This window comes from Aquisalimonas sp. APHAB1-3, assembly GCF_048323695.1.
Lineage (GTDB): Bacteria > Pseudomonadota > Gammaproteobacteria > Nitrococcales > Aquisalimonadaceae > Aquisalimonas.
Genome location: NZ_JBLWFT010000010.1, coordinates 55,903 through 113,178 on the forward strand (window position 1 = coordinate 55,903; position 57,276 = coordinate 113,178).

The window sequence follows — 57,276 nt, forward strand, 5'->3', positions numbered from 1 at the left end:
GAAGATCCTGGTGATGGAGAACGCCTTCCACGGGCGCACCCTCGCCGCCCTCGCGGCCACCGGCAACACCAGGGCCCAGGAGGGATTCGGGCCATTGCCGGCCGGGTTCATCCGCGTCCCCTACAACGACCTCTCGGCAATCGACGCCGCTGCGGCGGCGCATGACGGCATCGTTGCAATCCTGGCGGAGCCCATCCAGGGGGAAGGCGGCGTGCGCGTGCCGGATGCCGGCTACCTCCAGGCCCTGCGCGAGCGGTGCGACGCCCGCGGCTGGCTGCTCATGCTGGATGAAGTGCAGACCGGCGTCGGCCGCACTGGCGCCTGGCTGGCCAGCCAGCACGAGAACGTGATCCCCGATGTGCTCACCCTGGCGAAAGGGCTGGGCAACGGGGTGCCCATCGGCGCGTGTCTGGCCCGCGGCGCGGCAGCCGAGGTGCTTGGCCCGGGCAGCCACGGCTCCACCTTCGGCGGCAATCCACTGGCCGCCAGTGCTGCACTGGCGGTCATCGAGGCGCTGGACGCCGATGGCCTGCTGGCGCGGGCGGAAGCGCTCGGCGAGCGCCTGCAGCGCCGCTTCCGCGATGCACTGGCCAGCGAGCCCGCGGTTATGGACATCCGCGGCCGCGGACTGATGCTCGCCATCGAGCTGGACCGCCCGTGCGGCGATCTGGTCAAGCGGGCCCTGGACGATCACTTACTGATCAACGTCACGGCACAGTCGGTGATCCGGCTGCTGCCGCCCTTGATCATTTCCGATGACGAGGCCGACCGGATCGGCGATCAGGTGATCGCTCTCATCCGCGACTTCGTCAACGACGCGAGGTAACGCCATGACCGCCGGTCATTTTCTCACCCTGCGGGATTTCACCCCGGACGCCCTGCACCAGCTCATCCGCCGCGCGCGGGACCTGAAGGCGCTGCGCGAGCGCGGCGAGCTGCACGAACCGCTGCGCGGCAAGGTGCTCGGCATGGTGTTCGAGAAGTCGTCCACCCGCACCCGAGTCTCCTTCGAGGCGGGCATGAACCAGCTCGGCGGCAGCGCCATCTTCCTCAGCCCCCGGGACAGTCAGCTCGGACGCGGCGAACCGGTGGAGGACACCGCGCGGGTGCTCTCGCGCATGGTCGACGCTGTCATGATCCGGACATTCGCCCACGACACACTGGAGCGGTTTGCGGCCTACTCCGCCGTACCGGTGATCAACGGGCTGTCGGACAGCTTCCACCCGTGTCAGCTGCTGGCGGACATCCAGACCTTCGTGGAGCACCGCGGCAGCATCCAGGGGCGTACGGTGGCGTGGATCGGTGATGGCAACAACATGTGTCACTCCTACATCAACGCAGCCGCACTGTTCGACTTCCAGCTGCGCATCGGCTGCCCGGAAGGCTTCGACCCGGACCCGGACATCGTGGCCACAGCGCCGGAGCGCGTCTCCGTCCACCGTGAACCGGCAGAAGCCGTTGCCGGTGCGGATCTGGTGGTGACCGACGTCTGGGCCAGCATGGGCCAGGAGGAAGAACAGAAACGCCGGGAGCTGGCGTTTGCGCCCTACCGCGTCACTGCGGCACTGATGGCAGCGGCGGCGGACGACGCGCTGTTCATGCACTGCCTGCCCGCCCACCGCGGCGAGGAAGTGGACGCCGACGTCATCGACGGGCCGCAGTCGGTGGTCTGGGATGAGGCGGAGAACCGCCTGCATGCACAGAAGGCACTGCTGGAACAGCTCATGCTGAAGGAGTAACCATGGGCCTGGGACCGGAAGTACGGCGCCGCTCGGCGCTGGAGGTCTTTCTGGTCTTTCTCGGCCTGGGCCTGAGCTCCTTCGGTGGGCCTGTCGCCCATCTCGGCTATTACCGCGAGGCGCTGGTCCAGCGGCGCCAGTGGCTGAGCGACCAGCAGTACGGCCAGATCGTCGCCCTGTGCCAGTTCCTTCCCGGCCCCAGCAGCAGCCAGGTGGGCCAGGCCATCGGCCTGGTTCGCGCCGGCCTTCCCGGGCTCTTCGGGGCCTGGCTCGGTTTCACCCTCCCCTCCGCCATCATCATGATTGGCCTGGCCGTCGCTCTCGGCACCGCAGGGCCAGAGGCGCTGACAGGCGCCGGCTGGCTACACGGCCTGAAACTGGCCGCAGTGGCGGTGGTGGCTCAGGCGGTGATCAACATGGCACGCTCGCTGGCGCCGGACTGGCAGCGGGCGTTGATCGTGGTGGCAGCCACCGCCGTGGCACTGGTCTGGGCCCACCCGCTCGGCCAGGTCTCGGCCCTGATCATTGGCGGGCTGCTGGCATTCGTGCTGCCCATGCAGGCGCAGGCCACGGCCACCGCCGGCGGCCTCGAAATCCCGCTCGGCCGACGGACCGCCAACATCAGCCTGTTGCTGTTCTTCGGCGCCCTGGGCGGCCTGCCGCTGCTGGCCGCACTCTTTCCCGGTGGCCTCACCGGCCTGATCGACGGCGTCTTCCGTGCCGGATCGCTCGTGTTCGGTGGCGGGCATGTGGTACTGCCACTGCTGGAGCGGGAAGTGGCCGCTCCAGCAGGGGTCGACAGCAGCAGCTTCCTGGCAGGCTACGGTGTGGCACAGGCGCTGCCGGGGCCGCTGTTCAGCTTTGCCGGCTACCTGGGGGCCGAGGCGCAGCCGCACATGCCCATCATCGGTGGCATTATCGCGATCATCGCCATCTTCCTGCCTGGCACGCTGCTGCTGGTGGGCGTCCTTCCGTGGTGGGGCCGAATCAGTGGCGTCGCCACGATCCGGCGCGCCGTCGCTGGCGTGAACGCCGGCGTCGTCGGCCTGCTGGCGGCCATACTCTGGGACCCGGTGATCCGTATCGGCATCACCGGGCTGACCGAATTCGCCATTGCCGCCGTCGCCTTCGGCCTGCTCATGGGCACACGGTTTCCGGTCTACCTGCTGGTGCCGGCGTGCGCCGCCGCGGGGTGGCTACTGCTGTAAGCTAGTCCGGATCCGGCATGTTGTCGCTCAGCTCCACCACCAGCTCCGCGGCCTGCTCCTGCTGCTCCGGCGTCATGGCCTCGCCGGCCATATCCCCGGCCACGGCGCCGCTGGCGCCACCGATCACGGCGCCCATGGTGCCGTCGACCTCACGGCCCGCGACGGCCCCACTGGCACCACCCAGCAACTGCCCGAACCGCCTCGACAGCCCTTCGCGGCTGGCGGCGCTGCCGGAGGCCGACCAGACCACGGCGCCGTTGTCCACATCGATCATCTGCGCGGACATGCTCATGCTGTCGCCGTACTGCGGCACGTTCACGACAATGGCCGTATCCACATTGAGGATGCGGCCCAGCTCCGCGGCGCCACTCGTGGTCGTGGCGTCGCTGTGCTGGAAGTCCTGTTCATCCATGACTTCGCGAATCTGTGATCGCTCCACGGGGCTGTAACCCTTGCGGAGCAGTGACTCGTTGAACATCCCCGCCACCTGGTTCTGGGCGGCTTCGCTGCCATCTGCCCCTTCCACTGCCACCACCGCCACCCGTTCGACGCTGGCGAAGTCGTAGTTCTGGTCGTGCTGCCCGCTGACGTCCGTGGTAGCGCAGCCCGCCAGAAACAGAGCGCCCGCCCCGGCCGCCCCCAGTACCGCTATGCCCTTTCGCATGGTGCCTCCGATTGTGCTTGTCGCGTTATTGGTCATCGTTACGGCTGGCCGGATCCGGCTTCCGGCGCTGTCTCGCCGGCGCCTTTCTGCGCATCCCATCCGGTCCATTCTCCGGCCCGCTTCTTCAGCTTACCGAACTCCACCGACACGTTGTCCAGTTTGGCCTCCCATTCCGGGTTCGGCTCCTGGCCCTCGGTAACCCGGAAGAACACCTGCATGAGCGCGACCATGGCGAACGGCTCGATGACCGCAGCCTTGATCCCCCAGGCCAGAACCAGGGCCAGCATCAGCGTCAGCGCACCAGCGGTGCCCGGAAACAGAGCCACCAGACCGGCCGCCGGCCCCAGGGCGATGAGAAAGACCAGAAACGTCAGCCCCCAGATGAAGAACGTGAGGAAAAACGCGTTCTTCAGGAACGCCATGTAATTCTGCGCATAGAGCACCAGCGCTCGCCGGCTGGACTCCCAGGGGTTATCCGACCGGGTGCGGATGTTGTAGGCAAGAATCACCTCATCGAGGAAGGTGAGCGATAACCGCACCACCGTACCCACGAAACGCGCCAGACCCTGCAGTGCTGGAATGGGGACAATGTTGACGGCGCTGAAGAAGACTTTGTTGAATGCCTTGAGAATGCCCTTGATCAACTGATCCAGTCCGAACAGCACCGAGGATTCCACGAACCGATCACGCACGATCGTCTGGGCGTGCTCGATCTGCCCGCGGCCTTCGGGCAGTTCGTTGCCCTCCATGCGCTCCACCAGCACCGCGATGTGCCCGGCCTTGACCAGGTACAGCAGGTACTCCCGGAACCAGTACACCACTGCGCCCATGAGCCCGAAGCCGATGAATCCGCCCCAGACACCCCCGGCCCCGGGGTTGTCCCCGATGTACCCCACCAGGTAACCGGCCCCTGAACCCACGCCCGTGGCGAGGATATAAGCCAGGGTGATCCCGAAATAGATCAGGAACCGAAACACCAGAAAAGGAAAGGTTGCCCGTAACAACCCGACTACGCCGCCCACCTGAAAATCTTTCATGCCCAAGTCTCCGTTCCTGTGCGTTTAACTAGTGTGAAGCCGGCGGCCTTACAAACGCCTTACAAGCCCGCATCGGCATTGAGATCGGTCTCGCGATTGAACAGCGGCTGGGCGTTGATGGCGGATGTGAACGTCCACCCTACGCGGGCTGCATGACCTGGCCCCAACTCGTGGCCCTCCGTCACGTCGGTGTAAGGCGGCTGTAAGGTCCGAGCTGGCACAGTCGACCCTCCGCTCCAGGCATGCCGATCTGTAGCGGCCTCACCGCGCCAGGCAAGCGTCGCGGCACCATAAGAATCAACACCATAGAAGGGGACGATCATGGGCAACAGGAAATTAGGGACGATCTCGGGGGGCCTTCTGTCACCGCTTCTGCTCACCGCCTGTCTCAGTTCCGGATCGGATTCCGGGAGCGGCTCAAGCGGAAGCCCGAGTGAACCGCTGGGCGACTTCCCCAGCGTGGACTTTGCCGGGGAACTTGACCTGGACGGCGACTACGACGGCGAAACCGGGTGGGCCACGATCTCCTCGGACACCACCACAGCCACCTTCACCACAGCAGACAACAACGCGCCGCAGGACGCGCAGATCGCGGTGGATACCGCCTACATGCTGTGGCACGTAGGCCACACGTCGCATTCGCTCTTCCACGGCACAGTGTTCTGGCTCGTGGAATATGGAGCGATAGCAGAACAGGCGGGGGTTTCAATCGATGACATTGACGAGGATGGGGAGCTGGATGACCTACCCTGGGAACAGGGGTTCGGTTTCGGCGATAAGTGCGAAGGCGAAGACGGTCCTGGCGAATGGGAATACGAACTGACCGACGGGTACCAGGCAGGACGTGGTGAGTTCAATGACATCTGCGTGAAGAATTACCCCACCACCGACGGCGGCCCCATCACCGTCTCGGGTGAATTCGAGTGGTCTGAGGCCTCGAGTGGATTCTCCACTATCGCGAATATCCAACCGGATGACATTCCCAGCATGGTCCCGCCGGAGCAGACCGTCACGTTCTCGGACGTCACCGTAAAATGGCGGGGCGAAGAGTTCACGATGAACGGCATGAACCGCGCCAGTGAGGATACGGACCCACCCGCGAACGTCCGCGCCGTCGAGCTGACCCACGAGGGATCCGGCCAGACGTTCAAGCTGCTGAGCGAACTGGCAGGGGACGATTCCGCCCCGCGGCACACTTACCAGTTCTTCCATCCGGACCTGGGTAAATTCTGGGGGCTACCCAATCAGGACCGCATACGTTCGGAAGAAAATCCTTTCGATTGGGTGAACTCCGAAGGTTTATTTGGTGGCGGCTCTGCACCAGATAGCTGCGAAGAAGGCGCCCGGTTCGGCGACCTGTCGATCTCGGCGGACGGAAACCCGTTATCCATGGTCGTGACACTCGCCGAATGTGACAAGTACAACATCCTCGACGGGACGGCCTCGGACGGCGGCGGGATCGGCAGCGGGGACCACGATCTTGAGATCGACGAACTCGTGTCGGACGATTGAACGGCGGTTGGGAGTTGATGGTGGGCTTGAACGTCCACCCGGCGGGTGCTGCGGGCTCTCCGGGAAGAACGGTGGACGTGAACGTCCACCCTACGCCAGCGCCGGACCGGTTGCCGATCCGTAGGGTGGACGTTCACGTCCACCATTATTACCAAGAAGCATCCGCCTAGCCCCCGTAGGGTGGACCTTCAGGTCCACCATCTACAGGCCGCCTACGGACTGGCCACCTGGACCGGGCGATCGTCGGCCAGGCGTTCGCTGTAGCGGTCCACCAGGTAGTCGCTGATGTCGCGGGTGAGAAGCGTGAACTTGACCAGTTCCTCACCTGCCCTTCCGACCACTCGGACAGCTTGCGCAGCTCCACCACCTTGGGATGACCCGCCGGTGCGTCGTCCGGAAGCGGCAGCCCCGACGGATTGAAGAATCGCGTCTCGGCGCCGAACGCCTCGAGAATCCGCGCCGCCTCCTCCGCCATTAGCCGGCTGTAGGAGCGCTCGCGCAGGGAGCCGTAGAGCAGCAGGATGCGCGGCTTGTGCGTGGACGGCCCCGTCACCTGCAGGCGGTCGATGGAGGGACGATCCAGGTAGGCGTCCTGGATATTCGGCATGTCGTTGGGCATTGCAGAGCTCCGGATCCGGATGTGATCGGGTCGTGACTGAAGTCGCTCCTACGTGGCAGCAATGGGCACCGCCTCCCTGGCACCCGGCGGTTCAGCCGGCGCCCGCCCGCTGCTGCGCGGCGGCCGGGAACCGGTGGCGGGTGCGGTTGGCGATTTTCACCAGCACCAGCATCAGCGGCACCTCCACCAGCACGCCGACCACGGTGGCGAGCGCGGCACCGGAATGCACGCCGAACAGGGCGATGGCGGCGGCCACGGCCAGCTCAAAGAAGTTGCTCGCGCCGATCATTGCACCCGGTGCCGCCACGTTGTGGGGCACCCGCCACGCCCTGGCCCAGCCGTAGGCGATGAAGAAGATCAGGAACGTCTGCACGATCAGCGGAACGGCGATCAGCGCGATGTGCAGCGGATTGTTGAGAATCACCTCGCCCTGGAACGAGAACAGCAGCACCAGCGTCAGGATCAGGCCGATGGGGGTCACCGGGGCCAGCCGCTTCATGAACACGTTGCCGAACCACTCGCTGCCCCGGCGCCGAATCAGCGTGACACGGGTGATATAGCCGGCGGTCAGCGGGATGACAATGTAGAGAAACACCGACAGCGCCATGGTCTCCCAGGGCACGATGATGTCGGACAGCCCCAGCAGCAGCATGACGATGGGGGCGAAGGCGAACAGCATGATGACGTCGTTCACCGACACCTGCACGAGGGTGTAGGCCGCGTCGCCGCGGGTGAGATGGCTCCAGACGAACACCATGGCCGTGCACGGCGCAGCGCCCAGCAGAATGGCGCCGGCCAGGTACTCGCGCGCAAGCCCGCCCGGGATCAGGGGCTCGAACAGGATGATCAGGAAGAACCAGGCGATGGCAAACATGGTGAACGGCTTGATCAGCCAGTTCACCGTGGTGGTGATGGCCAACCCCTTGGGCTGCCGGCGCACGCCGAGGATCGACGAGAAGTCGATCTGCACCATCATCGGGAAGATCATGGCCCAGATGAGGATGGCCACGGGGATGGAGACCTGAGCGTACTCGAACTGCGACAGGGCATCCGGGACCGTCGGCGCAAGCTGTCCGAGCGCCACCCCCACCATAATCGCCAGGGCCACCCAGATGGAGAGGTAGCGCTCGAACACCCCCATGCCCTCGCGGATGTCGGGGGCGTCGTCGGTCGTGGTTTCCGATTCGCTCATAGGGTGCTCCGTTGCATGGTTCGGATGGCGGGTCGTGCTGTTCGATGCGCGCTCTGGCCTCTGTAATGGTCGCCCGGGCCGGGTCCTCCAGCGGCCAGTGGAGCTTACGCGTCTGCGGCGGCAGCAGCGGGCAGTGCTCATCCGCGTGACCGCATACCGTAACCACCAGGTCGGCCTCGTCCAGCATGGCGTCGGTGAGCTGCGTGGACGCCTGCGCGGTGATGTCGATGCCCAGCTCATCCATGGCTGCGACGGCCCTCTCGTTCTGCCCGTGCGCCTCAATACCGGCGGACTGAACAACGAGATTCGCGCCTGCCATATTCCTGGCAAAGCCTTCCGCCATCTGAGACTGGCAGGAGCTGCCGGCGCAGAGAAACAGGATGTTCATAAGCGCTCCCTACTCCCGATTCAGTCGCAGCTGATCGCCGGGCGGTTGGGCATGGTGGCCAGGCGCTGGCGCACGTCGTCCAGGGCCTCGGCCCGAAACACCGCTTCCAGCACCTCCCGCGCCCACTCGGGCAGGTCGGGATGCAGGCTGTAATGCACCCATTGCCCGCGGCGCATATCGGTGACGATGCCCAGATCGCGCAGCTGCGCCAGATGGCGCGACACGCGGGGTTGCGACAGGCCAAGGGCGTGCACGAACTCGCACACGCACAGCCGCTCTTCAGTCACCAGCAGCAACAGACAACGCAGCCGGGTTGGATCGGACAGAGCGCGGAAGAACTGTTCGGGATCACGCATATTCGTATATCCATATATATGGATTCACAAAGTACCAGCCTGCCAATGCGATGACAAGGGAGGCGGTTGCCCATCATCGGGGGCGACATCCCCTGCGGCTGATGGCATTACGGGAAGAACGGTGGACGTGAACGTCCACCCTACGGGTGCTGCTGCCAATTCGGGATGGGAACAAACGGCCATGGTGGACCTGAAGGTCCACCCTACGGGTGTCGTGGGACCCGCGCGGACGTCGGGTGGACCTTCAGGTCCACCATCGGACTACTGTGTCTCGGTCGCGGACTCCTGCGCGTTCGCCCGATCCTCCCGGGAGACGCGACCGTTGTCGGCACCGGCGGCGTCCTGCAGCCCCAGCGCGTTGGCCATGGCCGCACGGCTGAGCGCGGAAAGCTCACTGCGCTTGCGCCCTTCCACGTCGATCGCGTTGCAGACATAGACACGGCAGTCGGTGCGTGGCTCACCGGCCAGGCGGACGACGTGCCGGATCAGTGGGTCATTGTTCACGAATGGCGCGGCATCGCTCAACTCGCCTTCCGCGTTCCTATACAACAGAGTGACTGGCTGCACCGGTGCTTCCGCGTCCAGAGCCGCCTGATAGAGCCGCGGCCGGAACGGCAGCAGTTCACCGCCAGGGCTGGTCGTACCCTCCGGGAAGAAGATCACCCGATACCCCTCGTTCAGGCGCTGCGCCATGACAGCATTGGCCTGCCCGGATGCATTACGTGCGCCGCGCTCGATGTAGAGGGTACCCAGAGCCGTGGCAACCGCACCGATTCCCGGCCAGGCGCGTACTTCGGACTTGCTGAGGAACGACACAGGCCATCGTGCACTGATGACGAGAATGTCCAGCCACGAGAGGTGGTTGCTGACAAACAGTGCCGGAGGCTCCACCGCTGGCGCGCCCTGCACGTGGATACGCACACCCAGCAACCGGCAGATGCTCCAGCACCAGAACACCTGCATGCCCCGCGCCAGCCCCTCGTGGAGCGGCCGGCGACGCAGGCGATCCCACCCCGTGGCGGCGAGGATCACCACGACGCCGAGACTGACATGGACGAACAACAGCGGGATACGAACGAGTCGACGTAAGGTGCGCATGGCCTTTCCCTGAGAGAAACGCACCCTATTCTACGGAAAGAGCGCCGGGAGGCCAGTCCGGTGCTCCGGTGGATCGACGCGGGATCAGCGGGCGTCCCGCATGGCCCGCAGATTGGACACTACGTTCTCCAGGGCCTTGTCGAAGAGCATGTTGTCATCGAGCATCAGCACCGTCTCCCGGCGCAGCGCATCCGCCAGTTCGTCACGGCGGCGGTCGGCGAGCTTGAAGCCGGCGCGGTTGACAAAAATGAGCCGCTCGCCGCCACTCAGCCGCGCCGAGAGCTTGGCGCGCAGATGTTTGCCGCTGTCCTGGCGGAACTCGAACCATGTGCCGACGGCGACCTGATCAAGCCGCTCGCGATATGGTGCCAGCTCGTCGCTGTCTTCGGGCCCGGTCACTTCGTGCCCGGCTTCGTCCGCCGGCTTGAAAGCCTGGGGCGCAGGATCAGGCGGTGCCTGATCCCGGCCACGGGAGAGCGTCTGGATGTGTTCATGCTCCAGCGCCTTGAACAGCTTGGTCATTTCAATGGGGTTGAACATGACCGCGTTCAGCTCCGAGCGCAGGTCATGCAGCAACGGCGGAATCTCGGTGACGAGCTGCTTGCGCGAGGCGTGGTCGGGCTTCGGGTCCAGACTCCAGAGCAGCCGGTCTACAACACCCAGCTTGTGGCGCCAGCCGTCACTATCCGCGCCCTCGCGCAGAAGGGAGATGAACAGCACCTGCGACCACCCCTCGTAGAGCAGCCGGTGCGCGCAGTCCGGAAGCTGCCGGTGGCCGACCCGCTCGCGCAGGGCGGCATCCACGTGCTCCTTGGCGGTATCGACACGCGCCTTGCCCTCGGCCGCCTGACGGGTGCGTTCCTCGATCTGCCGGGCCCTGGCGCGATCGTCCTCCAGGTACTGGCGAAACTCGTGGAGCGCATTGTCGAACACCGACACGTCGTCGATGAACTCCTCCAGCAGTCGAGTGACGATACCCTCGATGGCCTGGTAGAGCGGATCGCCGCCGGGACGGCCGCTGTCTGTCCAGCCCACGCCGGCCCGTGCCATTTCATTGATCAGGCGCCGCGCGGGATGGTCACGACGGGTAAAGAACGCGCGATCCAGCAACGCCACCTTGAGCACGGGAATCTGCAGCCGCGCCAGCAGCGCCTTGATGCTGTCGGGCAGGTTGGGGTCGTCCAGTACGGCGTCGAACAGCAGACTGACGATATCGATGGTGTCGTCCTCGGCCTGACCGAGGTCGGCATTGCCGCCGCCGCTGCTGGTGAGCTGCTGGCGCACCTGCTGCTTGAGCACGCCGGGCCGCAGGGGGACGACGGTCTCGCCCTGGACTCCCTCTCCCGCCGGCGCCTCGGTCTGCAGCCCGGACAGCGCCTGCAGCACGTCGGCGACGTTCGCCGTCGTGCCCGGCGCGGCATAGCCGGTGCCGGACCACTCGCCGGTGTCGCGACCCGCGGCCAGCAGGTTCTGCAACACGGCAAAGGCTTCTTCCGCGTCGCGGTCCGGCAGACCCCCGGAGCGTGACGTGGTGCCACCCTGTGTCCGCGGCGCCGGGGCATGACCCTGCTCTGCAGGTCGCGCCCCCCCGGGCCGGATCTGCGCGCGCACGCCCGCATCGATGAAGAGCTGGTTGAGCTCCTGATAGAGCCCACCGAGATGACCAATGACGTAGCGGTCGAAGAGCTTGTAGACGATCAGGCGCGGCTGGATATCCATGCGCAACGCCGCAGCCGCCTGCTCGAGCGTGGCGCAGATGCGTGCGGGATCCACCGGGTTGGTTTCCGCCGTGGCCCAGTCCCGGCCGGCATCCGCATCGAGACGCGCACAAAGATGCGCCAGCGCCTCACTGGAGCGCGTTCTGGCCTTGGAGATCATGCCGTCGATGGCGAGGCGCTCCTCCAGATCCTGGTCATCCACCAGACTGAGCACCTCTGGCTCGCCGGTGTCGTCAGCAGCGCCGTGGCGCCCCGGCATGGGGGCGCCGGTGTGGGCGTCGTCAATCCCCTTGCGGAAGCGCGCTTCGAACTCCTGCCGACCGCGGCGAACCTCGCGCATGGCCTCGAAGAACAGCTGCTGCTCCTGGTTGCTGCCCGCCTTCTCCGCACGCTCGAACAGGGCATCATCGGTATGATCGAGCATATGCCGCAGCAGTGCCGCCAGGCGCTCATCCGCCAGCGCGCGGAATCGGGCGTAAAGGGCGGTCTCGCGGCCGCGCGCGGCGGACTGACCGAGGTTCACAACCTTGCGATCGGATGACATGGTGATTCCCGTGGCGTTGACGCCGGATGGCACAGCCTGTTGAACGTGTACTATTTATAGGTGATGCGCAGCAACACCACTGTGAATCGCATCACAGCCACCACATCCGGTTACTGACGCGGCCCAAAACCCCTATAATCGGCGCCCTGACTTGACGTGAAACAGGGGAGACATCAGGAATGACGGACATTCAGGCCCTGCTGGGCGACGAGGCCGAAGCGCTGCTGAACCACCGCTGCGAAGGCATCCCGCGGGAGAGCCTGCATCTCCCCGGCTCCGATTACGTGGAACGGGTGGTCATGGACAAGGACCGCAAGCCCGGTGTGCTACGCAGCCTGCAGACACTGTTCGATAACGGTCGGCTGGGTGGCACAGGCTATCTTTCCATTCTACCCGTTGACCAGGGCATCGAACACTCCGCTGGTGCGTCGTTCGGCCCGAACCCCGCCTGCTTCGACCCGGAGAACATCGTCCGTCTGGCCATGGAGGGCGAGTGCAACGCGGTGGCCTCTACCCTGGGGGTGCTGAGCTCCGTGGCCCGGCGCTACGCGCACCGGATCCCGTTCATCGTCAAGATCAACCACAACGAGCTGCTGACCTACCCGGAAGTCTACGACCAGACGCTGTTCGCCAGTGTCGATCAGGCTTTCGACATGGGTGCAGTGGCTGTGGGCGCCACCATCTATTTCGGCTCGGAGGAATCGCGCCGGCAGATCCAGGAGATCAGTGAGGCGTTTGCACACGCCCACGAACTGGGCATGGCGACGGTGCTGTGGGCGTACCTCCGCAACCCGGAGTTCAAGAAGGACGGCACCGACTATCATGTCTCTGCCGACCTTACCGGTCAGGCCAACCACCTGGCGGCGACCATCAACGCGGACATCGTCAAACAGAAGATGGCCGAGAACAACGGCGGCTACCCGGCCGTGGGCCACGGCAAGACCCACAAGTCCGTGTACGAGCAACTGACCACCGACAACCCCATCGACCTGGTCCGTTACCAGGTGGCGACCTGCTACATGGGGCGGGCCGGTCTGATCAACTCCGGCGGCGGCTCCGGCGCGACTGACATGGCCGACGCCGTGCGCACCGCCGTCATCAACAAACGCGCCGGGGGCATGGGCCTGATATCCGGGCGTAAGGCGTTCCAGAAGCCGCGTAATGAGGGGGTTCAGCTGCTTCACGCCATCCAGGACGTCTACCTGGACTCCTCGATCACGATCGCCTGAGGGCGGTTGCCTCCCGGGGGCGGCTCCGATAAGGTCTCGGGCTGCTTCCATGTACGCGCGCGCCCCGCCATCCGGCGGGGTGGCATTCGGATCGCGCCGTGGCAATGCGCCACGGCGCGCTGTTGATACGGCCGCCGGTCTCGGCCGTGCCGGCTCAATACGGGGTGTCCACCAGCAATGCTTCTAGCCGTACTCTCGGGTTTCATTGTGTGCCTTCTGGCGCCCTGGCTGACACGCTCGCTGGGTGACCGCGCCAACTGGGTGCTGGCACTGGCGCCGGCCGCGCTGTTCGTCTACTTCCTCGGGTGGGTTCCCGAAATCGCCCAGGGCGAGGCGATCACCATCCACTATCCGTGGATTCCCGGCCTCGAGATCAACATGAGCTTTCTGGTGGACGGCCTCAGCCTGCTGTTCGCCCTGCTCATCTCCGGCATCGGCACGTTCATCATCATCTATGCCGGCGGCTACTTGCATGGCGACGAGCGGCTGCCGCGGTTCTACGCGATCATGTTCGCGTTCATGGGCTCCATGCTCGGGCTCGTGCTGTCGGACAACATCATCACGATGTTCGTCTTCTGGGAGCTCACCAGCATCACGTCCTACCTGTTGATCGGCTTCAACCACGAAGACCGGAACGTGCGCTGGCTGGCGCTGCAGGGTCTGATTGTCACCGTCGGCGGCGGCCTGGCGCTGATGGCCGGCCTGCTGATGCTGGCGGTGGCCGCGGGCGGCGAGTTCACGCTGTCGGGAATTCTCGCGGCGGACGGCATCCATGAGTACCCGTTCTTCATTGGCATGCTGCTGGCGATCCTGTTCGGGACGTTCACCAAGTCGGCACAGGTGCCATTCCATTTCTGGTTGCCCAACGCCATGGCCGCGCCGACGCCGGTGTCGGCGTTCCTGCACTCCGCCACCATGGTGAAAGCCGGCGTCTATCTCATGGCCCGGCTGAATCCGGCCCTGGGCGAGAGTGAGCTGTGGTTCTACATGCTGGGCATCTTCGGCGCCCTGACCATGCTGACCGGCTCGATCATGGCGCTGCGCAGCACCGGCGTGAAGGCGATTCTCGCCTATACCACCATCATGGCGCTGGGCACGCTGACCATGCTGATCGGCATCGGCACGGAAGGCGCCATCATCGCGGCCATGACTTTCCTGCTCGCCCATGCGCTCTACAAGGCGGCACTGTTCATGCTCGCCGGCGCCCTGGACCACGAGACTGGCACCAAGGACGTGACGAAGATGGGCGGGCTGCGCAAGCTGATGCCCATCACCTTCATTGCCGCGTGTGTGGCCGCCCTCTCCCTGGCCGGTCTGCCGCCGCTGTTCGGCTTCATCGCCAAGGAGCTGATGTTCGAGGCGGTGCTGGAGGCGGACGCACTAACCACCTTCCTGGCGATTCTGGCGGTGCTCTCCGCCATCATGATTGTCACCATGGCCGCGGTGTTCGCCCTGCGCCCCTTCCTGGGCGAGCGCAAGGAGACGCCCAAGACGCCCCACGAGGCGCCCCTGTCCATGCTGATTGGCCCGGTGATCCTGGCGACACTGAGCCTGATCTTCGGGCTGGCCGGTTTCATTCCGGCAGCAGCGCTGGTGCAGTCAGCGGTAGGCGCGGTCTACGGTGAGCCCATCGCGGTGGAGCTGTACCTGTGGCACGGGTTCAATCTGCCCCTGATGATGAGCATCGCTGCGGTCGCCCTCGGTCTGGTGCTGTTCTGGAAGTGGGATGCGGCGCTGGCGCTGTTCAAGCGTCTGACCTTCATCGACCGCTTCGGTGCCGAGCGTGGCTACGAGCGCTTCATGGACGCCATTGTGGCGGTGGCCGAGTGGCAGACGCGTTTGCTGCAGAACGGCTCCATGAGCAACTACCTCATCACCATCGTGCTCACCATTGTCGGCCTCACCGGCTGGACGCTGCTGGTGCATACCGACACGCCGATCCCGCTTGGCGTGATGGACTTCAACGTGTACGAGGCGGTCATCGCCGCCCTGGTCGTGGCCGGGGCGCTGTTCGCCTCGGTGACCTCGTCCCGGCTCGGCGCCGTGGCGACCCTGGGGATCGTCGGTTTCGGCATCGCCCTGATCTACGTGCTGTTCAGTGCGCCGGATCTCGGCACCACCCAGATCATGGTGGAGACGCTGACCGTGATTCTGCTGGTGCTGGTGCTATTCCGCCTGCCCGGGTTCCTCAACTACTCCGCGCCGGCCACGCGCATCCGCGACGCCGTGGTCGCCCTCTCCCTGGGCGGGTTGATGACCCTGCTGATCCTGGCGGTGAACGACGTCACCGTGACGGACCCCATTTCGGACACGCTGGTGGAATGGAGTGAACCCGAGGGCCACGGCCGCAACATCGTCAACGTGATCCTGGTGGACTTCCGGGCGCTGGACACCCTGGGCGAGATCTTCGTCATCGGCCTCGCCGCCATCGGCGTCTACGCAATGATCCGGTTCCGCGCGGAGGACAAGGCCAAATGAACGCAATGGACTCCCTTATACTGCGCACGGCCACGCGGTTTCTTCTGCCGCTGCTGCTGATCTTCTCGCTGTTCGTGCTGCTGCGGGGCCACGACGAGCCGGGTGGCGGATTCATCGCCGGGCTGATCGCGGCCGTGGCGTTCTCGCTTTACCTGTTTGCCTTCGATGCCAGTGGCACGCGCAAGCTCATGTGGATGGACCCCCGCCCGATGCTGGGCTGGGGCCTGTTCATCGCGACCCTGAGCGGCCTGCCGGCCCTGTTCCAGGGCAAGGCGTTCTTTGCGGCGCTGTGGTGGCCGGTCCATGTGCCCGGCATCGGGTCCGTGACCCTGTCCACGCCGCTGGTCTTCGACATTGGCGTGTACATGGTCGTCATCGGATCGGTCATGGCCATCGTCCTGGCCCTGGCCGAAGCGGAGGAATGACATGGAACCACTGATGGCTTTCGTAGTGGGAGGCATGTTCGCGGCATCCATCTACATGATGCTGCGCCGGTCGCTGGTGAAGCTGGTGATCGGCCTGATTCTCCTGAGCAACGCTGCCAACCTGCTGATCTTCACGGTCTCCGGGATGCATCGCGGGCTGCCGCCGCTGATCGCCGAAGGCGCGCTGCTGCCCGAAGGTGGCTGGGCGGACCCCCTGCCCCAGGCCCTGATCCTGACCGCAATCGTGATCGGCTTCGGCGTGCTCGCATTTGCGGTGGTGCTCATCCACCGGGCGTACGAAGTCGTGAAAGAGGATGACCTGGACAAGATGCGGAGTACCGATACGTGAACCCAGAAGTCGCTCTTCCGGTCGTAATCCCGTTCCTGTTCGGGTCGCTGTCGATCGTCCTGTACAAGTCCAACGCGGCGCAGCGCTGGCTTGGTGTGATCGGCACGGGTGCGCTGTTGATCGCGAGCATCATCCTGCTCCACAACACCTACACCCACCCGGACGGCGTGCTGACCATTGCCCTGGGCGAATGGGAGGCGCCGTTCGGCATCGTGCTCGTCTCCGATCTGCTCGGGGCGGTCATGGTGGTGATGGCTGCGCTCATGGGCTTTGCCGTGGCGATCTACTCGCTGGCAACCATGGGCAGCGAGCACGAAAAGTTCGGCTACTACCCGCTGCTGCACCTGCTGCTCTCGGGCGTCTGCGGGGCCTTTCTCACCGGCGACATCTTCAACCTGTATGTGTGGGTGGAAGTGCTGCTGGTGGCGTCGTTCGCACTGCTGATCCTCGGCGGCGAGCGGGCGCAGATGGAGGGGGCGATCAAGTACGTCACCCTGAACCTGCTGTCGTCCATCATGCTGCTCACCGCCGTGGGTCTGACCTACGGCATGACCGGCACGCTGAACATGGCCGACCTGGTGGGCCGCTTCGCCGAGATCGAGAACCAGGGGCTGGTGACCGTGGTCGCCATGCTGTACCTGGTGGCATTCAGCATCAAGGCGGCGGCGTTCCCGCTGTTCTTTTGGCTGCCGGCCTCTTACCACACTCCGCCGGTGGCTATCTCGGCGCTGTTCGCCGGGCTGCTCACCAAGGTGGGTGTCTACGCCCTTTACCGGTTCTTTTCGCTGCTGTTCACCCAGGATACGGGCTATACCCACGAGATCCTGCTGTGGATTGGCGGCTTCACCATGGTGACCGGTGTGCTGGGCGCGGCACGCTACTACGAAATCCGCCGCATCCTGTCGTTCCACATCGTGAGCCAGATCGGCTACATGTTCATGGGCCTGGCGCTGTTCACCCCCCTGGCGCTAGCGGGCGGCATCTATTTCATTGTTCATAACATCGTCGCCAAGAGTAATCTGTTCCTGATCGGTGGCGTGATCTACTTCCTGCGAGGCAGCCACGAGCTGAAGGAAGTGGGCGGCCTTTGGCGCGAGCGCCCCTGGCTCGGGATCATGTTCCTGGCCTCGGCACTGTCCCTGGCGGGTATTCCGCCGCTGTCCGGCTTCATCGGCAAGTATATGCTGATCCGCGCCGGTGTGGAGGCCGAGAGCTGGGGCATCGTCGCCGTGGCGCTGGGTGTTGGCATGCTTACCCTCTACTCCATGGTCAAGATCTGGGCCGAGGCGTTCTGGAAGGAGCAGCCCGAAGCGCACGCCGAGCGCGCCGCGCAGTTCGAGCGGACCATCTCGGAGCGGTCGCTGGCGATCATGTACCTGCCCGTTGCCCTGCTGGCCATTCTGGCGGTGCTCCTTGGCGTGGGCATGCAACCGGTGTATGAGGTCCTGATGGCGGCGGCGGAGCAGATGCGCGACCCGCAGATCTACGTGGATGCGGTGCTGGGGGGTGATGAATGAAGCTCTTTATCTGGAACATCCTGCTCGGCTTCGTGTGGGTCACCCTGACCGGCAATTTCACCGGCAGCGGGTTTCTGGCCGGGTTCATCTTCGGTTACTTCGTCCTGGTGTTCGTCTGCCGCGTCAGCGGCTCCACTGCGGGCTACACCCGCAAGATTCCGCAGGGGATCGGGTTTACCCTGTTCTATATCTGGGAACTGATCATGTCGAACATGCGGGTCGCCTACGAAGTGCTGACCCCGAGCCACGGCATGCGGCCCGGCGTGATCGGGCTGCCACTGGACGCGCGCAGCGATGCGGCCATCACCATCCTGGCGAATCTCATTTCCATGACGCCAGGGACGCTCAGCATCGATGTCTCCAGCGACAACCGCATGCTGTTCATCCACGCAATGCACATTGATGACGAGGACGCACTCCGGGCCGACCTGAAGGACCTGGAACGTCGCGTTATCGAACTGCTCAGCTGAGGTACGATCGTGATCGAGTGGGTGACTCTTGCAACAATGCTGATTCTCGTCCTGGCGCTGGTGCTGACGTTCGTGCGTCTGGTGGTCGGCCCGAGCCTGGCCGATCGCGTGGTGGCCCTGGAGCTGATCGCGCTGATCGCGGTGGGCATCATGATCGTCTACGCCATACAGGTGGAACGCGCCGCCTTCCTGGACGTCGCACTGGTACTGGCACTAACCGCGTTCATGGCCGCCGTCGGCTTCGCGCGGTTCCTGGAACGGGGAGGCAGCGGCCACAATGAGTGAAACGCTCACCGCCATCATCATGCTTCTTGGCGCGCTTCTGGTGCTGATCGGTGCCATTGGCGCCGTTCGCATGCCGGATCTGCTGCTGCGCATGCACGCCACCACCAAGGCCGGCGCTCTTGGCACGGGGCTGATCGCCGTGGCCGCCGCCATCTTCTTCGTGGACACGGGCGTGACGGTCCGCTCCCTGGCCATTGTCGCCTTCGTGATCCTGACCGCGCCGGTAGCGGCCCACATGATCGGCCGCGCGGGTTACTTCACCGGCGCACCGCTGTGGGACAAGACGCTCAAGGACGAACTGCGCCAGCGCCTGGACCGACACGGGCACTACCTGCACAGCGGTCTTGAAGACACCGACGACACGCCCCGGAGTGACCGGGACTCGCAATGATCACGCCGGATACGCTGCAGGACGATGTGCGCCGGGCGCTGGCAGAGGACGTCGGTGACGGCGACCTGACCGCAGCGCTGATCCCCGCGGACAGGCATGGCGAAGCCACGGTGATCAGCCGCGAGACGGCGGTGATCTGCGGTCAGGCGTGGTTCAATGCGGTCTATCAGCATTTGGACCCGGCGGTGACCATCCACTGGCACGTCCAGGACGGCGACACCGTCGAGCCAGACACCCTGCTCTGCGAACTGGGCGGACCCGCCCGCAGCCTCGTCACCGGCGAACGCACCGCCCTGAACTTCCTGCAGCTCCTGTCGGGCACCACCACCACCGCGCGCGCTTACGCGGCGGCCGTGGAAGGCACGGGCACGCGGATTCTCGACACCCGCAAGACCATCCCGGGGCTGCGCCAGGCGCAGAAATACGCCGTCGCCTGCGGCGGCTGCACCAACCACCGCCACGGCCTGTTCGACGCCATACTCATCAAGGAAAACCACATCATGGCCGCTGGCGGCATCACCGGCGCGGTGGCAGCGAGCCGCCGGCTGGCACCGGAGGTGACCGTCGAGGTGGAGGTGGAGAATCTGGATGAGCTCCGGGAGGCACTGGACGCCGGCGCGGATATCGTGCTGCTGGACAACTTCAGCCTGGCCGACCTGCGCAGCGCCCGGGCGATCACGGGGAACAGGGCCCGACTCGAGGCCTCCGGCAACGTCGATGAGCACGGCCTGCGCGCCATTGCCGACACCGGGGTGGACTACATCTCGGTCGGCGCGATCACCAAACACCTGCGGGCGGTGGATCTGTCCATGCGCTTCCGGGCAGTGTAACGGAGCTGTTCCCCACCCTAGGCGGAGACGCACGCGTCGTGGCCGATCGCCACGCGCACCAGATCGTGGCCGGCCGGGAGTTGGTCGTCCACGTCCTTCAGCACGCGCCGCAGGGTCTTCCAGTTGAGCCCCAGGCGCTTCATGGCGCTCTGGGAGAGCATCGGGATGGTGTCGTCGCCCGGATCGCCGATCTGCAGGCCTCGGGCAAGCACGTCAGCCAGGTGGACCATGCGCGTGACGTCGTGATGGACGTTCGCGGCCTCCGGGGTGTGATGAGAGCACACGGCTTCAACCAGATCCACGGGCAGTCCCCAGCGAACGGCCACACTGCCGCCGAACACGCAGTGGTCGAAACCCAGCACCGCCACTTCTGCGTCGCGGATCCAGGTATCGTGCCGCTGCCGGTAGCGCACGACCCCCTGAAACTCCCGCGGGAAGTAGACATCCAAGGCGATCCGGCCGAGATCGTGCAACAGACCCGCCGTGAACGCCTGCTGCTCGTCCTGCCCCAGGTTGGTGGCCAGCGCCCGGGCAATGACACCCACGCCGACGGAATGCTCCCAGAAGGCATAGCGGTCGAACCACTGGTCCCCACCCCCGGGCAACTGACGAAGCACGGCGGCCGCGATCATCGCCCGCTCCAGGGTTACCCTGGACGTGCTGCGGCAGATGCCGCGCACGCCGGACTCGCCGCTTCCGGCGCCGAAGAACGGGGTATCGAGAACGGTGAGCACGGCATGGGCAAATCCCGGATCCTGCTGCAGGATCTCGGCCAGCCGGTCGGCACCGACGCCGTCATTGCGAACGGCGGCGAGCGCACCGGAGACGGTTGCAGGCAGACCTGGCAGCTGACGAAGCGCCCCGTCCACATCCATACGCAGATGCAAAGTCACTGAGAGGCGGCCTCGCTCCGGTGGCTAGCGATCAGGGCACGCAGGTTGTTCATCCCCGGGGAAAAACGCCAGTGTCTGAACAGGTGATTGAGCGCATCGTCGAGAGAGGCGTCCGCTCCCTGATCGGTCGCTGCTGACTCCGCCCCCTCCACGGGCACCGCCTCCACCGCGAACAACTGCAGTCGCCGACGGATCCGGTCGTCCACCAGGGTTCCGGCGGCGACGAGCACACCACCCTGTTCATCATGCAGGTCTCGCGCAAGGCGGTCACCCGGGGCGATGGACGTCAACGGTTTGTAAACCACTGTTCCAGTCATGCTCATTACTCCCGTTCAGACTGCTGGCGCCCCGTGTATCGCCCTGCACGATCTACTACGTCTGTAGCGTATTGGCAGCAAGTGTAGTTGCCGGTTCGGTCCACAAACGTGACGTATTCCACAAGTTAAGCGGCCATGTAAAATCCTCTTAATAAGGATTTTTTTTGTCGCCAAACCAGATAGTTACAGAACAGACCGGGAAGACAAACCTGTTGCCTCAAGGCAACGGTATGCGGGTTGAATACAACGGGAATGCGGCCGGACAGCCCCCGTCGAAAAGGCTGTCCGGCCGGCCGGGAACTACCCCGGAAGGGTGAGAAACGCAGTCGCGATGGAGAAGTAGATCAGAATGCCGAAGAAGTCGGCGATCGACGTGATCAACGGCGCGCTCGCGGTGGCCGGATCCAGGTTGAACCGGGCGAGCACGAACGGCAGCAACATGCCGATCATGCTGCCCATCACCACGACCCCGATCATGGCCAGGGAGACAATCATGGCAAGCTCCGTCCCTCCGCGCCAGACGCCCAGCACCGAGACCGCAAGCCCCATGGTCACGCCGAGCGCAATCGCGACGCCGAGCTCCTTGCCCCAGAGCCGCAACCAGTCCTTAATGCGCACGTCACCCGTAGCCAGGGCGCGCACCATCATGGTGGCGGACTGGGAGCCGGCATTGCCGCCGGAGTCGACGATGAGGGGCAGGAAGAACACCAGCGCCACCACCGCCTCGATGGTCTCTTCGTAGTAGGCGATAACCGTGCCGCCGAAGACGTTGGCGAACACCAGCAGCACCAGCCAGCCCACGCGCTTGCGGTAGAGCAGCGACGGCCGCGCCTCTTTGAGGCTGAGGTTCAGGGCACCGACACTGGCCATCTTGTGGAAGTCCTCGGTGGCCTCTTCCTCGACCACGTCGATGACGTCGTCCACCGTGACAATCCCGAGCATGACGCCCGTGGCGTCGACCACCGGCAGTACTTCCAGGTCGTAGTGCTTCATCAGCCGGGCGGCTTCCTCGCGGTCTTCGGAGACGAGCACCTTCACCGGGTCGTCCTTCATGACCTCTTCGATGCGGCGATCCGGGCGCCCGAGAACGAAATCCCGCAGGCGGACCTGCCCCAGCAGCGCGCCGCGCACGTCGGTGACGAACACCACGTTGAGGGTTTCGCCGGCCTCGCTGCGATCGCGCACGTGGTTGAGCGCCTGCTCCACCGTCCAGCCCACGCGGACGGTGACGAACTTGGGCGTCATGATGCGCCCGGCGCTCTCCTCCGGATACCCCAGCAGGCGCAAGGCTTCCTTGACGTTCTCCGGAGACAGCAGCTGCAGCAGCGACTCCAGCTCCTCCGGCTTCTGCCTTTCCAGGATGGCCGTGCGATCGTCGGGGAGCTGGTGATAGAGAATGAAGCGGCCGTCGGAGGGCTGCATCTCTTTCAGCAGCGTGTCCTGAAGGCTGGGGGCCATGTACGCGAACACCGGCGGTTGCCGGTCCCGCGGGACGCGCAGCAGCAACTGTCCGGCGTCATCCGCCTCAAGCTCGCTGATCGCCTCGGCGATGTCCTGGACGGCCATCTCTTCAAGATGGCCGTCCAGGGCATCCCAGTGCTCGGACTGGTACAGTGAAATAAGCTCCTGGATGACTTCCGTCTTCTCCATGCGTATCCCCTTCTGTTGGCGGCGAGTTACAAGGTTACATCCGCACTATCTCAATCATGTGGCAGTCGTCAAAGCGATGCGGCTCAGAACGCCGTCGCCACTCCGACCGTCCACCAGTTCGTGTCGGGGGCCCGACGCTCCCAGCCGTAGCCCACGTCGAGATCAGCCCTTCCCGCCAGGCTCACGCGTAGCCCGGACTGAACCTCGGTCCGGTCCCGTTGATCGCCGTAGATTTCTGCGATGGCGCTCACGGCCGGAAACAGGGCGACCTCTCCGCCGAAACCCCACGTGGCCACGTCACGGTCGTCGGCGTCACGCTGATGAGACCATCCGAGGTTGTAGCGGAACATGGCGCGGCCGTCGGCCATAGGGACATCGACGGGAAAGAACAGTTCGGCTTCGCGGACGCGGTCGGTATCCGGATCCATGAAGACACCGCCGGCGACTGCGACCCCCAGATCCCGTTCGGCGGCGTCGGCAAGCGTCCATTTGCCGGTCACGCCTACCAGGTCACGGTCCACCCCGTCGGCGCGCTCCCGCTCCCCTTCCAGTGCGATTTCCCGGCCGGGATGAACGCCGTAGGCGAGAGCGGCAGCGCGGGTGTCATTGCCACCCGACTGCCGGCTGTACCAGCCCTCGAAGGCGATCTGGCCGTGCGCGGTGACCTCCGTGTCATCCACCACGTAATGCCCCCCGGCAGGGAAACCGGTGACGGGGACAAGCCCCAGAATGGCCAGCACCAAACACTTGTGCCGTGTTGTGGTCATGCGCCCCCCCCCCCCGGTCGTCCTGATCGCAGTGTTGACGCACAAGCATACCGCGACCTGCTAGCGGTCAGGACGTTTCACTTTCCCCCATCACCATGGCCAAACGTGAACCACTCATCAAAATGAGCACAATAGATCCAGTTATTGTATACAGAACTTGTGACCATGCTATAGGGTCTCCCGCAGACACGGCTCGATGCTCCCACGGCAACGACGGATCAGTGCCATGCCCTTTACCAACATGCCCACGCAACTCTCAATGACCTGGAAACTGGTGCTCGCGATGGGAGCAATCATCGTCATTACCGTGGCGATGGCCGTTACCATGCAATACCGGCTGTTCGGCACCATGCTGGAAGACCGGGTCACCAATACCGAACTCCCCGCCATTCTCGACGGTGTCAGCAACGACGTCGGCCGGCAGCTTGAGGGGCCGCTAGGCGTCGCCCGGGGCATGGCCGAGAACACCTTCGTCCGTCAGTGGCTGCGCGACGGCGAACCGGAATCCGGGCGCGAAGCGATCACTGACTACTTGGGTCACCTCCAGGACGACCTGGGCGCGGTGAGCGTCAACATCGCCTCCAAAGAGACCGGGCACTACCTGGAGCGGGAGGGGATTACGCGCCAACTGGAGCGAGGCGACCCGGACCACAGCTGGTTCTATGACTTCATCGACAGCGGCGCGTTTGAACGCCTGAGCATCGATGTGGACCTCAACACCAGTGTATACACGCTATACGTGAACTACCGTATCGACTTTGACGGGCATCCTGGCGGCAACGCCTCCGTCGGCTATCGCCTCGACGAGATGACGGATCTGGTCGCCGACACCCGGGTCGGTGAAACCGGCCAGGCGTTCCTCATCGACGGCAGCGGCAAAGTGTCCGTACACCCCGATGGCCGCGAGGCGGCCGGGATTCCCCTTGCCGAGCAACTGGGCGTTCCCGACACCGACGCCCGCGCCCTGCTCGACGGCGACGGCTTCCGCTCCATCGAGGTCACCGACAGCGCCGGTGAGCGGCAGATCATCGCGGCCCGCAATCTGCCCGGCATCGACTGGATGGCCGTGGCGCGCATCCCGGCGGCCGAGCTCTACAGCGAACTCAACCAGGCCGTGTCGTGGGTGGCACTCATGGGCATCGCCATCGTCACGGCCGGGCTGATTGCTGTGGCGGTGCTGATCCGCCGCATGGTGCGCCCGCTGCGGCAGCTGGCGGAGACGCTGCGACAGCTCGGCAGCCAGGGCGGCGACCTGCGCACGCGGCTGGACGAGAGCCGCGATGACGAGATTGGGGAGCTGGCCCGCGGATTCAACGCCTTCGTTGCCGACCTCCAGGGCATTGTCGACCGCGTGGCCCAGCGCAGTGACGACCTGCAACACGCCGTAGCCACCGTATCCGACCAGATCAACCAGGCGGCGGATCACGCGGCGCAACAGGCCGAGCAGACCAATGAGGTGGCGACGGCGGTCAACGAGATGGGCAGCACGGTGCACGAGATCGCGCGCAACACCAGCGAGGTGGCACAGCTCGCCACCGAAACCAACCAAACGGGGGAACAGGGTCGGCAGATCGTCACGGAGAACGTGGCATCCATTCAGCAGCTGTCCGGCACCATGCAGGAAGCCGGTCAGGCCATGGACGGGCTGGCCACCGAAGTGGACTCCATCACCAGTGTGCTCGACGCCATCAGCGGCATCTCCGAGCAAACCAACCTCCTGGCGCTGAACGCCGCCATCGAGGCCGCCCGCGCCGGCGACCAGGGCCGCGGATTCGCGGTGGTGGCCGACGAGGTCCGGACCCTGGCCCAGCGCACCCAGGAATCCACCGAAGAGATCCGCGGCACCATCGAACGCCTGCAGTCCAGCGCCCAGTCGGTATCGCGCTCCATGGATGACGGCCACGCCATGACCACCCGCTGCGTGGACCAGAGCGAACGCAGCGGCGAAGCGCTCAGGCAGATCGGTGACCGCGTGGGCACCATCAACGACATGACGCACCAGGTCGCATCGGCCACGGAAGAGCAGACCTCCGCGACGGAAGAGATCAACCGCACCATCACCAACATCGCCGATCTGGGACGCCGGACCAGCACTGTCAGCGATACGTGCCGCAGCGAGTGCGAACGCATGCGGTCACTGGCCTCGGAACTGGAAGAGCTGATGCGGCGGTTCCGGACCTGATCCGGCGCAAGGGGGGCGGCGTGTCGCCGCCGGCCAGGGAAGACGGTATCATGGCGGCCATGTCGCGCACTGCTCCCGAAAAATGCACCGCCTGCGCCCTGTGCGAGACGCGCACGCAGGTCGTGCTGCCGGACGGCCCGGCGTGCGGGCTGCTGGCCGTGGGCGAGGCGCCGGGGCACCAGGAAGATGTCACCGGTGTGGGGTTCGCGGGCAGCGCCGGGCGTACTCTGGACCGGGTTCTCGCGGAACACGGTCTCGGCCGCGATGCCTACGCGCGCACCAATATCGTGCGCTGCCGGCCGCCGGACAACCGCCGACCTCGCCGCGCCGAAATCGATGCCTGCAGCCCCTGGCTTACGGACACGCTGCGGGCGTTCACGCCCGGCGTGCTGCTCGCCGTGGGCCACACGGCCACGAAGCATCTGCTGCCGTACTGGAAAGACAATCACCTGGGGCGGATCCGCACGCTGCTGGCCGAGTCACCGTCGGCGGGCGACCTGCCCTGCTACCGGGGCGTACCGGTGGTGCCCATGCCCCACACCTCCGGGCTCTCCTGGAACCAGAAGCAGCCGGATGGCACACCGGTCAGCCACCTGGGCCGGTCGGCGGTGGCACTGGCGGTGGCACTCGCCTCCCGGTCCGGGCGCTGAGCACGGGGTATCAGACCGACGCCCCGTAGAGTTCCCACGGGAAGGTACGATCGCTCAGCACGGCGCCACTGGCGGTGGTGAAGCGCGCCGCAATGGCCGCACCGCTTTCGTCATCCGCGTCGAACACCTGCCGCGGCGCCTGGGGCGCGTCCTGTTCGGGGAGTTTCATGCCCCACATCTCGGGCTGGAAAAAACCGTTCACGAAGCTCATCTCGATACCTCTTTCTCATCGACGGCGTACCGGTTGCCAATACGTGTCGAATGGTGCTGATGCGGGGTGCATCAAATGGCCCTTTTGGGGCCTTTCCGTGTCTTCCCGGGATCCGATGAAGACAGGTATCAAGATACCGATTTGCAACTTTTTCGGAAACGGCTTTTATCGAAAATCATTTGTTCCCATAAAGGGAAAAACTAGTTCTGCGTCGCTGCGGCAGGAAGGCGCGCTTCAGCCTGATCCCGCTCCCAGGGCGGCACCGGTTTGAACTCCTCCACGAGGAAGTCCACGAACGCACGGATTTTCCGCGCCAGGTGGCGCCCCTGCGGAAACAGCACGTAATAAGATGAATTCTCCTGCACGTAGTCGGGCAGCACCTGCACCAGCCGGCCGCTGCGGATGTCCGGCGCCACCAGCCAGGTGGACAGGCGCGCCACGCCGACACCGGCAAGGGCTGCCTCGTACAGGGCGCTGGCGGTGCTGGCGCGGAAGTTGCCGTCCACGTGGATCCGGCGCGGCCGCCCGTGCTCGCCGTCGAAATCCCAGTCATTGAAGCTGGACACGTTGTAGAGGGTGAGACAGTTGTGGGCTTCCAGATCCTCCGGGCTGGCGGGCAGGCCGCGGCGTTTGATGTAGTCGGGCGAGGCCACGATGACCCGGCGGTTCACGGCCAGCTGGCGCACCACCAGCGACGGGTCGTCCACCTGCTCCTGGAGCATGATGGCCACGTCGATTCCCTCTTCCAGCATGTTCACCGGGCGGTCCGTGAGTTCCAGTTCGATGTGCACATCCGGGTTCTCGCGCAGGAAGCGGTTGATGCGCGGCAGCACCTGAACACGTGCGAAGGCCGCCGTGGCGGTCACGCGCAGCGTCCCGCGCACCTCGCCCTGCAGCGACCCCACCGCTTCCTCCGCCTCCTGGATGGAGGCCATGATTCCCGAACAGCGGGTGTAGAAATCGCGCCCCACCTCGGTGAGGCTGATGCGCCGCGTCGTGCGGTTGAACAGACGCGCGCCGAGCCGGTCTTCAAGACGCCGGATCTGCTTGCTGACCGCGGATGGCGTCATGTGGAGATCCCGCGCCGCCGCGGAGAAGCTTCCCTGCTCCACGCAGCGGACGAAGATCATCATTTCCGATGACTGGTCCATGTAACGTCTCCTCCAGATTTGTTCTTTCAGTTCACGCCATTTTTTCTCTTATCGGTATTCCTGGCGCGATTAAAGCGGTGCTAATCTGAGTCCATGCATTCGGGGCGAAAAAGGCCGTGAATTCCGAAACGGAGATCCCGCCCCGATCCGAATACGGCCTCCTCATCGCGGGCGTTCGCGCGCCGCGATGCCTCCCCCTGCTTCGCTCGATGGCGAAGCATTCTTGAAGAGCCCTCCCGGGCTCTTTTTTTTTGCCCTGATCGCGTCAGCCAGACACGGTCATCGGACAGGGCAGGTCGCGTTCGTCACAATTATTACCATCCCCGGCGCGATCCACCACCAGAAAATCGCCGACGCGGTCCAGCGCCAGCATGGGGTGATGCCAAACGCCGGCGTGGAAATTGACGCCCTGCCGGCCGTTGGTCACGAACGCCCGGATCTCCTCCGCACGGATGGTTTCACCGGCCGGGGCCACAACCACCACGAAACGGTCGCCATTGACGGGCATGAACGCCTGACTGCCCTGGGGATGGCGCTCCAGCAGTTCGAGGCTGATTGGGAAGCGATAGGGCTGACTGCGGAAGATACTGATGATCGGCCGCGCGTTGTCACCGAGGATCTGCACCTGCGCCTGGTCGTGATAACGCTGGGTGTTGCCCCCGTTGATGGGAAAGGATTCCACGCGATCATCCACCTGGATGACATCACCGAACGGCGCGAAGGCGTCGCGGGTCAGCGGTGCGGCGGTGAGCGTCTGCATGCCTTCCTCCTCAACTGCCGGATTCCGCGGCGGTGGCCGCGCTGCCGGCGCCCGCACCGACGATGCCCGGGTGGGGATGCACCGTGGCCCAGTGGCGGGCAATATCCACCCGGCGACTGACCCAGACCCGGTCGTGGGCTTCGATGTGGTCCAGAAACCGCTGCAGGGCCCGGAACCGGCCTGGCCGACCGATCAGCCGCGGATGCAGGCCGATGGAGAGCATCTTCGGCGCCTCGGCGCCCTCGTCGTAGAGCACGTCGAAGGCGTCGCGCAAGTAGCTGAAGAACTGGTCGCCGGAATTGAAGCCCTGGTTGGTGGCGAAGCGCATGTCGTTGGTATCCAGGGTGTACGGCACCACCAGATGCGGTTTGCGCTCCCCGGCGCTGGTTTCGACCTCGGTCCAGAACGGCAGGTCGTCGCCGTAGTAGTCGGAGTCGTAGAGGAAGCTACCGTTCTCCACCACCAGCCGGCGGGTGTTGGGGCTGTCGCGGCCGGTGTACCAGCCCAGGGGCGCTTCGCCGGTGAGGCGGCGCAGGGCTTCGATGCCGCGCTCCATGTGGGCGCGCTCGGTGGCCTCGTCCATATCCTGGTAGTGGATCCAGCGCCAGCCGTGGCAGGCGATCTCATGGCCCAGTTTGACGCAGGCGTCCGCCACCTCGGGGTTGCGCTCCAGGGCCATGCCCACACCGAACAGGGTCAGCGGCAGGTTGCGCCGCTCGAACTCCCGCAGCACCCGCCATACGCCAACCCGGGAGCCATACTCGTAGATGGACTCCATGCTCATGTGACGATCGGCGTAGGGCTGTGCGCCGATGATCTCGGAGAGGAAGATCTCGGAGTAAGGGTCGCCGTGGAGCACGTTGCTCTCGCCCCCCTCCTCGTAGTTCAGCACGAACTGCACGGCCACGCGGGCCTGCCCGGGCCACTGGGCGTGGGGCGGGTTGCCGGCGTACCCGCGCATGTCGCGCGGATAGGTGTCGCTGATGCTCGCGTTGGCCATGCCTGTTCTCTCCTCCTGGGCGTTCATGCGGACGCCTCCGCAGGGCCCGGGCGACGGCCGTCAGCCGTCTCCGGCGCCACTTTGCGCACGCCGCTGAAAAATCGATTTGAAATCCGGTGTACCCTCGCTGCCGCTCTCGAACCGCAGCGAGCGCTCAATGTGTTCAAGATGGCCGGCCATCCACGTACGGGCCTTGTCCTTCTCGCCGGCCTCCAGAAGATCCAGCACTTCGCCATGATCGCCGCAGTCGCAGCCGATGCTGTCGGTCGATCCATATACGGCGATCACCAGCGACGAGCGCAGGGCTAGCTGGCCAATGAACTCGCTCATGGGTTCATTGCGCGCCACCCGCGACAGCCGCGTGTGAAAGGCTGCCGAGAGCTGGATGGCCTGACGCTGCTCGCCTTCCGCCTGCGCCTGGCGCTCGTCGCGCACCAGCTGTCGCAGTTCGGCCAGATCCTCTTCCGTCATGTTGTCGGCCACGGCGTCCATGAGTGCGCACTCCACCATGCGCCGGGCACCGAAGACGTCCCGCGCTTCCCCGGGCGACGGCCGCGCCACGCTGGCGCCGCGGTTCGCCTGGATCGTGACCAGGCGCTCCAGCGCCAGCCGCTGCAGCACCTTACGGATGCCGGTGCGGCTGACGTCGAACGCCTCCGCCAGGGCGTCTTCCGGCAGGCGGTCACCGGGCGACAGGCGATGCTCCACGATCGCCTCGCTCATGGCGCGGTAGATCTCCTCGTCGCGCCGTGTATCCCGTGATTTTCCCTTGCGGCGGTTGCCCATGGCAGTGATGTTGTCTCTGGACATGACGCTCTCCCCTCGAAAATGCGTTGTATCGTCGGCCCTCTGACACCGAGGATAGCCGGACGCTCCGTATGAGTATACTTAACATGTATACAACATACTACTTAACTCGATCCGGGAGCCGTCATGCCGGTAGCAATACCTGCCGCGAACGGCGTCGCGACTGTAAGGCGGGGTGCGGCCACCCGCACCCCGCATACGGCCGGCGGCGTCAGAAACGCAGCTGCATGCCGGCACCCACGTTGTGGCCTTCGTCATCGATATCGTCGATGTCATCCATGAAGTAGGTGGCGTAGGCGGTGGCCATCTCGCCCACGGGCAGTTCGTAGCCGACGGCCCAGGTGTTGCGGTCGCCGCCGTCGTTGACTGCTATCGGATCAGGCGGGTCACCGGCGTCACTAAAGTCACCACCGTCAACGCGCGATCCATCAGAGAACGCATAAGACGCCAAGATCTGACCCGGACCGGCATCCACACTCACACCGGCGGTCACCGTGTTCATGGAGAAGTCGTCGGCGTCCAGGTCATTGTCGATGTGCTGGAACTGGCCGTAGAGCTGGAAGGTGCCGAAGTCGTACATGCCGCCCAGCAGCGCTGCGTACTGGGTGCCTTCTTCACCTGAAGCGTTGAAGTCCAGGCCGTAATCCACCGCATGCGCGGCCGCCGTGCCGGTGAAACCACCAGCGCGGTAAACAAGATTCGCACCGATGCGGTCATCACCGCGGGAATCGCTGCCCTCGTCACCGAAGCCGTACATCACGGTGAAGGTCATGCCGTTCACGCTCGGCGCCGTGTACTGCACCGTGTCGCTCCACCCGGAGTCCCCAACCAGGTGCGCATACTGCGGCCCGCCTGCGTAGGTGTGGTAGTTGGCCGGTGAGAACTCGAACGAGCCGCCGAACGGGTTGGTGAACACCATGGGCAGGAACAGCGGCGCGGTCACTCGACCGCCGCGCACTGTGCCGTACTCCGTCTCCACACCGACGTTGGCGTTGCGGGCGAAGAAGACGTCGCCGTCAAAGCGTCCCTGCTCGGCGGAGTCGGGACGGAAGAAGGCTTCGATATCACCCACCACGGCCAGGCCGTCATTGACCTGGTGCCGCGCCGAGATGCCCCAGTAGGAGGTGTCCTTGCCGCCGGCGCTGAGCTTGCCAGTCCAGCGGTCTTCACCCAGCGGGTTATGCGCACCGCCGTAGACGTCGATGATGCCGTGCATCTCCACTTCAGTATCGGCCTTGGCCATGCTCGCGGCCAGCACCAGCGTCGCGGCGCCGGAGTAGCGAACCAGTGTGTTTGTTGTCGTCATGGTGTGTTCCTCCCGAAGTTCTCTCGTTTTTGGTGTGCCCGGTTCGCCGCACGGCGGAGGGTCGTGCCGTCCTGTTCTGCAAACCGCAATGGTATTCGAGCATGTATACAAAGTTGGGCGCAATACTTTGTGACCCTTGTCTTGCGATGCGTCGCACCATTCTCACCGGGGGGGGCGCCGATCACGCCCCCTGTGCCGAGCCTGTCAGTCGTCGTCCAGGCCCCGGTACCAGTGCTCCACCTTGGCGCGCTCTTCCTCGCTCATGTCGGTGGGATTGCCCGGGGGCATGCTGTGGTTGCCGACTACCCGCGCCACGTTGCGCGCCTGGCGCTCCAGGTCGGCCTCGTCCTCGAACGCGATGCCGCCCTGCTGGACCTCGACCGCATGGCAGGCCAGACAGTGGTTCTCGGCGATCTCCCAGGCCACTTCCGTCTCCACGGGCTCACCCACATCGGCGCTGTCGGTATCCGGTGCCGGGCGCTGCTCCGGCATGGTCAGGAAGAAGGCCCCCAGCAGCAGCACGAAGCCCACCGGCAGGATCCAGACCTTTTTCTCCGGCAGGTGGCGCACGTTGAAGTAGTGGCGGATGGCGACACCGCCGGCCATGATCAGCGCCAGCACGACCCAATTCCACTCGTGGGCGTAGGTGCCCGGGTAGTGGTTGCTGATCATGATGAACAGCACCGGCAGAGTGAGATAGTTGTTGTGCCGCGACCGGGTCAGGCCGGCCTTGCCCTTGGCACCGTCCGGCGCACGGCCCTCCTTCATGGCATCCACCAGATCGCGCTGGTTAGGGATGATGACGAAGAAGACGTTGGCCACCATGATGGTGCCGATGGCCGCACCCACGTGGATGAATGCTCCGCGGCCGCCGTAGATCTGCGTCATGGCGAAGCTGAGCAGCACCAGCAGCACGGCGATCACGCCCGCCAGCAGCCCCGGCCGGTCCCCCAGCGGCGACTTGCACAGCAGGTCGTAGACAATCCAGGACAACACCAGCGTACCGATGCCGATGCCGATGGCCACAGGCACGCTCAGGTCGGCCACCCGGCTGTCGATGAGATAGGACTCGGCGCCCATGTAGTAGACCAGCACCAGCAGCACGAAGCCGGAGACCCAGGTCATGTAGGCTTCCCACTTGAACCAGTGCAGCGTCTCGGGGAGCTTGTCCGGGGCGACCTTGAACTTCTCCAGGTAATAGAACCCGCCACCGTGCACGGCCCAGAGGTGGCCGGCGATGTTGTCGCGGTTGCGCTGCGCGGCCCGGTCCAGGTGGTTCTCGAGCCAGTTGAAGTAGAACGAGGCACCGATCCAGGCGATGCCGGTGATGAAGTGGGCCCAGCGAACCAGCAGTTCCAGCCAGGTATGAATATGGCTTTCCATTCTCTCTCCTCCACCCGGGGCCGCGGACCGTCACCGGCGGCCCGGGACGGGCGAGCCGGTAACGGCGCGCGGACGCGAATCAGCTGCCCCGGTACGTGCTGTAGCTGTAAGGGGATACCAGAAGCGGGACGTGGTAGTGCTCGCCAGGGCTGGCAATGCCGAAGCGCACGACGACATCATCGAGGAATGCGGGTTCGGGCAGGTCCACGCCGCGGGCACGGAAGTAGGCGCCGGCGTGGAACTCCAGCTCGTACTGCCCGGCGGTGAAGGCCTCGCCCTCCAGCACCGGGGCGTCGCTGCGGCCGTCGGCGTTGGTGGTCACCGTCTTCAGGTGCTGCCGCTCACCCGCGCTGATGCGGTAGACGTCGATCCGCATGTTGGCGCCGGGAGCGCCGTGCGCGGTGTCGAGTACATGTGTTGTCAGGCGTCCCATAACGTTCTCTCCGAGATCGTTGGCAAAAGTGACACTGGCAATATATCCACGTTTGTATGCAATCGCAATATACAATCGACGCTGCACCGCACCGGGGCGAGACGCCCCATAGTGACGCACGGCGCGGAGTGCCGCTCTTGATGGAATGTACACAGTTACGTATACATAGACGTTGGGAAACCCATTCGTGACAGAGGACACCACCCATGGCCATCGACTCCACCCGCTTTCCGACACCTCCGCGCGAGCTGGACTACGCCACCTTCATGGACCATTTCGCCGGTGTGTACGAACACACGCCCTGGATCGCACAAGCACTCTGGCAGCGGGGCCTGGACGACCGCCACGACACGGTGGCCGGGCTCGCTGACGCTATGGCCGAGATGCTCAACGAGGCGTCAGACGCCGACAAGCTCAAGCTCCTGCGCGCTCACCCGGAGCTGGCCGGCAAGGCCGCGGTGCGCAAGGAGCTCACCGACGAGTCCTCCGGTGAACAGGCGGGCGCGGGGCTCGATGAGTGCACGGAAGAAGAATTTCAGCGGTTCATGACACTCAACGAGCAGTACAACGCGCGCTTCGGCTTTCCCTTCATCATGGCCGTGAAGGGCTACCACCGCACGGAAATCCTGGCTGCGTTCGAGCAGCGGGTGAACAATGACCAGGACACGGAGTTCCGCACCGCCGTGGACCAGGTGAACCGTATCGCCCGCCTGCGGCTGCAGGCGATTGCCGAGGAAGGGTAAGCTGAGACGTTGCCACAGGTGCCGATCGGGTACGCCGGTCACGGACACGCTGTGAACCCATCCATGGGCGCTTGACCGCGGCCATCCAGGCCGCGGACAGTCCGTGACCGGCCTACCCGACCGGCACCGGAGATACATGTACGACATCTCGGTCACCGCCGACACGCTCGTTGAGAGGGAACACCAGCCATGCGCATCCAGGTCATCAACCCGAACACCAGTGCCCACATGACCGATGCCATCGGCGATGCGGCGCGCGCGGTGGCCAATCCCGGCACGGAAATCCTGGCCGTGAACCCCGCCGACGGGCCGCCCTCCATCGAGGGGCACTACGACGAAGCCATGGCCGTGCCGGGCATGCTGGCGAAGGTTCGCGAAGGGGAACAGGCCGGCGTGGACGGCCACGTGATCGCCTGCTTCGGCGATCCAGGCCTCATGGCGGCCCGGGAGGTTGCGGCCGGCCCGGTCATCGGCATCGCCGAGGCGGCCATGCACATGACCAGCCTGATCGCACCACGGTTCGCCGTGGTCACCACCCTGGACCGCACCCGCATTATTGCCGCCCACCTGGCGGAGCAATACGGCATGGCGCGGCACTGCTGCAGCATCCGCGCCACGGAGATCGCCGTGCTGGAGCTGGATGATCCCGACTCCGACGCCCGCGCCCGCATCACCGCCGAGTGCCGTGCGGCTATCGAGCAGGACCGGGCCGAGGCCCTGGTGCTGGGCTGTGCCGGCATGGCGGATCTGCCGCGGGCGTTGTCGGATCAGCTGGGCGTGCCGGTAGTCGACGGCGTGGGCGCCGCCGTAAAGCTGGTGGAGAGCCTGGTGGGCATGGGGCTTGAAACCAGCAAGGCCGGGGGTCTGGCGTACCCGGTGGCGAAGACGTATGCGGGCGATCTGGGGCGGTTCTCTCCGTAGGGCCGGGGTGGAATGGTGGACCTGAAGGTCCACCCTACGTGGGGCTGGTGTCGGGTGGGTGCCTGGATGAACCCGGGATTGGTGGACCTGACGGTCCACCCTACGTGGGGCTGGTGTGGGTGGGTGCCTGGATGCGCCCGGGAATGGTGGACCTGAAGGTCCACCCTACGGTCGTCTACGGGTATGGGTGTTGGGGGTGGGCCGTAGGGTGGATTTTTACATCCACCGATGCCGATGCCTACGCATATCCATGGGCGGCGGCGCGGCGGCGTCGGGCGGGGGTCATGCCCCAGTAGCAGGCAACGGCCACCACCTGCAGCGCAATGAGCAGCGTCCAGATCGCTACATGGGCCTCGTCAGGCGCCATGCCCGCCGCCTGCCCCAGATCCAGCAGCCACCCGTAGGCCGCCTGCAACAGGAACGTACCCAGAAACACGCCCAGGGTGTAGGTAGTGCTGAGGCGCCCGAGCATCGACCCCGGGAAGGTGCGCGCGAACACGGCGTACAGCACCATGCCGGAACCACCGGTGACGCCGAACACAAACCAAGTCGCCTGGGTCACCGCCTCACCCTGGAATAGCACCCACGCCTGGACGACCGGAAACAGCGACATGGCGACACCGGCGGTGACCGCCACCTCGATACGGAAGCGCAGCAGCCAGCTCGCCAGCGCGCCAAGCCCCACCCCGCCGAAGATCAGGGCGACGCCCACCACCGACACACTCATGGCCGCCTCGCCACGGCTGTAATCCATGGTCTGACGCAGGAACGGCATCAGCCACAGTGTCTGCATGGCCAGGAACATGGCCTGGTTGAGAATCCCCAGAGGCAGGATCGACCAGTAACGGGGGTCAGCCATGTAGCCGAACACCCCGGGTCCGTCTGCCTTCTCCTGCCCCGCCGGAGTGCGCGGCGGCTCCGGCACCAGACACCAGAGCAGCACCGTCAGCAACAGCGCGACACCGCCCAGCACACCCATGATCTGTCGCCAGTCCAACACGGCCAGAAGCGCATCCAGCGGCGTGCCCACGAGAACGACACCCAGACTGCCCACGGAAGCGAGCAGCCCGTTGAACAGCGGCACCTGCGCCGCCGGGAAGACCTCGGCGATGGCCTTGTAACCGGCGGTGAGACTGGCCGCCAGACCGACCCCCAGCAGCACCCGCCCCGTCATCAGCCCCGCCAGCCCCGCGGCCAGGGCGAACACGACCGCGCCGGTGGCGGCGAGAATCAGCAGCAGGCTCTGGGTCCTGCGCGGACCGATCCGGTCAAGGAGATAGCCCACCAGTGGCTGAACCAGGGCGAAGGCGAGGAAAAAGCTGGCGGTGACCGCGCCCACGGCCCCCGGCTCCAGGCCGAAGCCGGTCGCCAGCTTCTCCTCGAAGGCGACGTTGACCCCGCGCAGCACATAGGACAGGAGAAACCCGGCAGCGAACAACGCGAACACTAGGTACCGCCGGGGATGGGCGACACGCGCCGCCGTCACGGGAGCATCTCCGGGCACCGGCCTGTTCGTGGCCACCTCGTATACATTGAACTTGCGCCTTCCATTGCATGAATACTGTCGGTTCCGTGCGGTCAGCCGCAACCCCGTGCCGACAATCCTCCGCTGTGCGGCAGATCGCGAACCGGACACGCCGGGGTTGCAAGTGCACTCAACTTTGTTAAATTTCGAGCTACCATTTTGTATACAGTTTCTGAGAAACCGGCACATCGACCGGTGACACGACAACGCCAGGAGGAGAAGCCATGGCTGAGCAGGACGAGACACAGCACCGGTCCGATGCGACCACCGCGGATCCGGCTACCGAGCAGGTCCGCGACCCGGATGTGACGCCGCCGCTGAAGAAGGCCATTCCACTTGGCCTGCAGCACGTCATGGCGATGTTCGCCGGCAACGTAACCCCACCCATCATCATCGCGGGCGTCATCGGCGCCACCACCGGCGAGACCGTATTCCTGATCCAGGTGGCGCTGTTCGTCGCCGGTGTCTGCACCCTGCTGCAGACCCTGGGCGCCGGCCCCATCGGCGCGCGCCTGCCCATCGTCCAGGGCACCAGCTTCGGTTTCATGCCGGTAGCACTGCCCATGGCCAGCACCTTCGGGTTGCCTACCGTCCTCGGGGCGGCCTTCATCGCGGGGCTGTTCCAGATCGGCCTGGGGGCCATTCTGAAGAAAATACGCCACTGGTTCTCACCCGTGGTCACCGGCATTGTCGTGCTGCTGATCGGTATCTCGCTCATGCCGGTGGGCCTCAACTATGCCGCGGGTGGCGGTGACGGCTCGGCATCCGACTACGCGTCTCCGGCCAACCTGGGCATGGCGCTGTTCGTGCTGGTCGTCACCGTCATCGTGCACCAGTACGGCAAGGGCATCTTCAAGGCGGCATCCGTGCTCGTGGGCCTCGCCGTGGGCTATGTCACCGCCATTGCACTGGGCATGGTGGACTTCTCACCGGTGGCCGAGGCGAGCTGGTTCGCCCTGCCCCAGCCGTTCGTCTACGGCATGCAGTTCGAGCTCGCGGCCATCGTCGGCATGGTGCTGATCATGTTCGTGGTGGGGCTTGAGACCATCGGCAACATCACCGCCATCACCGTGGGCGGCGCCGGCCGCCAGCCGAAGGCGCGTGAGCTCTCGGGCGGCGTGATGGCGGACGGCGCCGCCACCTCGTTCGCGGCCATCTTCAACACCCTGCCGAACACGGCCTTCGCCCAGAACGTGGGCCTGGTCACCCTCACCGGGGTGGTCAGCCGGCACGTGGTCACCATTGGCGGCGTGTTCCTGATCGCCCTGGGCCTCATTCCCAAGCTGGGCGGGGTGGTATCGGCCATGCCGGAGCCCGTGCTGGGCGGCGCGGCCGTGGTGATGTTCGGGATGATCGCCTCGGCGGGCCTGAAGATTCTGCAGCGCTGCGAGCTGGATCAGCGCAACCTGCTCATCATTGCCGTCGCCATCGGGCTCGGCGTGGGCCTGCCAGCCACCGAGGAGATCGCCGACACCCTGCCCGGCCAGGTGGGCGTGCTGCTGAAATCCGGGCTCGTACCGGCCGCCATCGCCGCCCTGTTCCTGGACGCGGTGCTGCCCCGGGCCAAGGGGCAGGAATATGAAGCACCGGAGGCGGAGCAGGCATCGGGCGACGACGCGCCGGCCGACGATGCACCCGCCGGTAGCGAGAACCGCTGATCCGCCACTGCGCCCGGCGCCTGCGCGCCGGGCGAACTCCCCTTGATCCACGACCCGCACGGCACGCCTCAAGGGTGCCGTGCGGGCAACCGTATGCAACACCCGCCTGAACAGGGAGACCGAACATGTCCGACCAACTGCGTGACAGCGCGATTGAATACCACCGCCAGCCCCGCCCCGGGAAGCTGGAGGTCGCCCCGACCAAGCCACTGGCCACCCAGCGGGACCTGGCGCTGGCCTACTCCCCGGGGGTGGCGTCGGCGTGCGAACTCATCGTCGAGGACGCCAGGGAAGCGGCATCTGTCACTGCCCGGGGCAACCTGGTCGGTGTGGTCAGTAACGGCACCGCCGTGCTCGGGCTGGGCAACATCGGTCCGCTGGCGTCCAAGCCGGTGATGGAAGGCAAAGGCGTGCTGTTCAAGAAATTCTCCGGCATCGACGTGTTCGACGTGGAAGTGGACGAAGCGGACCCGGACCGGCTGGTGGACATCATCGCCAGCCTGGAGCCCACCTTCGGCGGCATCAACCTGGAAGACATCAAGTCGCCGGAGTGCTTCGAGGTGGAGGAGCGCCTGAAGGAGCGCATGAACATCCCGGTGTTCCACGACGACCAGCACGGCACCGCCATCATCACCGCCGCCGCGGTGCGCAACGGCCTGCGGCTGATCGACAAGGACGTGGCGGACGTCAAACTGGTGTGCTCCGGCGCCGGTGCCGCGGCCGTGGCCTGCCTGGAGCTGCTTGTGGGCATGGGCATCCGGCCGGACAACATCATCATGCTCGACTCGCGCGGCGTGGTGCACACCGGCCGTGACGGCCTGCACCCGCGACAGCGGGCCTTCGCGCGCGACATGGAGGCGCGCACCCTGGCCGAAGCGCTCCCGCATGCAGACATCTTCCTGGGGCTCTCGGCCCCCGGCGTGCTGAGCCGGGAGATGGTCGCCACCATGGCCCGGGATCCCCTGATCCTGGCCATGTCCAACCCGATTCCGGAGATCCTGCCTGAGGACGCCAAGGCGGAGCGGCCGGACTGCATCATGGCCACGGGGCGCTCCGATTACCCGAACCAGGTCAACAATGTCCTGTGTTTTCCGTTCATCTTCCGCGGTGCGCTGGACGTGGGTGCCACCACCATCAACGACGAAATGAAACTGGCCTGTGTCGAAGCCATTGCCGACCTGGCCATGGAGGAGTCCTCCGACATCGTCGCCAACGCCTACGGCGACACCAGTCTGCACTTCGGCCCGGACTACCTGATCCCGAAGCCCTTCGACCCGCGCCTGATCGTGCGCGTTGCCCCGGCGGTGGCACGCGCCGCCATGGACACGGGGGTCGCCGCCCGCCCCATTGCCGACTTCCACGCCTACCGGCGCCAGCTGAACACCTTCGTGTTCCGTTCCGGCCTGGTGATGAAACCGGTGCTCGAGCAGGCACGCCAGCAGCCGCAGCGTATCGTCTACGCCGAAGGTGAGCAGGATCGCGTGCTGCGCGCAGTCCAAGTGGTGGTGGACGACGGCCTGGGCGAGCCCATTCTGGTGGGCCGCCGCAAGGTGGTGGAGATGCGCATCGAACGCCTGGGCCTGCGGCTCGCCCCCGGGCGCGACTTCGAGCTGGTGGATCCGGAGGATGACCCGCGCTACCGGGAGTACTGGACGCTGTACCACTCGATCATGGAGCGCAAGGGCGTCACCCCCGACCAGGCCCGCACCATCGTCCGCACCCGCAACACCGTGATTGCCGCGCTGATGATTCGCCGCAACGAGGCCGATGCCATGATCAGCGGCGTGGTGGGACGCTACCACCAGCACCTCTACCACATCGAGTCAGTGCTCGGCCGGCAGGCTGGCTGCAACAACATTGCCGCCATGAACGCGCTGATCCTGCGCAAGGGGACGTTCTTCCTCTGCGACACCTACGTGAACAGCAACCCCAGCGCCGAGCAGATCGCGGAGATGGCCGTCCTGGCAGCGGAAGAAGTCCAGCGGTTCGGCATGACTCCGAAGCTCGCGCTGCTGTCCCACTCAAGCTTCGGCTCCTCCGACGCCGACTCCGCGGACAAGATGCGCACCGCGCTGTCGCTGATCCGGGAGCGGGCGCCGGCGCTGGAGGTGGAAGGCGAAATGCACGGCGACGCTGCGCTCTCCGAGGAGATCCGCGAGCGGATTTTCCCGAACTCCACGCTCAAGGGCACGGCCAACCTGCTGATCCTGCCCACGCTGGACGCGGCGAACATCGCCTTCAACCTGCTCAAGGGTGCCAGCGACGGCGTCTCCATCGGCCCGATCCTGCTGGGCGCTGCGGAGCCGGCGCACATCCTGACGCCGTCAGTGACGGTGCGGGGCATCATCAACATGAGCGCCCTGGCCGGTGTCGAGGCCAGCATGCGCAAAGCCGACACCGCGTAAACGCAAGGCGGTTCCCGCCCCATGGCGGGAACCGCAATGCCCGCCTGCGGTGCAGACGCACCACGATGCGGCACCATTACACCTCCCTCGGAACCCTGCTCCCACCGGAACCGTCCGCCGCAGCCGAACACCCGGTTGTGAACGATCGTGGCCTGATTTGTGCACACGAGACGTCGGTACGACACGTGGCTACAATCAATGGCCGGGCACAACCAATAAGACGGCGGGGGCACCCATGAATCAATGGCTCGACAAGCGCTTCGGTTTCACGGAACAGGGCAGTAACTGGCGCCAGGAGACGGTGGCCGGGGTCACGACGTTTCTGGCCATGGCCTACATCCTCTTCGTCAACGCCTTCATCCTGGCGGATGCCGGCATGGACCCGGGCGCGGTGTTCGTAGCCACTGCCCTGTCCGCGGCACTGGCCTGCATCATCATGGGCCTGTGGGCCAACTACCCCATCGCGCTGGCACCGGGTATGGGGCTGAACGCGTTTTTTGCATACACGGTTGTGCTCGGCATGGGTGTGCCGTGGGAAACCGCGCTGGCCGGCGTGCTGGTCTCCGGGATCCTGTTCCTGATCCTGACCCTCAGCAAGGTGCGGGAGAAGATGATCAACGCCATCCCGCTGCAGCTGAAGATGGCGGCCGGCGCGGGTATCGGGCTGTTCATCGCCTTCATCGGCCTGAAGAACGCGGAGATCGTGGTGGAGTACGAGCCGACTCTGGTCACCCTGGGCAACCTCGGGGAACCGGCGCCGCTGCTCGCCATTGCCGGGGTTCTCATTACCGCCGCGCTGCTGGTCCGCCGCCTCCATGGCGCGGTGTTCTATGGCATCGTCGGCACCACGGTGCTCGGCATGATCATCGGCTTCGTGGCGCTGCCCGACGCCGTGGTGGACTCGGTCCCGAGCCTCGCACCCACGTTCGGCGTGGCCATCGTCCATCTGCCGGACATCCTCCTGGCGCCGGAGCTCTGGCTGGTGGTGTTCACCTTCCTGTTCGTGGACATCTTCGATACCGCCGGCACGCTGATGGCGGTGGCGAACCAGGCCGGCTTCATCAAGGACAACAAGCTGCCCCGCGCCAGCCGTGCCATGGGCGCCGACTCCACCGCCACGGTGGTGGGCGCGGTGCTTGGCACCTCCACAACCACCGCCTACATCGAGTCGGCGGCGGGGGTGTCAGCTGGCGGGCGCACCGGGTTCACCTCGCTGGTGGTGGCCGCGCTGTTCCTGATCAGCCTGTTCTTCTCGCCGCTGCTGGAGATCTTCCTGGAGCACCCGGAGCTCACGTCACCGGCACTGATCATCGTCGGCGTGCTCATGGCGTCCGCGCTGGGGCATATCGACTGGAAGGCCCCGGAGTTCGCCATCCCGGCGTTCGTGACGGTGATCGCCATGCCGCTGACGTTCAGCATCGCCACCGGGCTCGCCATGGGCTTCGTGCTCTACCCGCTGACCATGGTCTTCAGTGGCCGCGCGAAAGAGGTGCACCCGCTGGTGTACGTGCTGTTCGTGGTCTGCCTGATCTACTTCATCTGGGGCGCCTGACTCAGCCCACGGGCTGACACGCGCCGGACGCCGGATCGAAAAGGTAGCGCCGACTTTCGATCTCCACCAACAAGCGGCCGTCGTACCAGACCAGGGGCTCCTGGTAGGGCGGCCGCTCCGCTTCCCGGGCGTTGTCTTCCGTGACGCAGTGATCCACCGGCAGGGCCGTCTCGGCGACGGTCGCCGCCAGGGACTCGCGGTCGACCACGTTGACGACCTGACCCTCCGCCGGCCCTTCCAGAATGAACGCCACGAAGCGGCCCTGGTCGCTCCACTGCCACAATCCCACGGAACCGCCGTACTGAAACGCCGCCGGGTGCCAGCGCCCCTGCTCCAGTGACTTGAGCCAACCGGCGCCGTGCGCGGCACCGGTGGTGGTCACGGCCAGCCACTCGCCGTCCGCCGACAGGGCGGCATCAAGGATGCGCTCCGACGCGCCAAAGGCCGCGTCCGAGTCGACATTGATCTGTGACGGGATATCGGCGCTTTCCGCCAGGGTTTCGCCGTCAGCCGTCTGTACCCGGTCTTCATCCACGGAAAGGGGCGCCTGCCGCTGGCTTGCCTCATCGGCCGTGACGCGGTCGCCACGGTCCTGGCCTGCACAGGCTGCCAGCCCCAGGGCTGCAACAATGGCCGCGCCGGCCCGGATTGTTCGTCCTCTGATCACGCCTGCTCTCCCGTTGATTCTGCGGTCATGCGCGCGGGCAACAGCCCGCCGATGTTGTCGGTCACCTCGTCCGCGGCGTCACGCACCAGCGGCCCGAGCTGATCCAGTACGGCATCCGGCAATCGAGCGGCCAGCCCCGAGATGGAGATCCCGGCGATCGCCTCACCGTACTCGTTGAATACCGGCGCGGCCAGACAACGCATGCCCGTGGTGCTTTCCTCGTCATCCACGGCCCAGCCCCGCTCACGGGTCCGCACCAGATCCGCGAACAGGGCCTCTGCCGTGGTCAGCGTGGTCTCGGTGAACGCCGGCAACCCCTTCTCCGTGATAATGGCGCGCACGTCCTGCTCACTGCGTTCGGCCAGCAACGCCTTGCCGATGCCGGAGGCGTGCATGTGGCCACGTGTACCCGGACGAAAGAACGCGCGGATCGGCTTGTGGGTCTCGATCTGGGAGACGAAGACCACATCGCTGCCGTCCTGAATGGCCATGTTGGAGGTCTCCCCGCTCGCCTCCATGAGCCGGCGCATCACCGGGCGCCCGGCCTCCAGGTAGTTGGTCCGACGCAGGAAGGCGCTGCCGATCCGGAACGTCTCCACGCCGATGGACCAGGTCTGCGCCTCTTCGTCGAAGGTCACCATGTCACGCTGCTGCAGCGTGACCAGCAGGCGGTAGGCAGTGGTGGGTGCGATGTTGGCGTCCAGCCCGATCTCGGTGAGCGTCATCTCGTCCTGCTCTGCCAGCAGCGTCAGCAGCCGCAGCCCCCGGTCCAGGGCCTGCACGGTGCCGGTGGCGTCCTGCGGCCGGTCACTCCGAGGCCGGCCACGCTTGCGCCGGCGTTCCCGTTCATCAGCCATGATTCTCCCCCTTTCATGCCGAACGGAATTTTTCGCACACCACCAACACGGCGTGGCCGAAAAACCCGTTTTTCTTCCTCACTCAGCACCCTACCCATTTTCTTGCCTTAATGAAATAGTTTTCCGAAAAAATTGGAAATCTTTTCCATTTCTCTAACATGGAGTCAGAAACAAATCGGAGGAGATGTCATGGAAAACCAGAACCCCGTCTTCATCCCGGGGCCGACGAATATTCCCGAGCGCCTGCGCAAAGCCATGAGCGTGCCCACCTGGGATCACCGCTCGCAGGAGTTCGGCCGCATGTTCGTGCCGCTGCTGCAGGACCTGAAACAACCCTTCGGCACCACCCGGGGCGACGTGGCCGTGTTCACCGCCAGCGGCACCGGCGGCTGGGAGACGGCCATCACCAACACCCTCTCCCCCGGCGACACGGTGCTGGCGGCGCGCTACGGCATGTTCTCCCACCGCTGGATCGATCTGTGCGAGCGCCACGGACTGGACGTGAAGGTGATCGACTGCGAGTGGGGTGAAGGCGCCCCCATCGCCGCCTATCGCGACGCCCTGGCGGCGGACACCGATCACCGCATCAAGGCGGTGCTCACCGTCCACAATGAGACGGCCACCGGCGTACGCAGCGACGTGCGCGCGGTGCGCGAAGCCATGGATGCGGCAGACCACCCGGCCATGCTGTTCGTCGACGGCGTGAGCTCCATCGGCTCCATGGAATTCCGCATGGACGACTGGGGCGTGGACATGGCCGTGGCCGGCTCCCAGAAAGGTTTCATGCTCGCCACCGGTCTCGCCATCGTCGCCGCCAGCCCGAAGGCGCAGGCGGCCATGGAGACGGCACGGCTACCGCGTTGCTATTTCGACCTGCGCGACATGCTCGCTGCCGGCGGCAAGGGTTCCTACCCCTATACCCCGGCCATCGGCCTGATCGAGGGATTGCGCGAGAGCATGAACATGCTGCTTGCCGAAGGCCTGGAGAACGTTCATGCCCGCCACTTCCGCATCGCCGAAGGGGTCCGCCGCGCCGTGGCCGCCTGGGGCATGGAAGTGTGTGCGCGGCACCCGGAGCTCAACTCCGATACGGTCACCGCGATCATGGTCCCGGACGGGTTCGACAGCACCGAGCTGGTCAACTATGCCAACGAGACCTACGGCGTGAGTTTCGGCATCGGCCTTGGCCAGGTCGCGGGGCAGCTGTTCCGGATCGGCCACCTGGGACAGATGAGCGACGTGATGGCTCTGTCCGGCATCGCCACCGCCGAGATGGCCATGAAGGACCTGGGCTACCCCATCGAGCTGGGCAGCGGCGTGGCCGCAGCTCAAGAGTACTACCGGGCGAACAGCGCGGTGGCCCAGCGCAAGACCGCCTGATCCGGGCCCGTCCACGGGCAACAACCAGGGAGTTGCCAGCCATGTACATACCCAGTTTCGACGATGCCAGGGCTGCTCACGAGCGCATCAAGCCGTGGATCCACCGCACGCCGGTGCTCACCAGCGAGACGCTGGACCGCATGAGCGGCGCCCGGCTGTTCTTCAAGTGCGAGAACCTGCAGAAAGCGGGGGCATTCAAGGTGCGCGGCGCCACCAACGCGGTGTTCAGCCTCACGGACGAAGAGGCAGCCCGCGGCGTGGCCACGCACTCCTCGGGCAACCACGCCCTGTCGCTGAGCCGCGCCGCCGGCTGCCGCGGCATTCCGGGCACGGTGATCATGCCGGAGACGGCGAGCCGCGCGAAGATGCGCGCGGTGGAGGGCTACGGCGGCGAGATCATCACCTGCAAGCCCAGCCTGGAGGCGCGCGAGCGCACGCTGAACGATCTCGTGGAGCGTACCGGCGCCAACTTCGTGCACCCGTACAACGACCATCGCGTCATCGCCGGCCAGGCCACCTGCTCACTGGAGCTGAACGAGGACGCCGGCCCCCTGGATGCCGTGGTCGCACCCATCGGTGGCGGCGGCATGATCAGCGGCACGTCGCTGACCATCTCCAGCATCGCGCCGGATACGCGCATCTACGCCGCCGAACCGAAGAACGCGGACGACGCCTACCGCTCCTTCAAGGCGGGCTACATCATCGAGGACGACGCCCCGGACACCGTTGCCGACGGGCTCAAGGTCTCCCTGCGCGACCTGAGCTGGCACTTCGTTTCCAGCTACGTCACCGACATCCTGCTGACCACCGAGGAGGAGATCATCGACGCCATGCGGCTGGTATGGGAGCGCATGAAAATCGTCATCGAGCCCTCCAGCGCGGTGGCGGTGGCCGCCATTCTCAAGAACCCCGACGTATTCCGCGGCCAGCGGGTGGGCGTGATTCTCACCGGCGGCAACGTGGACATGTACAAGCTGCCCTGGCTCGCGAAGTGAGCCCCGCGGCATCCCCATAAGGAAGAGGAGAAACGCCATGAGCACCAATGTCCCCGCCCTCGTGGGCACCCCTGTTGAAGACGTCCTCACCCCCTGCCTGCTGGTGGATCTGGACGCCTACGAACGCAACGTTGAACGGATGGCGAACTACATCAACGGCCAGGGGCTGCGCCACCGGGCGCACGCCAAGACGCACAAGTCCCCCAACATCGCCCTGGACCAGATCGCCCATGGCGCGGTCGGCGTGTGCTGCCAGAAGGTCAGCGAGGCCGAGGCCATGGTCAACGGCGGCGTGCGCGACGTGCTGGTCTCGAACCAGGTCATCCAGCCCGCCATGATCGACCGTCTGGCCGCCCTCGCCCGCCAGGCACGCGTGCTGGTGTGCGTGGACGACATGGACAACATCGACCAGATCAACGCCGCCGCCCTGCGTTACAAGGCCCCCATCGAAGTGCTGGTGGAGGTGGACGTGGGCGCCGGCCGCTGCGGCGTGGCGCCCGGCGATGCCGCGGTGCCGCTGGCGAAACGCATCGCCGCCTCCGAGGGGCTGCGCTTCGCCGGCCTCCAGGCCTACCAGGGCAAGGCGCAGCATGTGCACGACTTCGACGAGCGCAAGGGCAGGATCGACGAGGCCATCGCCGCGGTGAAGCACACCGTGGAGTTGCTGAGGGCCGAGAACCTGGAATGCGACATCGTCGCCGGGGCTGGCACCGGCACCTACACCTTCGAGGGCGAGAGCGGCGTGTACAACGAGCTCCAGTGCGGCTCCTACGTCTTCATGGACGCCGATTACCAGCGCATCAAGATGCAGGACGGCCGCCACATCGACGACTTCGAGAACAGCCTGTTCATCTACTCCACGGTGATGAGCAAGACCAAGGCGGAAAAGGCCATCTGCGACGCCGGCCTCAAGGCCCAGAGCGTGGACTCCGGCGTGGCCGTGGTGTTCGGCCGGGACGACATTGAGTACATCGGCGCCTCGGACGAGCACGGCGTCATCAAGGACCCGGACAACGTGCTGCGCCTGGGCGAGAAGCTCAAGCTGGTGCCCGGCCACTGCGACCCGACGGTCAACATCTACGACTGGTACGTGGGTGTGCGCAATGGCCGCGTTGAATGCCTGTGGCCCATCACCGGCCGCGGCATGTGCCTGTAAAGGCAAGGAGCGAAACCATGCAGATTGTATCCGAAGAGGCGGTAAAGGCAGCGGTGAGCCGTGCGGACGCTTTCACCGCGGTGGAATCCGTCTTCGCCGCCATGGCCACGGGGCAGGCCTGGAACTTCCCCGTGGTCCGCGAGGCCATCGGCCACGCCGATGCGCTGTACGGCTTCAAGTCCGGGTTCGATCGCGACCACATGGCGCTCGGGGTGAAATCCGGCGGTTACTGGCCCGGCAACGCGGCCCGGGGGCTGACCAACCACCAGTCGACGGTGCTGCTGTTCGACCCGGACACCGGCCAGCCGCGCGCCCTGGTGGGCGGCAATTACCTGACGGCGGTGCGCACGGCCGCCGCCAGCGCCGTCTCCATTCACCATCTGGCGCGCCCCGACGTGAAGACCCTGGGCATCGTCGGCGCCGGCCACCAGGCCCCGTTCCAGCTCCGTGCCGCCGTGGAGCAGCGCCCCATTGAGCGGGTGGTGGCCTGGAACCGCAGCCCGGAACGGCTGGAAGGCCTGCGCGAAGCCGCCCAGGCCATGGGCCTGCCCTTCGAGGCGCTGGACCGGGACACCCTGTGTGAGCAGGCGGACGTGATCATCACCATCACCTCCTGCTTCGAACCCCTGCTCACCAGTGAGCAGATCCGCCCCGGCACGCATATCGCGTGCATGGGCACGGACACCGCCGGCAAGCAGGAGATCGACCCGGCCATTCTCACTGGCGCCGAGGTGTTCACCGACGACCCGACCCAGGCGGCCACCATCGGCGAGTGCCAGCATGCAGTGGCTCAGGGGCACATCCACCGGGATGCCATCCGCCCCATCGGCAGGGTCACCGGCGACCCGGGCAGCTTCCGCCGCAGTGCCGAGGCCATCACCGTGTTCGACGGCACCGGGGTCGGTCTGCAGGATCTTGCCGTAGCGCGAGTGGCCGTGGAGCGGGCCGCCGAGGCCGGCACCGCGACACGGATCGACCTGTAACACCCGGACGCACCCTTCCCCTTGGCACAAGGACGTGCCACCTGTTTCTCCACCCCGCCGCATACCAGCCCCCGGTCGTTCGCGGCCGCGTGCCTGCAGCGAGTGCCTGCCCCGGATCACCCCCTATGATCAGACGGACAAAACCGCTTAGGTGTCATGCCAAACCGTCGTTGTAAAGGGGTTGCCTGTGCCTGTGTATACATGCTTTTATGCCAATCTAGTACACAATTAATGACATCGACTGTGAACGATGTGAATCAGGCACATACAAGAACCTCGGAGGAGAGCCATGAGTTCCCCGGATACCGCAACGCAGACGGCCGCAGACGGCCGACCGGCACAGGGTGGGCTGGACGCCTTTTTCGGCCTGACCGAGAACGGCACCACTATCCGCACCGAGATCATGGCTGGCGTGGCGACCTTTCTCGCCGGCATGTACATCATCGTCGTCAACCCGGCCATTCTCAGTGACGCCGGCATTCCCTTTTCCGCGGGGCTCACGGCCACGGTCATCATCAGCTTCCTGGGCAGCCTCGCCATGGGGCTGTACGCCCGCAACCCGATTCTCATCGCGCCCGGCATGGGCATGAACGCGCTGTTCACCTACACCCTTGTGGAAGGCGCGGGCGTGCCGCTGGAAATCGCGCTGGGGTGCGTGTTCTGGTCCGGGGTAATCTTCGTGATCCTGGCGGTGTTCAATGTGCGCCAGATCATCGTCGACGCCATTCCGGCGAACATGCGCTACGCCATCACCTGCGGCATCGGGCTGTTCATCACCTTCATCGGGCTGAAGAATGCCGGCTTCATCGTCAGCAACCCGGCCACGCTGGTGAGCATGGCGGACCTCGGTCCGTCCGTACTCACCTTTCTCGCCGGCCTGGCGCTGACGGGCGCGTTCGTCGCCCGCAAGGTTCCGGGGGCGCTGGTGCTCGGCATCGCCGCGACCACGCTGCTGGCCATCCCGCTGGGCCGCATGTGGGGAGCCGACACTGCCGTGGTATGGGACGGCCTGGTGGCCGGCCCGGACTTCAGCTTCATGTTCCAGGTAGACGTCATCGGCGCGCTCAACTACGCGTTCTGGCCGTTCATCTTCGTGATGCTGTTCACCAACTTCTTCGACGCCCTGTCCTGCTTCATGGGCCTGTCCGAAGCGGCCGGGCTGAAGGACAAGGACGGCAACCCGCGCAACCTGAAGCAGTCCATGTCCGTGGATGCCTTCTCGTCGATCATTGCCGCCCCGCTCGGCACCAGCGCGGCGCAGACGTTCATCGAATCGGGCGCCGGCGTGGCCCAGGGCGGCCGGACCGGACTGGTGGCGGTAACCATCGCACTGCTGTTCCTGCCGTTCCTGTTCCTGTCGCCGCTGCTTGAGCTGGTGCCGGCCATTGCCACCTCCACGGTGCTGGTGCTGGTGGGCCTGTTCATGCTGGCGCCGGTGAAGAAAGTGGAGTGGGAGCGCTACGACGAGGCCATTCCGGCGTTCCTGGCGGTGATTCTCATGCCGCTGACGTACTCCATCACCATGGGCATCGCCTACGGCTTTCTCAGCTACGTGGTGATCAAGGTGCTCACCGGCCGCATCAGCGACGTGAAACCGGCCATGCTGGTGGTCGCCGCCCTGTGTGTACTGATGCTGGCAACGGTGTAACACTGGAACGAAACTTGTATACAGAAACCCTGTACGGTTTGCGGCGGTCAACACTGTGAGCGCCGCAAACCGTCGAAGCAACGGGAGAGCCATGAACACCGCAAGCCATGACCCGTATGCCCTGCGCGGCACCCTCATCGACTGCGACGCCGTCGCCGACACGGCGGTGGGCAGCGAGGCCCTGCGCATCATCGAGGACGGGGCCCTGATCATCGAGGACGGGCACATCATCGCGCGCGGCCCCGCCGCGGAGGTGCTGACCGGAGACCGGTCGCATCTAACGATGCACGACTACAGCGGCCGCTGGCTGCTACCCGGGTTCATCGACAGCCATATCCACTACCCGCAGACGGACATCATCGCCAGTTTCGGCTCCCAGCTGCTGGAGTGGCTGGAACGCTATACGTTCCCGGCCGAGGCGAGCTTCGCTGATCCGGAGGTGGCCCGGGAGACGGCGGACTTCTTCCTGCAGGAGCTGTTCCGCAACGGCACCACCAGCGCCAACGTGCTGGGCACGGTACACGCCCAATCGGCGGACGCTATCTTCGAGGCGGCGCAGCACCACGGCATGCGCCTCATTGCCGGCAAGGTGATGATGGACCGAAACTGCCCGGAGGCCATTCAGGACACCCCCGAGAGCGGCTATCGCGACTCCCGCGAGTTGCTGGAGCGCTGGCACGGCGTGGACCGCCTGCGCTACGCCATCACCCCGCGGTTTGCGCCGACGTCCAGCGACGCACAGCTGCAGAAAACATCGGAACTCGCCCGGGAGTTCCCGGACGCCTACCTGCACACGCACCTCGCGGAGAACCGCAACGAAGTGGCCTGGGTCGGCGAACTGTTCCCCTGGGCGCGGAGCTACATGGACGTGTACGACCATTACGGGCTGGTGCGCGAGCGCTCCGTGTTCGCCCACTGCATCTACCTGGACGACACCGACCGCCGGCGCATGGCGGACACCGGCGCGGCCATCGCCTTCTCGCCCACATCGAACACGTTCCTGGGCAGCGGCCTGCTGGAGTACCGCGACGCCCGCGCCACCGGCATCCGCGTGGGCCTGGCCACGGACGTGGGCGGCGGCAGCAGTTTCAGCATGTTCCGCACCGCCAGCGAGGCGTACAAGGTGTCCTGCCTGAACGGCACGCCCCTGTCCGCCGCCAGCCTGCTGCACCTGGCGACCCGCGGCAGCGCCGATGCCCTGGATATTGCCGACCGGGTGGGCAGCCTGGACGCGGACAAGGAGGCAGACATCATCGTGGTGGACCCTGCCGCCACGCCCCTCACGGCGCGGCGCACCGCCCCGGCAACCCTGCAGGAAAGCCTGTTCGCCCTGCTCATGCTGGGCGACGACCGCCATATCGAGACCACCTACGTGGGCGGCCGGATCGTCCACCAAAAGAATGCGCACGCGCCCGGAAGCGTCCCGGAGCGAAAGCCATAACGCTTTGAACTATGAGGAACACTCATGTCTGATCCAATCCGATTCCTGCTCGGAACCAGCGAACGGGAGATCCGCGACGCCGACCCGAACATGACGGTACTGCAGTGGCTGCGCACCCGCGCGGAGCAGCCCGGCACCAAGGAAGGCTGCGCCGAGGGCGACTGCGGCGCCTGTACCGTGGTGGTGGGTGAGCCCGACACCGGCGGGCGTATTCGCTACCGCGCCGTCAACGGCTGCATCCTCTTTCTTCCGGCCCTGCACGGCAAACAGCTCATCACCGTGGAGCATCTGCGCCAGCCCGACGGCGCCCTACACCCCGCGCAGCAGGCCCTGGTAGAGTGCCACGGTTCCCAGTGCGGCTTCTGCACCCCGGGCTTCGTGATGTCCATGTTCGCCATGTACCACAACGAGGATCGCCCCGGCCGCCAGCGTATCCAGGACGTGCTTGCCGGCAACCTCTGCCGCTGCACCGGCTACCGGCCCATTCTCGACGCCGCCGAGCGCATGTACGACCTGGGCGACGGAGACGCCTTCAGCGCTCGCGAGTCGGAGACGGCGCAGCGTCTGACCGCCCTGCGCGGCGACGACACCCTGCACGTCGCCGGCTCCGGACGCGATTACTACGCGCCCCGCACCACCGACGCCCTGGCGGACCTGCTGGCGGATCTGCCGGATGCCACCATTCTGGCCGGCGGCACCGACGTGGGGCTGTGGGTCACCAAGCAGCATCGCAAGCTCGATACCCTTCTCTACACCGGCGACGTGGACGAGATGAAGACCGTCCGCGAGGATGACGACTGGATCGATATCGGCGCCGCCGTAACCCACACCGACGCCATGGACCTGATCGGCCGGCACTACCCGGACTTCGGCGAGCTGCTGCGGCGCTTCGCCTCGGTGCAGATCCGCAACTCCGGCACCCTGGGCGGCAACATCGCCAACGCCTCGCCCATCGGCGACTCCATGCCGGTGCTGATCGCCCTGAACGCCGAACTGGTTCTGCGCCAGGGCAGCAGCCTGCGCACCCTGCCCATCGACCAGTTCTTCCTGGACTACCGCAAGACCGCCATGGCCGCCGGCGAGTTCGTCGAGCGCATCCGCGTTCCGAAACCGGCAGCGGGCTGGCAGCTGCGCTGCTACAAGCTCTCGAAGCGCTTCGACCAGGACATTTCCGCGGTGTGCGCGGCGTTCAATCTGCGGCTGGACGGCAACATGGTGCAGGACGTGCGTATCGGTTTCGGCGGCATGGCAGCCATACCCGCCCGGGCCGTGCAAACGGAAACCGCCCTGCGCGGTCAGCCCTGGAACGAGGCCTCCGTGACCGCCGCCGGCGCGGCACTGGAGACCGAGTTCAAGCCCATGAGCGACATGCGCGCCAGCGCCGACTACCGCATGCTCACGGCCAGGAACCTGTTGCGTAAATGCCACCTGGAGACCACGAATCACCCGACACCGACACGGGTACTCGACCATGAGGAGGCGCAGGCATGAGCGGGCGCACCTTTCCCGAATTCGACAACGCCAGCCGCACGGTGCACAAGCCGCACCCCCACGACAGTGCGCACAAGCACGTCACCGGCGAGGCAGTGTACACCGACGACATCCCCGAGCCGCGCAACCTGCTGCACGCCTACGTCCGGCTGAGCGACACGGCCCATGCGAAGATCACGGGCATGGACGTCTCCGCCTGCCGCGAGGTGCCGGGCGTCGCCGCGGTGATGACGGCGGACGACCTCCCCGCGAAACGGGACGTGGGGCCGGTCTTCCCGGGCGATCTCGTCTTCGCCGAGAACACCATCAACTACTGGGGCCAGGCCCTGTTCGCCGTGGCCGCCGAGGACCTGGGCACCGCCATTACGGCGGCGAAGAAGGGCCGGGTCGAATTCGACGAACTGGAGCCGGTGCTCACCATTGATGATGCGCTGGAGAAGGAGTCGTTCGTACTCGACACCCGGCGCTTCGACAAGGGCGACACCGACTCCGCCCTGGCGCAGGCGGCCCATCGGCTGGACGGCGAATTCGCCATCGGCGCTCAGGACCACTTCTACCTGGAAGGCCAGATCGCCATGGCCGTACCCCAGGAAGACGGCGACATGCTCGTCTACAGCTCCACCCAGCACCCCTCCGAAGTCCAGCATCTGGTGGCGGGCGTGCTGGGCATCCCCGACCACGGCGTCGTCATCGAGACCCGGCGCATGGGCGGCGGTTTCGGCGGCAAGGAGACGCAGCCCGCACACATCGCCGCCATCGCCGCGGTGCTGGCCCAGCGCACCGGCCGCCCGGTGAAGCTACGGCTGGACCGCGACGACGACATGGTCATGACCGGCAAGCGCCACGACTTCAAGGTGCGCTACGACGTCGGCTTCGACGACACCGGGCGCATCCAGGGCGTGGACTTCATGCTGGCGTCGCGCTGCGGCATCTCGGCGGACCTCTCCGGCGCCGTGAACGACCGCGCCATGTACCACGCGGACAACGCCTACTACCTGCCGAACACGCGCATCGTCTCGCACCGGTGCTACACCAACACGGTGTCCAACACCGCCTTCCGCGGCTTCGGCGGCCCCCAGGGCATGATGGCCATCGAGTACGTCATGGACGAGATCGCCCGCCACCTGGGGCTGGACGCCTTCGAGGTGCGCCGGCGCAACCTCTACGGCATCGACGAGCGCAACGAGACGCCCTACGACCAGATCGTGGAGGACAACATCCTCCCGGAACTGTTCGACGATATCGAACGCAGCGCCGAGTACGCCGAGCGCCGCCGTCAGGTGGACGCCTTCAACGGCGAGGGCGGCGTGCTGCGCAAGGGCCTGGCGGTGACGCCGGTGAAGTTCGGCATCTCGTTCACCACCACACACCTGAACCAGGCCGGCGCGCTGGTGCTCGTCTACACCGACGGCAGCATCCAGCTCAACCACGGCGGCACGGAGATGGGCCAGGGGCTGTACACCAAGGTGGCGCAGATCGTCGCCGAGGAGTTCGGCGTGGATCTGGAGCGAGTGCGCATCACCGCCACCACCACCGGCAAAGTGCCCAACACGTCGGCCACGGCGGCCTCCTCGGGCACCGACCTGAACGGTATGGCAGCACAGAACGCCGCCCGCGCCATCAAGTGGCGCCTGACGAAGCTGGTCAGCGAGACCTGGAACGTGGATGCCGAGGATGTGGCCTTCCGCGACGGCCAGGTCCTGGTGGGTGACGACCCGCTGTGCACCTTCCCGGAACTGTGCCAACGGGCACACCTGAACCGCATCCAGCTCTCGGAGGCGGGCTTCTACGCCACCCCGAAGATCCACGTGGACAAGGCCACGCTCAAGGGCCGGCCGTTCTACTACTTCGCCTACGGCATCGCCTGCGCGGAGGTGCTGGTGGACACGCTCACCGGCGAGTATCGGGTGGTGCGCACCGACATTCTCCACGACTGCGGCAAGTCCCTGAACCCCGCCATCGACCTGGGACAGGTGGAAGGGGGCTTCGTCCAGGGCATGGGCTGGCTGACCACAGAGGAGCTGGTGTGGAACGACAAGGGCAGCCTGACCACCCATGCACCCTCCACCTACAAGATCCCGGCGGCCAGCGACATGCCCGTGGATTTCCGCGTGCGGCTGCTAGACTCCGGCTACAATCGGGAGAAGGCGGTGCGCCGGTCCAAGGCCGTGGGTGAACCGCCGCTGATGCTGGCCATGTGCGTCTACCACGCCCTCAAGGACGCCGTGAACAGCGTCGCACCCCGGGGGGCGCGGGTCCGGCTGGACGCCCCGGCAACGCCCGAGAAGGTGCTGCTGGCCATGGAGAGCGCCCGCCGTCTGGGTGGTGATGTCGCGGCCCGGGCGGACAGACTCGAGGAGGTGGACGAGTGAAGCCCTGGCTTGACGCCATGAACCGCTGCGTGGCCGACGACGTGCCCTGCGTCCTGGTCACGCTGGTGGGCACCGAGGGGTCGTCGCCGCGGGCATCCGGCGCCAAAATGCTGGTCACCGCATCGGACTCCACCGGTACGCTGGGAGGCGGCACGGTGGAACTGATCGCCCAGGAACGCGCCCGGGAGATGATCACCGGCGGGACCACCACCGTGTCGGAAGAGGACTTCACCCTCAACGACGCCCTGGATCAGGCGTGCGGGGGGCGCATGCGGCTGCTGTTCGAGCCGTTCCTGCCCTCCCCCCTCACCATCGCCATCTTCGGCGCGGGGCACGTGGGCCGCGCGCTGGTGGACGTGCTCGCCGGCATCCCCTGCCGCATCCACTGGGTGGACAGCCGCCAGGGCCAGTTTCCGGAGACGGTACCGGAGCAGGTGCGCACCCACGCCCCCGATGACCCGGCCAGCCTCGTGCCGGAGCTCCCGGCCGGGACCCTGCTGGTGGCCATGACCCACAGCCACGATACGGATCTGGATATCCTCAAGGCCGCCCTGCAGCGGGACGATCTGGGCTTCATCGGCACCATTGGCTCGTCCACCAAGCGCGGGCGATTCATGCACCGGTTGCGGGATGCCGGGCTCGGACAGGCCGCGGAGGAGCACCTCACCTGCCCGGTGGGGCTGCCCGGCATCGGCGGCAAGGCACCGGGGCATATCGCCGTGAGCCTGGCTGCGCAACTCCTGCAGGTGGCGGGGGAGTAGTTGTGGATGGTGGACCTGAAGGTCCACCCTACGCCAACCGCCTAGAGGACCGTGCAGCCGTAGGGTGGACGTTCACGTCCACCGTAACAACACGGTCATAACCCGGACACAAAAAACCCCGCCGAAGCGGGGTTTTTTGTGTCCGACAAGGCCACCTTCCGGTGGCCCTGCTAACCGAGCTTAATCCTGCCCCGGCGACTGCGGACCGACGGCATCGTCCGCCGGGCCGTTGCCATCATCCAGGCCGTAACCCGTGAGCCAGTAGAAGGCGAAGAAGGCCGCCAGGATGAGATACCCGAGAGCGAAGTCCGGCGCACCCATGAAGGTCATCTCTTCCGCATGCATGATGCCGATGAAGGACAGCAGCGCCGCGATGCCCGCGAAGATCGTGGCCCGGAAGAAGTCCTTGTCGATGACGAACACGGTGATCGCGCCCAGGATAATGCCGGTAAACATGGCGCCTTCGGCCATGGGAGCGATGCCTCCCGAGACCCCGGCCATCACGTCGGCGGCATCATTGCCGAAGTTGGTGGCGATGTAGTTACCCAGATACGGCAGCATGGCCAGCACGATAGCCGGGAAGTAGCGCATGTCGTTGCCACGGAACGCCGTGGAGATCATGGAGAGCCCCACGAACACCAGCAGCGGCGCCACCACGGCCGTGGGAATGATCTCCGCCAGCGCGGCGATCAGCCCGAACATGGCCGCAAACAGGTAGACAATGCCATTGAGGATGCTGTAGCCGCGTCCGGCATTCATCCACTTGGCACCCACCGAGGCAATGTACACCGTGGTCGGAAACGGCCCGCCAAACAACGCACCAAGCATGGTGCCGACGCCGTCCACGGCCATGCACTCACGCACGTCATAACGGTCGCCTTCGGCCTCCATGGCTTCGACGTTGTTCATGGTCTCGATGGCATTGTAGAGCGTAATGGGCAGGACGACCGTCAGCAGGCCGGCCATGGCACCGAACAGGTAAGTGAAGCCCTGGATCCAGGTGAACTCGGGCAGAATCGGGTAGAAGCCGAAGTGCTCCATGCCCTCGGCCACGGAGTCCACCTCCGCCTGCCCCAGCAGATACGCCAGGCCCGTGCCGATAAGGATGGCGAACAGCGACGCCGGGATGCGGAACGGCATGTGCACCTGGCCGACAATGCCG

At 65.7% G+C, this 57,276-nt stretch carries 51 protein-coding genes and 2 pseudogenes (2 of these 53 cut by a window edge); 29 read left to right on the top strand and 24 right to left on the bottom strand.

Features of this window, described 5'->3' with window-relative positions; all coding sequences use genetic code 11:
• The 3 genes in view from ACNSTU_RS13810 to chrA are tightly spaced (at most 4 nt apart) and all read left to right on the top strand, a layout consistent with a single transcriptional unit that may run on beyond the window.
• Positions 1–826, top strand: the 3' portion of a protein-coding gene (locus ACNSTU_RS13810; protein ID WP_290637137.1) for an aspartate aminotransferase family protein. It extends 356 nt beyond the left edge of the window; only the last 826 of its 1,182 coding nucleotides appear in the window; its start codon lies beyond the left edge, outside the window; its stop codon occupies positions 824–826.
• 4 nt (positions 827–830) lie between these two features.
• Positions 831–1,739 (top strand): ornithine carbamoyltransferase, encoded by a 909-nt coding sequence (argF, locus tag ACNSTU_RS13815; protein ID WP_290635596.1) that lies wholly within the window; start codon positions 831–833, stop codon positions 1,737–1,739.
• Between the two features lie 2 nt (positions 1,740–1,741).
• A complete protein-coding gene (gene chrA / locus ACNSTU_RS13820) occupies positions 1,742–2,947 on the top strand; it encodes a chromate efflux transporter (protein ID WP_290637138.1) in 1,206 nt (401 codons plus the stop codon).
• Between the two features lies 1 nt (position 2,948).
• Here the strand turns inward: chrA and ACNSTU_RS13825 are convergent, their stop codons facing one another.
• On the bottom strand, positions 2,949–3,611 hold the full coding sequence (locus tag ACNSTU_RS13825; protein WP_290637140.1) for a CsgG/HfaB family protein: 663 nt from the start codon (positions 3,609–3,611) through the stop codon (positions 2,949–2,951).
• Positions 3,612–3,649: 38 nt separating this feature from the next.
• Positions 3,650–4,648, bottom strand: a complete 999-nt coding sequence (locus tag ACNSTU_RS13830) for a hypothetical protein (protein ID WP_290637142.1) — start codon at positions 4,646–4,648, stop codon at positions 3,650–3,652.
• Positions 4,649–4,969: 321 nt separating this feature from the next.
• Between ACNSTU_RS13830 and ACNSTU_RS13835 the strand changes: the two genes are divergently transcribed.
• A complete protein-coding gene (locus ACNSTU_RS13835) occupies positions 4,970–6,160 on the top strand; it encodes a hypothetical protein (protein WP_418212501.1) in 1,191 nt (396 codons plus the stop codon).
• Positions 6,161–6,467: 307 nt separating this feature from the next.
• On the opposite strand, the pseudogene ACNSTU_RS13840 reads toward ACNSTU_RS13835, so the two are convergent.
• The 6 genes and pseudogenes from ACNSTU_RS13840 to ACNSTU_RS13865 all read right to left on the bottom strand — a co-directional run.
• Positions 6,468–6,779 (bottom strand): annotated as a pseudogene (locus tag ACNSTU_RS13840) (NAD(P)H-dependent oxidoreductase); the annotation flags it as partial.
• A gap of 91 nt (positions 6,780–6,870) precedes the next feature.
• Positions 6,871–7,971, bottom strand: a complete 1,101-nt coding sequence (gene arsB, locus ACNSTU_RS13845; protein ID WP_418212502.1) for an ACR3 family arsenite efflux transporter — start codon at positions 7,969–7,971, stop codon at positions 6,871–6,873.
• A 73-nt stretch (positions 7,972–8,044) separates the two neighbouring features.
• Positions 8,045–8,359 (bottom strand): annotated as a pseudogene (locus ACNSTU_RS13850) (arsenate reductase ArsC); the annotation flags it as partial.
• 20 nt (positions 8,360–8,379) lie between these two features.
• Positions 8,380–8,715, bottom strand: a complete 336-nt coding sequence (locus ACNSTU_RS13855) for a metalloregulator ArsR/SmtB family transcription factor (RefSeq protein ID WP_290632537.1) — start codon at positions 8,713–8,715, stop codon at positions 8,380–8,382.
• A gap of 261 nt (positions 8,716–8,976) precedes the next feature.
• Entirely contained in the window at positions 8,977–9,813 is an 837-nt protein-coding gene (locus ACNSTU_RS13860) for a lysophospholipid acyltransferase family protein (RefSeq protein WP_418212503.1), read from the bottom strand.
• An 84-nt stretch (positions 9,814–9,897) separates the two neighbouring features.
• A complete protein-coding gene (locus ACNSTU_RS13865) occupies positions 9,898–12,075 on the bottom strand; it encodes a DUF1631 domain-containing protein (RefSeq protein WP_290637190.1) in 2,178 nt (725 codons plus the stop codon).
• Between the two features lie 179 nt (positions 12,076–12,254).
• On the opposite strand from ACNSTU_RS13865, the gene ACNSTU_RS13870 reads away from it, so the two are divergent.
• The 9 genes from ACNSTU_RS13870 (at position 12,255) to nadC (ending at position 20,049) form a co-directional block, all read left to right on the top strand.
• Positions 12,255–13,304 carry a class I fructose-bisphosphate aldolase gene (locus tag ACNSTU_RS13870; protein WP_290632298.1) on the top strand — a complete coding sequence of 350 codons (1,050 nt, stop codon included), beginning with the start codon at positions 12,255–12,257 and terminating at the stop codon, positions 13,302–13,304.
• A gap of 177 nt (positions 13,305–13,481) precedes the next feature.
• Positions 13,482–15,782: a putative monovalent cation/H+ antiporter subunit A gene (locus tag ACNSTU_RS13875; RefSeq protein ID WP_290637192.1), complete on the top strand. Its 2,301-nt coding sequence runs from the start codon at positions 13,482–13,484 to the stop codon at positions 15,780–15,782.
• Positions 15,779–16,207 carry a Na+/H+ antiporter subunit B gene (locus ACNSTU_RS13880; RefSeq protein ID WP_290630391.1) on the top strand — a complete coding sequence of 143 codons (429 nt, stop codon included), beginning with the start codon at positions 15,779–15,781 and terminating at the stop codon, positions 16,205–16,207. Before ACNSTU_RS13875 ends, ACNSTU_RS13880 begins: the two co-directional genes overlap by 4 nt.
• 1 nt (position 16,208) lies before the next feature.
• Entirely contained in the window at positions 16,209–16,556 is a 348-nt protein-coding gene (locus tag ACNSTU_RS13885) for a Na+/H+ antiporter subunit C (RefSeq protein ID WP_091642415.1), read from the top strand.
• Positions 16,553–18,073 carry a Na+/H+ antiporter subunit D gene (locus ACNSTU_RS13890; protein ID WP_290630396.1) on the top strand — a complete coding sequence of 507 codons (1,521 nt, stop codon included), beginning with the start codon at positions 16,553–16,555 and terminating at the stop codon, positions 18,071–18,073. The genes ACNSTU_RS13885 and ACNSTU_RS13890 overlap by 4 nt, the downstream gene beginning before the upstream one ends.
• Positions 18,070–18,543, top strand: a complete 474-nt coding sequence (locus ACNSTU_RS13895) for a Na+/H+ antiporter subunit E (RefSeq protein WP_290630398.1) — start codon at positions 18,070–18,072, stop codon at positions 18,541–18,543. Before ACNSTU_RS13890 ends, ACNSTU_RS13895 begins: the two co-directional genes overlap by 4 nt.
• 9 nt (positions 18,544–18,552) lie before the next feature.
• Positions 18,553–18,828, top strand: coding sequence for a monovalent cation/H+ antiporter complex subunit F (locus ACNSTU_RS13900; RefSeq protein ID WP_418212504.1), 276 nt, complete (start codon positions 18,553–18,555; stop codon positions 18,826–18,828).
• Complete coding sequence (mnhG, locus tag ACNSTU_RS13905; protein WP_290630402.1) at positions 18,821–19,219, top strand: monovalent cation/H(+) antiporter subunit G; 399 nt, start codon at positions 18,821–18,823, stop codon at positions 19,217–19,219. The genes ACNSTU_RS13900 and mnhG overlap by 8 nt, the downstream gene beginning before the upstream one ends.
• A complete protein-coding gene (gene nadC / locus ACNSTU_RS13910) occupies positions 19,216–20,049 on the top strand; it encodes a carboxylating nicotinate-nucleotide diphosphorylase (protein WP_290630404.1) in 834 nt (277 codons plus the stop codon). The genes mnhG and nadC overlap by 4 nt, the downstream gene beginning before the upstream one ends.
• A gap of 17 nt (positions 20,050–20,066) precedes the next feature.
• Here nadC and ACNSTU_RS13915 read toward each other — a convergent pair whose 3' ends face one another.
• The 4 genes from ACNSTU_RS13915 to ACNSTU_RS13930 form a co-directional block, all read right to left on the bottom strand.
• A complete protein-coding gene (locus ACNSTU_RS13915; RefSeq protein ID WP_290637194.1) occupies positions 20,067–20,942 on the bottom strand; it encodes an HDOD domain-containing protein in 876 nt (291 codons plus the stop codon).
• Positions 20,939–21,259: a hypothetical protein gene (locus tag ACNSTU_RS13920; protein WP_290633566.1), complete on the bottom strand. Its 321-nt coding sequence runs from the start codon at positions 21,257–21,259 to the stop codon at positions 20,939–20,941. The genes ACNSTU_RS13915 and ACNSTU_RS13920 overlap by 4 nt, the downstream gene beginning before the upstream one ends.
• A 300-nt stretch (positions 21,260–21,559) precedes the next feature.
• The gene (gene mgtE, locus ACNSTU_RS13925) at positions 21,560–22,909 is read right to left on the bottom strand and encodes a magnesium transporter (RefSeq protein WP_290637195.1); all 1,350 of its coding nucleotides are present in this window, start codon (positions 22,907–22,909) and stop codon (positions 21,560–21,562) included.
• Between the two features lie 83 nt (positions 22,910–22,992).
• Positions 22,993–23,676: a hypothetical protein gene (locus ACNSTU_RS13930; RefSeq protein WP_290637197.1), complete on the bottom strand. Its 684-nt coding sequence runs from the start codon at positions 23,674–23,676 to the stop codon at positions 22,993–22,995.
• A 226-nt stretch (positions 23,677–23,902) separates the two neighbouring features.
• Between ACNSTU_RS13930 and ACNSTU_RS13935 the strand changes: the two genes are divergently transcribed.
• Positions 23,903–25,858: a methyl-accepting chemotaxis protein gene (locus ACNSTU_RS13935; protein ID WP_290637198.1), complete on the top strand. Its 1,956-nt coding sequence runs from the start codon at positions 23,903–23,905 to the stop codon at positions 25,856–25,858.
• A gap of 50 nt (positions 25,859–25,908) precedes the next feature.
• Complete coding sequence (locus ACNSTU_RS13940; protein ID WP_290632178.1) at positions 25,909–26,508, top strand: uracil-DNA glycosylase; 600 nt, start codon at positions 25,909–25,911, stop codon at positions 26,506–26,508.
• A 10-nt stretch (positions 26,509–26,518) separates the two neighbouring features.
• On the opposite strand, the gene ACNSTU_RS13945 is transcribed toward ACNSTU_RS13940, so the two are convergent.
• The 8 genes from ACNSTU_RS13945 to uraH form a co-directional block, all read right to left on the bottom strand.
• Positions 26,519–26,719 carry a hypothetical protein gene (locus tag ACNSTU_RS13945; RefSeq protein WP_290632176.1) on the bottom strand — a complete coding sequence of 67 codons (201 nt, stop codon included), beginning with the start codon at positions 26,717–26,719 and terminating at the stop codon, positions 26,519–26,521.
• 200 nt (positions 26,720–26,919) lie between these two features.
• The gene (locus ACNSTU_RS13950) at positions 26,920–27,870 is read right to left on the bottom strand and encodes a LysR family transcriptional regulator (RefSeq protein ID WP_290632174.1); all 951 of its coding nucleotides are present in this window, start codon (positions 27,868–27,870) and stop codon (positions 26,920–26,922) included.
• Between the two features lie 265 nt (positions 27,871–28,135).
• The gene (locus ACNSTU_RS13955; protein WP_290632172.1) at positions 28,136–28,630 is read right to left on the bottom strand and encodes an ureidoglycolate lyase; all 495 of its coding nucleotides are present in this window, start codon (positions 28,628–28,630) and stop codon (positions 28,136–28,138) included.
• A gap of 10 nt (positions 28,631–28,640) precedes the next feature.
• A complete protein-coding gene (puuE, locus tag ACNSTU_RS13960) occupies positions 28,641–29,630 on the bottom strand; it encodes an allantoinase PuuE (protein WP_290632170.1) in 990 nt (329 codons plus the stop codon).
• A gap of 60 nt (positions 29,631–29,690) precedes the next feature.
• Positions 29,691–30,440, bottom strand: a complete 750-nt coding sequence (locus tag ACNSTU_RS13965; protein WP_290632168.1) for a GntR family transcriptional regulator — start codon at positions 30,438–30,440, stop codon at positions 29,691–29,693.
• 208 nt (positions 30,441–30,648) lie between these two features.
• Positions 30,649–31,743, bottom strand: coding sequence for a porin (locus ACNSTU_RS13970; RefSeq protein WP_290637200.1), 1,095 nt, complete (start codon positions 31,741–31,743; stop codon positions 30,649–30,651).
• Positions 31,744–31,947: 204 nt separating this feature from the next.
• A complete protein-coding gene (locus ACNSTU_RS13975) occupies positions 31,948–33,126 on the bottom strand; it encodes a urate hydroxylase PuuD (RefSeq protein ID WP_418212505.1) in 1,179 nt (392 codons plus the stop codon).
• A 79-nt stretch (positions 33,127–33,205) separates the two neighbouring features.
• Positions 33,206–33,559 carry a hydroxyisourate hydrolase gene (gene uraH, locus ACNSTU_RS13980; protein WP_290633093.1) on the bottom strand — a complete coding sequence of 118 codons (354 nt, stop codon included), beginning with the start codon at positions 33,557–33,559 and terminating at the stop codon, positions 33,206–33,208.
• Between the two features lie 206 nt (positions 33,560–33,765).
• Here uraH and uraD point away from each other — a divergent pair, with 206 nt between their 5' ends.
• Positions 33,766–34,302 carry a 2-oxo-4-hydroxy-4-carboxy-5-ureidoimidazoline decarboxylase gene (gene uraD / locus ACNSTU_RS13985; RefSeq protein ID WP_418212506.1) on the top strand — a complete coding sequence of 179 codons (537 nt, stop codon included), beginning with the start codon at positions 33,766–33,768 and terminating at the stop codon, positions 34,300–34,302.
• A gap of 189 nt (positions 34,303–34,491) precedes the next feature.
• Positions 34,492–35,223, top strand: a complete 732-nt coding sequence (locus ACNSTU_RS13990) for an aspartate/glutamate racemase family protein (protein ID WP_290633036.1) — start codon at positions 34,492–34,494, stop codon at positions 35,221–35,223.
• 238 nt (positions 35,224–35,461) lie between these two features.
• On the opposite strand, the gene ACNSTU_RS13995 is transcribed toward ACNSTU_RS13990, so the two are convergent.
• Positions 35,462–36,709 (bottom strand): MFS transporter, encoded by a 1,248-nt coding sequence (locus ACNSTU_RS13995; RefSeq protein ID WP_290637923.1) that lies wholly within the window; start codon positions 36,707–36,709, stop codon positions 35,462–35,464.
• Between the two features lie 263 nt (positions 36,710–36,972).
• Here ACNSTU_RS13995 and ACNSTU_RS14000 point away from each other — a divergent pair, with 263 nt between their 5' ends.
• The 3 genes from ACNSTU_RS14000 (at position 36,973) to ACNSTU_RS14010 (ending at position 42,363) form a co-directional block, all read left to right on the top strand.
• Positions 36,973–38,406 carry a uracil-xanthine permease family protein gene (locus ACNSTU_RS14000; protein ID WP_290633040.1) on the top strand — a complete coding sequence of 478 codons (1,434 nt, stop codon included), beginning with the start codon at positions 36,973–36,975 and terminating at the stop codon, positions 38,404–38,406.
• Positions 38,407–38,531: 125 nt separating this feature from the next.
• Positions 38,532–40,811, top strand: a complete 2,280-nt coding sequence (locus ACNSTU_RS14005; protein WP_418212507.1) for an NADP-dependent malic enzyme — start codon at positions 38,532–38,534, stop codon at positions 40,809–40,811.
• Positions 40,812–41,046: 235 nt separating this feature from the next.
• Complete coding sequence (locus tag ACNSTU_RS14010; RefSeq protein ID WP_290635670.1) at positions 41,047–42,363, top strand: NCS2 family permease; 1,317 nt, start codon at positions 41,047–41,049, stop codon at positions 42,361–42,363.
• A 1-nt stretch (position 42,364) separates the two neighbouring features.
• On the opposite strand, the gene ACNSTU_RS14015 is transcribed toward ACNSTU_RS14010, so the two are convergent.
• Together ACNSTU_RS14015 and bhcR are read right to left on the bottom strand one after the other, a co-directional pair.
• Positions 42,365–43,030, bottom strand: coding sequence for a hypothetical protein (locus tag ACNSTU_RS14015; RefSeq protein WP_290635668.1), 666 nt, complete (start codon positions 43,028–43,030; stop codon positions 42,365–42,367).
• Entirely contained in the window at positions 43,027–43,887 is an 861-nt protein-coding gene (gene bhcR, locus ACNSTU_RS14020) for an HTH-type transcriptional regulator BhcR (protein WP_290635665.1), read from the bottom strand. The genes ACNSTU_RS14015 and bhcR overlap by 4 nt, the downstream gene beginning before the upstream one ends.
• Positions 43,888–44,076: 189 nt before the next feature.
• Between bhcR and bhcA the strand changes: the two genes are divergently transcribed.
• The 9 genes from bhcA (at position 44,077) to xdhC (ending at position 56,114) form a co-directional block, all read left to right on the top strand.
• Positions 44,077–45,267, top strand: a complete 1,191-nt coding sequence (bhcA, locus tag ACNSTU_RS14025; RefSeq protein ID WP_418212508.1) for an L-aspartate--glyoxylate aminotransferase BhcA — start codon at positions 44,077–44,079, stop codon at positions 45,265–45,267.
• Positions 45,268–45,308: 41 nt separating this feature from the next.
• Entirely contained in the window at positions 45,309–46,262 is a 954-nt protein-coding gene (bhcB, locus tag ACNSTU_RS14030; protein WP_418212509.1) for a beta-hydroxyaspartate dehydratase BhcB, read from the top strand.
• Positions 46,263–46,299: 37 nt separating this feature from the next.
• Positions 46,300–47,418 carry a DSD1 family PLP-dependent enzyme gene (locus ACNSTU_RS14035; RefSeq protein ID WP_290635660.1) on the top strand — a complete coding sequence of 373 codons (1,119 nt, stop codon included), beginning with the start codon at positions 46,300–46,302 and terminating at the stop codon, positions 47,416–47,418.
• 17 nt (positions 47,419–47,435) lie between these two features.
• Positions 47,436–48,401, top strand: coding sequence for an iminosuccinate reductase BhcD (gene bhcD / locus ACNSTU_RS14040; protein ID WP_290635658.1), 966 nt, complete (start codon positions 47,436–47,438; stop codon positions 48,399–48,401).
• Positions 48,402–48,690: 289 nt separating this feature from the next.
• Positions 48,691–50,049: an NCS2 family permease gene (locus ACNSTU_RS14045; RefSeq protein WP_290635656.1), complete on the top strand. Its 1,359-nt coding sequence runs from the start codon at positions 48,691–48,693 to the stop codon at positions 50,047–50,049.
• 91 nt (positions 50,050–50,140) lie between these two features.
• Positions 50,141–51,490 carry a guanine deaminase gene (guaD, locus tag ACNSTU_RS14050; protein WP_290635654.1) on the top strand — a complete coding sequence of 450 codons (1,350 nt, stop codon included), beginning with the start codon at positions 50,141–50,143 and terminating at the stop codon, positions 51,488–51,490.
• Between the two features lie 24 nt (positions 51,491–51,514).
• Positions 51,515–52,981 carry a xanthine dehydrogenase small subunit gene (gene xdhA / locus ACNSTU_RS14055; protein ID WP_418212510.1) on the top strand — a complete coding sequence of 489 codons (1,467 nt, stop codon included), beginning with the start codon at positions 51,515–51,517 and terminating at the stop codon, positions 52,979–52,981.
• Positions 52,978–55,353 (top strand): xanthine dehydrogenase molybdopterin binding subunit, encoded by a 2,376-nt coding sequence (gene xdhB, locus ACNSTU_RS14060; protein ID WP_290631766.1) that lies wholly within the window; start codon positions 52,978–52,980, stop codon positions 55,351–55,353. The genes xdhA and xdhB overlap by 4 nt, the downstream gene beginning before the upstream one ends.
• Positions 55,350–56,114: a xanthine dehydrogenase accessory protein XdhC gene (xdhC, locus tag ACNSTU_RS14065; RefSeq protein ID WP_290631764.1), complete on the top strand. Its 765-nt coding sequence runs from the start codon at positions 55,350–55,352 to the stop codon at positions 56,112–56,114. Before xdhB ends, xdhC begins: the two co-directional genes overlap by 4 nt.
• Positions 56,115–56,294: 180 nt before the next feature.
• Here the strand turns inward: xdhC and ACNSTU_RS14070 are convergent, their stop codons facing one another.
• Positions 56,295–57,276: the 3' portion of a hypothetical protein gene (locus ACNSTU_RS14070; RefSeq protein WP_290631762.1), read on the bottom strand. The gene runs 554 nt beyond the window's last position; 982 of the gene's 1,536 nt are visible here — the last part of the coding sequence; the start codon falls outside the window, past its right edge; its stop codon occupies positions 56,295–56,297.

Bases quoted from the DNA above. Each gene is read 5' to 3' on its own strand.
- argF (WP_290635596.1), top strand. From the start codon at position 831: ATGACCGCCGGTCATTTTCTCACCCTGCGGGATTTCACCCCGGACGCC.
- chrA (WP_290637138.1), top strand. From the start codon at position 1,742: ATGGGCCTGGGACCGGAAGTACGGCGCCGCTCGGCGCTGGAGGTCTTT.
- ACNSTU_RS13825 (WP_290637140.1), bottom strand. From the start codon at position 3,611: ATGCGAAAGGGCATAGCGGTACTGGGGGCGGCCGGGGCGGGCGCTCTG.
- ACNSTU_RS13830 (WP_290637142.1), bottom strand. From the start codon at position 4,648: ATGAAAGATTTTCAGGTGGGCGGCGTAGTCGGGTTGTTACGGGCAACC.
- ACNSTU_RS13835 (WP_418212501.1), top strand. From the start codon at position 4,970: ATGGGCAACAGGAAATTAGGGACGATCTCGGGGGGCCTTCTGTCACCG.
- arsB (WP_418212502.1), bottom strand. From the start codon at position 7,971: ATGAGCGAATCGGAAACCACGACCGACGACGCCCCCGACATCCGCGAG.
- ACNSTU_RS13855 (WP_290632537.1), bottom strand. From the start codon at position 8,715: ATGCGTGATCCCGAACAGTTCTTCCGCGCTCTGTCCGATCCAACCCGG.
- ACNSTU_RS13860 (WP_418212503.1), bottom strand. From the start codon at position 9,813: ATGCGCACCTTACGTCGACTCGTTCGTATCCCGCTGTTGTTCGTCCAT.
- ACNSTU_RS13865 (WP_290637190.1), bottom strand. From the start codon at position 12,075: ATGTCATCCGATCGCAAGGTTGTGAACCTCGGTCAGTCCGCCGCGCGC.
- ACNSTU_RS13870 (WP_290632298.1), top strand. From the start codon at position 12,255: ATGACGGACATTCAGGCCCTGCTGGGCGACGAGGCCGAAGCGCTGCTG.
- ACNSTU_RS13875 (WP_290637192.1), top strand. From the start codon at position 13,482: ATGCTTCTAGCCGTACTCTCGGGTTTCATTGTGTGCCTTCTGGCGCCC.
- ACNSTU_RS13880 (WP_290630391.1), top strand. From the start codon at position 15,779: ATGAACGCAATGGACTCCCTTATACTGCGCACGGCCACGCGGTTTCTT.
- ACNSTU_RS13885 (WP_091642415.1), top strand. From the start codon at position 16,209: ATGGAACCACTGATGGCTTTCGTAGTGGGAGGCATGTTCGCGGCATCC.
- ACNSTU_RS13895 (WP_290630398.1), top strand. From the start codon at position 18,070: ATGAAGCTCTTTATCTGGAACATCCTGCTCGGCTTCGTGTGGGTCACC.
- mnhG (WP_290630402.1), top strand. From the start codon at position 18,821: ATGAGTGAAACGCTCACCGCCATCATCATGCTTCTTGGCGCGCTTCTG.
- nadC (WP_290630404.1), top strand. From the start codon at position 19,216: ATGATCACGCCGGATACGCTGCAGGACGATGTGCGCCGGGCGCTGGCA.
- ACNSTU_RS13920 (WP_290633566.1), bottom strand. From the start codon at position 21,259: ATGACTGGAACAGTGGTTTACAAACCGTTGACGTCCATCGCCCCGGGT.
- mgtE (WP_290637195.1), bottom strand. From the start codon at position 22,909: ATGGAGAAGACGGAAGTCATCCAGGAGCTTATTTCACTGTACCAGTCC.
- ACNSTU_RS13930 (WP_290637197.1), bottom strand. From the start codon at position 23,676: ATGACCACAACACGGCACAAGTGTTTGGTGCTGGCCATTCTGGGGCTT.
- ACNSTU_RS13935 (WP_290637198.1), top strand. From the start codon at position 23,903: ATGCCCTTTACCAACATGCCCACGCAACTCTCAATGACCTGGAAACTG.
- ACNSTU_RS13940 (WP_290632178.1), top strand. From the start codon at position 25,909: ATGGCGGCCATGTCGCGCACTGCTCCCGAAAAATGCACCGCCTGCGCC.
- ACNSTU_RS13945 (WP_290632176.1), bottom strand. From the start codon at position 26,719: ATGAGCTTCGTGAACGGTTTTTTCCAGCCCGAGATGTGGGGCATGAAA.
- ACNSTU_RS13950 (WP_290632174.1), bottom strand. From the start codon at position 27,870: ATGGACCAGTCATCGGAAATGATGATCTTCGTCCGCTGCGTGGAGCAG.
- ACNSTU_RS13955 (WP_290632172.1), bottom strand. From the start codon at position 28,630: ATGCAGACGCTCACCGCCGCACCGCTGACCCGCGACGCCTTCGCGCCG.
- puuE (WP_290632170.1), bottom strand. From the start codon at position 29,630: ATGGCCAACGCGAGCATCAGCGACACCTATCCGCGCGACATGCGCGGG.
- ACNSTU_RS13965 (WP_290632168.1), bottom strand. From the start codon at position 30,440: ATGTCCAGAGACAACATCACTGCCATGGGCAACCGCCGCAAGGGAAAA.
- ACNSTU_RS13970 (WP_290637200.1), bottom strand. From the start codon at position 31,743: ATGACGACAACAAACACACTGGTTCGCTACTCCGGCGCCGCGACGCTG.
- ACNSTU_RS13975 (WP_418212505.1), bottom strand. From the start codon at position 33,126: ATGGAAAGCCATATTCATACCTGGCTGGAACTGCTGGTTCGCTGGGCC.
- uraH (WP_290633093.1), bottom strand. From the start codon at position 33,559: ATGGGACGCCTGACAACACATGTACTCGACACCGCGCACGGCGCTCCC.
- uraD (WP_418212506.1), top strand. From the start codon at position 33,766: ATGGCCATCGACTCCACCCGCTTTCCGACACCTCCGCGCGAGCTGGAC.
- ACNSTU_RS13990 (WP_290633036.1), top strand. From the start codon at position 34,492: ATGCGCATCCAGGTCATCAACCCGAACACCAGTGCCCACATGACCGAT.
- ACNSTU_RS14000 (WP_290633040.1), top strand. From the start codon at position 36,973: ATGGCTGAGCAGGACGAGACACAGCACCGGTCCGATGCGACCACCGCG.
- ACNSTU_RS14005 (WP_418212507.1), top strand. From the start codon at position 38,532: ATGTCCGACCAACTGCGTGACAGCGCGATTGAATACCACCGCCAGCCC.
- ACNSTU_RS14010 (WP_290635670.1), top strand. From the start codon at position 41,047: ATGAATCAATGGCTCGACAAGCGCTTCGGTTTCACGGAACAGGGCAGT.
- bhcR (WP_290635665.1), bottom strand. From the start codon at position 43,887: ATGGCTGATGAACGGGAACGCCGGCGCAAGCGTGGCCGGCCTCGGAGT.
- bhcA (WP_418212508.1), top strand. From the start codon at position 44,077: ATGGAAAACCAGAACCCCGTCTTCATCCCGGGGCCGACGAATATTCCC.
- bhcB (WP_418212509.1), top strand. From the start codon at position 45,309: ATGTACATACCCAGTTTCGACGATGCCAGGGCTGCTCACGAGCGCATC.
- ACNSTU_RS14035 (WP_290635660.1), top strand. From the start codon at position 46,300: ATGAGCACCAATGTCCCCGCCCTCGTGGGCACCCCTGTTGAAGACGTC.
- bhcD (WP_290635658.1), top strand. From the start codon at position 47,436: ATGCAGATTGTATCCGAAGAGGCGGTAAAGGCAGCGGTGAGCCGTGCG.
- ACNSTU_RS14045 (WP_290635656.1), top strand. From the start codon at position 48,691: ATGAGTTCCCCGGATACCGCAACGCAGACGGCCGCAGACGGCCGACCG.
- guaD (WP_290635654.1), top strand. From the start codon at position 50,141: ATGAACACCGCAAGCCATGACCCGTATGCCCTGCGCGGCACCCTCATC.
- xdhA (WP_418212510.1), top strand. From the start codon at position 51,515: ATGTCTGATCCAATCCGATTCCTGCTCGGAACCAGCGAACGGGAGATC.
- xdhB (WP_290631766.1), top strand. From the start codon at position 52,978: ATGAGCGGGCGCACCTTTCCCGAATTCGACAACGCCAGCCGCACGGTG.